The organism is Dietzia cinnamea NBRC 102147 (assembly GCF_001571065.1).
Classification (GTDB): Bacteria; Actinomycetota; Actinomycetes; order Mycobacteriales; family Mycobacteriaceae; genus Dietzia; species Dietzia cinnamea.
In genome coordinates, this window is sequence record NZ_BCSW01000005.1 from 56,121 (window position 1) to 112,832 (window position 56,712).

The following is a 56,712-nucleotide window of genomic DNA, read 5'->3' on the forward strand; positions in this document are numbered from 1 at the left end:
TCGGTGAGGGACGTTCGTGTGAGGCGTTCGCCGGACGCGGACCCGTCGATCCTTTGCACTCGTCGGGGGCGAGTGCTAGAAAAGCGATTGGCACTCGGTTACCCTGAGTGCCAGCAAGATCTGAAACTGAGGTCGCAAGGTGAGGGGCGGATCCGACACGGTCCGCACCGTCCGTCGCGGGCACCGACGCTGACCACACGCGTGTCACCCCATACCCGGAGGATGATTCACCCCATGGCAAAGATGATCGCGTTCGACGAGGAGGCCCGGCGCGGCCTGGAGAGCGGGCTCAATCAGCTCGCCGACGCCGTCAAGGTCACCCTCGGCCCCAAGGGTCGCAACGTCGTGCTGGAGAAGAAGTGGGGCGCCCCCACCATCACCAACGACGGTGTCTCCATCGCCAAGGAGATCGAGCTCGAGGACCCGTACGAGAAGATCGGGGCCGAGCTGGTCAAGGAGGTCGCCAAGAAGACCGACGACGTCGCCGGCGACGGAACCACCACCGCCACCGTCCTCGCCCAGGCGCTCGTGCGCGAGGGCCTGCGCAACGTCGCCGCCGGTGCCAACCCCATGGGCATCAAGCGCGGCATCGAGAAGGCCGTCGAGGCCGTCACCAAGCACCTCATCGACTCCGCCAAGGAGATCGAGACCAAGGAGCAGATCGCCGCGACCGCCGGCATCTCCGCCGCCGACCCGGCCATCGGTGAGCTCATCGCCCAGGCCATGGACAAGGTCGGCAAGGAGGGCGTGATCACGGTCGAGGAGTCCCAGACCTTCGGCCTGGACCTCGAGCTCACCGAGGGCATGCGCTTCGACAAGGGCTACATCTCGCAGTACTTCATGACGGACCCGGAGCGCCAGGAGGCGGTCATGGAGGATCCGTACATCCTCCTCGTCTCGGGCAAGGTCTCCACCGTCAAGGACCTGCTCCCGCTGCTGGAGAAGGTCATCGGCGAGAACAAGTCGCTGCTGATCATCGCCGAGGACGTCGAGGGCGAGGCCCTGTCGACCCTGGTCGTCAACAAGATCCGCGGCACCTTCAAGTCCGTCGCCGTCAAAGCCCCGGGCTTCGGCGACCGCCGCAAGGCCATGCTGCAGGACATCGCCATCCTCACCGGTGGCCAGGTCATCTCCGAGGAGGTCGGCCTCTCGCTCGAGACCGCCGACATCTCCATGCTCGGTAAGGCCCGCAAGGTCGTCGTGACCAAGGACGAGACCACCATCGTCGAGGGCGCCGGCGACCAGGGCCAGATCGAGGGCCGGGTCAACCAGATCCGTGCCGAGATCGAGAACTCCGACTCGGACTACGACCGCGAGAAGCTCCAGGAGCGCCTCGCGAAGCTCGCCGGCGGCGTGGCCGTCATCAAGGCGGGCGCGGCCACCGAGGTCGAGCTCAAGGAGCGCAAGCACCGCATCGAGGACGCCGTGCGTAACGCCAAGGCGGCCGTCGAGGAGGGCATCGTCGCCGGCGGTGGCGTCGCCCTGGTGAAGTCCGAGGCCGCGATCGAGGGCCTGTCCCTCGAGGGCGAGGAGGCCACCGGCGCGAACATCGTCAAGTTCGCCCTGAGCGCCCCGCTCAAGCAGATCGCCCTCAACGCCGGCCTCGAGCCGGGCGTCGTGGCCGAGAAGGTCCGCAACCTCCCCGGTTCCGAGGGCCTCAACGCGGCCACCGGCGAATACCAGGACCTCCTGGCGGCCGGCGTCAACGACCCGGTCAAGGTGACCCGCTCGGCGCTGCAGAACGCCGCGTCGATCGCCGCGCTGTTCCTCACCACCGAGGCCGTCGTGGCCGACAAGCCCGAGCCCGCCGCCCCGGCGATGCCGGGTGGCGACGAGATGGGCGGCATGGGCTTCTGATCTAAAAGCCCATGCGCGACTGACGCGCCCACACGCGCGCAGAGCAGGGTCCGTGGCCCGCACCGGTACACCGGTGCGGGCCACGGCCTATTTCGGGTGTCGGTCCCACTTTCGGGCGTCGGTCCACTCCGGCGGGCCGTAACACCACCGACACGTTCAGAGTGCTGCGTAAAAGGTCCGTGACCTGCGGTAAAGAGACTGTTTCAGCTATGGCGGCGGGTTCGACCGTTTCTTAGTGTCCTCTTCAGACGCCTCAGAAGGCGTCGTGAGTCACTGAGAAGGAGAACTCCATGCCCAACTTCGGCCAGCTGTCCGACCTCTTCGGGGGAATCACCGACGTTCTCGGCGCCCTTGTCTTCTTCACCGGCTCCCTCGGCGGCGAGGGCGGGGTGAACGACGTCATCGGCGCGATCACGAGCATCAGCGCCGAGTAGCCAGACCCCGACACGTCACCGCGCAGTCACAGATACAAGGAGCAGACAATGACCTTTCCCGAGTTCGGATCCCTCGCCGGCGTCAGCGGAGTCCTGGGCTTCCTCAACGACTTCCTCGGGGCCTTCGGAGACCTGTTCTCCGGCCTCGACTACTTCACCGGAGGCGACTTTCAGGAGGCCCTCGCGGGCGGATTCCTCCAGTGACTCCCTGAGCTCCGTCGAGGGTGGCGACTCTCCCCGACGGCCAGATGCGGCCCGCGCGATTCTCCCTCGCGCGGGCCGCTCCGCTGTCGGTGGGGAGAGGGTGTTCGATCAGCGGGAGGTCGGAGGTGAACGGGGGATGGCCTACGTGAACCGTTCACCTGCGGAGATGTCCGTGAGGGTGACGTGCGAAAGAATTCTTCTCAAAGCGCCACGATTAATGAGACTTCTTAAGGCTGCGTGGTTTACAGTGGCTCAGGGCACACGCCCGGCGCGAAGCTAGGGCCAGCGCCGACAGGGTGGACTGAGATGCACCTCACGATTGACATCGGTGCGCCTTAGGTTACCCTTACCCGGGGCCCCGCGAGTGGGGCGTCATCACAGCAAAAGGGAGATACACATGCCTGATTTCAGCGCCATCAGCGCCGCGCTCACCGCGGTCACCAACGCCATCAGCGGCCTCGTGGCCCTGACCGGGTCCCTGACGGGCAACGACCTGGGCCCCGCGCTCGAGGCCATCGGTCTCGGTGATCTCGGCAGCGCCGCGGAGGGTGCGGCCTGACAGCCCCCGGGGCCAGGGTGATCCCTGTGCCCATACCGGCTGTGTAGAGACGCGGCCACCTCAATCTTCGATCTTGATCCGGACCCCGGATCGCACTCTCAAGGAGAACAGACATGGGTATCGACCTCGGCTCCATCGGCGGCGACAACGGCCTGCTCGCGAAGGACGGCATCGTCGACCTCGGCGGTACGTTCCTCGGCGCCGTCAACAACCTGGTCAAGGCTGTCGGCTACTTCGTCGGCGGCGACTTCCAGAAGGCGCTCGACGCGGGCTTCATGAAGGCCTGAGTCGGACGACTGACTCGAAAAGGGCTCCGGGCTGAGGCTCGGAGCTCTTTTTTCTGCTCGCGACCGCCGGGCGCCGACCGGGCGACCTGAGTTCGATATGGGTTCGTTCATATCGGTAACACAGATCGGCGGCGAGTCGATAATGTTGACGTGAGCCGCACGGGAGGCTCTGAGGTTTCCACCGGCCGGTGCCGGTGTGACATCCTCGGGGCCGAGCCCTGCGGATGAACTGCCCAGTCTTGGCGGCGCGCTGGTGATACTAGTGTGGCTGATGGGACTTGTGTGACTGCTGGGAATCGGGTTAGCGTTCTCCGCGAGAAGGTGCCCGGGTCCGTCTGTGAACAACGAGAATGTAAGGCGTCGAAATATGCGTTCAGTGAAGCGGTTCGGCACGAAGGTCGCAGCAGCGGCCCTCGCCGCGGCCATGGTCCCCGTCGTCGCCACCGGCACGGCTCAGGCCCAGGGCGGCACCATCCAGTACACCAAGGCCACCGCGGGCAACAAGGTCGTCGAGACCAAGCTCCCGGACGGTCGACTGATCGTGTCGGTGTGGTCGGACAAGATGGCCGTCGAGGTGCCGAACATCGTCCAGCCGCCGCGCGACGGTAACTTGCGTGCTCCCGTGCTGTACCTCGTCAACGGGGCGGGCGGTGGCGAGGACTCCGCCACCTGGCAGGCACAGTCCGACGTCAAGCAGTTCATGTCCGACAAGGACGCCTGGACCGTCACCCCGATCGGCGGAGCCTTCTCGTACTACACGGACTGGCAGAAGCACGATCCCAATGTCCAGACCCGCTTCGCGCGTGACACCGACCGTCCGATGGCGTTCGAGACCTACCTCGCCAAAGAACTGCCGGATCTCTTCGAGGGTCGCTACGGGGGGAACACCGGCGACGCCCGCGGCCGTGGTCTCGCCGCGATCTCCATGACCGCGACCTCGGTCCTGACCATCGCCCAGAAGTACCCGGGCAGGTTCGACGCCATCGGCTCCTACTCCGGCTGTGCGGAGACCTCCACCCCGATCGGCCACGAGTTCATCAACATCGTCACCGGCATGCGGGGCGGGGCCGACCTCAACAACATGTGGGGGCCCTTCCCGGGCGAGCCCCGCGCGGGTACCAACAGCTGGTTCGACAACGACCCGGTCTGGGGCGCCTGGCGCTTCAAGGAGCAGATGGACCGCGGCCAGCTGCCCGCCATGTTCATCTCCACCGGAAACGGTCTGCCCGGACCGCACGAGTCGCTCGAGAACTGGCGCCTGCGCAACAGCATCCCGGCGCTGGCCAACCAGGCGATCGTCGGCGGTGTCATCGAGGCGGCCACCCAGTACTGCACGGCCAATCTGGCCCGCCGCTTCGGCGAGCTCGGCATCCCCGCCCACTTCGACTTCGCGCCCAACGGCACGCACTCGTGGGGCTACTGGGAGGACGACCTCAAGCAGTCCTGGCCCATGATGGCGAACGCCATGGGTGCCCGCTGGGGCGCTCTCTGATCGACCGGCGCCACGGCGGCTCACCCGCGCCCGGAGCCCACGGACCCCGCTCACCTCACATCAGGTGGGCGGGGTCCGTTCTCGTATGCGGCCCCGCCGCGGGCCGGCTGCGGCGAACGGAGCGTAGTCCGGCATCCTGTACCCATGACCACGATCGAAGACCCCGCCCGGGTCGAACTGCACCACCCGGACGGCAGCACCAGCCCGCTGCTGATCGTGGAGACCGACCAGCGGGACGAGCGCCGGCCGTCGGTCCTGGTGCTGCCGGGCATCGCCGTCGGCGCCCGTTACTACCTCCCGCTCGCCCGCGCGCTGGCGGCCGAGGGCGTCGACGTCGCGATCACCGAGCTGCGCGGCCAGGGGGAGAGCACCTACCGCATCGGTCGGCGTAGCGCCCCGGCCGGCTACCACGAGAGCGCCGCCGAGGACGTCCCGCTCGCGCTCGACGCGATGGAGCAGCGACTCGGCCGGCGGCCCGTGATCCTCCTGGGGCACAGCATGGGCGCGCAGATCGGTGTGTACCACCTCGCGCGCCACGACCCGCGCGTCGCCGGGCTCGTCGCGGTCGCCGCCCAGTCACCGTTCCACCGCGGCTTCCCGGGGCCCGTCGGTCGCAAGCTGCGCGCGGGCTCGGTGATCCTGCCGGCGCTGGGCTGGCTCTCCGGGCACGTGCCGGGACAGTTCTTCGGCGCGAAGGGACGGATCCCCGCCGACCGCATCCGGGACTGGGCCCGGCTCGCCGCGGCGGGCGTCATGCAGCCGGCTCGCGCCGATCTCGACTACCCGGCGGGCCTGTCGCGCGTCACCGTGCCGGCGCTGGCGGTGGTGATCGCCGACGACCCGCTCGCCCCCGCGAGTGCCGCACGCAACCTCCTGGCCATGCTGCCCTCCGCGCGCACGACCCTCGAGCTCGAACCCGAGGCGCTGGGGCACAACTCGTGGGCGCGCCGACCCGCCGAGGTGGTCGCCCGGGTGCTCGCGTGGACGGACCGGGAGGTCGTCAGGCCCGAGCGGGACGACGACGAGGTAGTCGACGCCTGAAGAACTCGTACGTGAGGACCGCTTTCCGCGCCTCCTGCGTGTTGTCGGCGGCGCCGGCGTGGCCGCCCTCGACGTTCTCGTAATAGGCGACCTCGTGACCCGCGGCCTCCAGGGCGGCGGTCATCTTCCGCGCGTGGCCCGGGTGCACGCGGTCATCCCGTGTCGAGGTGGTCATGAGCACGGGCGGGTAACGGACCTCCGAGGCGGGCCGGATGTTCTGGTAGGGGGAGTACGCGCCGAGGAAATCGTCCCAGTCGGACGAGTCCGGGTCGCCGTACTCGGCCATCCACGACGCGCCGGCCAACAGTAGGTGGTAACGCTTCATGTCCAGCAGCGGTACAGCGATCGCCAGCGCTCCGAAGAGTTCCGGGTAGCGGGTGAGCATGACGCCCATGAGCAGCCCGCCGTTGGATCCGCCGGTCGCGCCCAGCTGGTCGCGGGTGGTCACCCCCGTATCGACGAGGGCGCGCGCCACGGCCGCGAAGTCCTCGTAGGCGCGCGGCCGCTTCTCGCGCAGGGCGGCCCGGTGCCACGACGGCCCGTACTCGCCGCCGCCGCGGATCCCCGCCACGACGTAGACTCCGCCCTCCTCGAGCCACAGCGCGCCGCGCAGGGCCGCGTACGCGGGCCGCATCGACACCTCGAAGCCTCCGTAGCCGTACAGGATGGTTGGTCGGGGGCCGTCCGGGCCGGGCCCGCGCATGACGGTGTACGGGACCTCGGTGCCGTCGTCGCTCACGGCGGTGTGGCGGGTGACCTCGATGCCGGCCGTGTCGAACCGGTGCGGGGTCGCGCCGAGGGTGGTGGTGCTGCCGTCGGCGCGCAGGAGCACCAGCGACGGTGGCACGACCGGCCCGGAGACCGCGAGCACGGCGTCGTCGGGGTGCGGCCGCTCGCCGTCGGACCGCCCTCCTCCCGCCGGCCCGGAATCCTCCTGCTCGCCGTCCCGCATCCCGGACAGCCGGTCGCAGGACAGCACGTCGATCGACACGTGCTCGAGCAGGCCCTCCACCGGCCGCGGCGTCCAGTCGCCGTCGACGGAATCGGGGATGGTGTAGGCCTCGATCCGCGACTCGGTGTCGTCGAGGACCGTCAGCAGGATCCGGCCGCGGCCCCAGGTGATGTCCTCGACGGTCGTGGACGGGGTGGGGGAGAACAGGACGACCGGCTCGGGCAGGCGCTCGGGGTCGGCGTCCACGACGGACCACGGCACCACGAGCACCGACCCGCCGGGATGGGTCCGGCCCGCGATCTCGAGATCGGTCCGGGGCCTCAGGAGGAGCCAGTCGCCGCACGAGGTGACGTCGCAGTCCTCGGGCACGGGCACGGCGCGCGGCCCGGTCGCGGTGGGGTCGGTCCCGGGCGTCCAGAAGACCTCCTGCGAGGTGTGGAAGTCCGGTGCGCGGCTGGCGAGGAACCGGCCCGTCGTCGGGTCGTGCGAGGCCCCCACCGCCACGTCGTCCGTCCGTCCCTCGAAGATCACGGGCGCCTGCGCGGGATCGGTACCGCGCCGCCACAGTCGCACGACGCGCGCGTACCCCGAGTCGGTGGCGTCGGATCCCTCCGGGTCGAGCGGCGCGGCGAGGAGCACGGTGTCGCGGTCGACCCACGACACCGAGCACTTGGCCTCGCTCAGTCGGAAGCCGTCCTCCGAGGCGGGGACGAAGCGTCGCGCGAGGAGGTCGAACTCGCGGATCTCGACGGCGTCCGCGCCGCCGCGGGACAACCGCAGCAGTGCGCGGTCGTCGGCAGGCCGGCGGACGACCGTCCCCGAGTACACCCAGTTGACGCCTTCCTCGTCGGCGAGCGCGTCGACGTCGACGAGCGTCTCCCACGCCGGGTGGTCGACACCTGGCGCGCCCTCTGCGAGGACCGACCACGGCACGCGGCGCCACAGTCCGCGTCGGTGGTCGCCGTCCTTCCACAGCGTGTAGGCGTGGGGGCCGCGCAGGACGGGCCAGGCGATACGGTCCGTGGCGTCGAGGATCTCCAGCGCCCGGGTGTAGGAGGCCTCGGCGTGCTCGCCGGTCGCGAGATCGGCCACCGTCCGGTCGCTGCGCATCCGCACCCACTCCAGGGCGTGGGGCGCGTCCACGTCCTCCAGGTGGAGGTACGGATCTGAGCTCGGGGAAACCGTCATGACCTCGATGATGCCGTGGTCGTGTCGGAGTGACCGAGCCGACATGTCGGATGGGGGTCCAGATCTTCACAGACTCTTGTTATGAGGCTGCGCCGTCAGTAGCATCATCCCCACGTTCGGGTCGTCTGACCCGGCCATTCTCGGGGATCCGGGAATGCACCCTCGATAAACGGAGACACATAATGGGTTCCCTCAAGCTCGGATCGGTCACGGAGTCCCTCGGCGGAGGCACCGGCAGCTCCACCGAGACCATCACCGATCAGATCGCCGAGACCGTCGGCGACCTGGTCGCCACCGCGCTCCGGCAGGTCCTGGGCAACCTGTCCTGACGGTGCCCGCAGACATCCCGACGCCGCCCCTTCCACCCGGAGGGGGCGGCGTCGGGCATTTCGGGTGCGATCGGGGGCGGCTCGGGGTGCCTGCGACACGCGTTGCGCATAGTCTGTGTGTCGTGGCTGACACTCATTTCGACCTGATCGTCCTCGGCGCGGGCCCCGGTGGCTACGTCGCCGCAATCCGTGCCTCGCAGCTCGGCCTCAAGGTGGCCGTCGTCGAGGAGAAGTACTGGGGCGGCGTGTGCCTCAACGTGGGTTGTATCCCCTCAAAGGCACTGCTGCGTAATGCGGAGCTGGCCAACACGGTTCAGCGTGACGGCAAGCTGTTCGGTATCTCCGGCGACGTCTCCTTCGACTTCGGCGCCGCCTACGACCGCAGCCGCAAGGTCTCGGACGGCATCGTCAAGGGCGTCCACTTCCTCATGAAGAAGAACAAGATCACCGAGATCAACGGCTACGGGACGTTCACCGACGCCAAGACGATCGAGGTCGACGGCACGGAGTACACGTTCGACAACTGCATCATCGCCACCGGCTCCGTGGTCAAGACCCTCCCGGGCATCGAGCTGAGCGAGAACGTGGTCAGCTACGAGGAGCAGATCCTCTCCCGCGAGCTGCCCGACTCGATCGTCGTGGTGGGCGCGGGCGCGATCGGCATGGAGTTCGCGTACGTGATGAACGCCTACGGCGTCGAGGTCACGATCGTCGAGTTCATGGACCGCCTGCTGCCGAACGAGGACGAGGAGGTCTCCAAGGAGATCGCCAAGCACTACAAGAAGCTCGGCATCAAGCTCCTCACCGGGCACAAGACCACCAAGATCACCGACAACGGTGACTCGGTGGACGTGGAGATCGAGAAGAAGGACGGCGGGGAGACCCAGACGGTCACCGTGGACAAGGTCCTCATGGCCGTCGGCTTCGGTCCCCGCGTCGAGGGCTTCGGCCTGGAGAACGCCGGCGTCGAGCTCACCGACCGCGGCGCGATCGACATCGACGACCACATGCGCACCAACGTCGACGGCATCTACGCCATCGGCGACGTCACCGGCAAGCTGCAGCTCGCCCACGTGGCCGAGGCGCAGGGCGTCGTGGCCGCCGAGACCATGGCCGGCGCCGAGACCCAGACCCTGGGCGACTACCGTATGATGCCGCGCGCCACGTTCTGCCAGCCGCAGGTCGCGTCCTTCGGGCTCACCGAGGCCCAGGCGAGGGACGAGGGCTACGACGTCAAGGTGGCCAAGTTCCCGTACTCCGCCAACGGCAAGGCGCAGGGCCTCGGCCATGCGGTCGGCTTCGTGAAGATCGTCGCCGACGCCACCCACGGAGAGCTGATCGGCGGCCACCTCATCGGTCCCGATGTCTCCGAGCTCCTGCCCGAGCTGACCCTCGCGCAGATGTGGGACCTCACCGCCGCCGACGTCGCCCGCAACGTGCACACGCACCCGACGCTGTCCGAGGCCATGAAGGAGGCCGTCGAGGGCATCGCCGGCCACATGATCAACCTCTGACGGTCCGCCCGTCGCTCCGCCCCGCTGCTCGCCGGTTCGTCCGGCCGGGCGGCGGGGCGGAGTGCCTTCCGGCGTGTGCCCGGCGCGGGGTCCAACCCGTCCACAGCTGACGGAACGATCGGGCCCCGGCCGACGAAAAGACCGTTCCGCACGGACCCACTCGGGCGACGTGTGCGAAACGGTCTTCTCGATGGCGCGGACCCGCCGGCCGCGGGGTCACTCGGCGTTGACGAGCTTCTCCATCTGCGCCGTGTAGATCGCGTCGAGGGCGCCGGCGGCGGTCGGCAGGACCGGGTCGGCCGCGGGATCGTCGCCGCGGGCCGCGTACTCCACGCTCACCGTGGTGTCGCGGGCGTACCCGTGGATCGCGATGGCCCGGCTCAGGGTCTTCTTCCCGTCCGGCTGCGTGGTGATGAAGTCGCTGGTGACGCGGAAACCCTCGGCGCCCGCGATCTCCGGCGCGTCCTGCACCGACATGACGAGCTCGACATCGGGGTTCGAGGTGCTGCGCGCGGTGGTGCACGCCTCGTAGAGGGAGCGGTCCATGAAGTCGTCGAGCCGGCCGCTCACCATGCCGATGCCGAACCGGTGCTCGGTCTCGTCGGTCTCGGACTGCTTGTAGCGCACCGCCGCGGTCACGCCGTCCGTGGTGGCGTGGTTGGAGACGGTCTCGAGGCGCGAGACCTTGTCGCAGGCCGGGTCGTCCATGAGCTGGCGCTGCTGGTCGGCGACGAGCTTGTCGACGGCCTCCTGGAGCATCGACCGGTCGAGCACCTGGACGATGCCACCCCCCGGGGCCTCGCCCTCGGCCAGCACGAGCTCCTCGACGGGCGCCTGCGGGGCCGAGTCGTCGACGGTCGGCGAGGCCGACGCCGAGGTCGACGTGTCGCCCGACTGCTCGGCCTCGGCGCCGGAGTCGTCCGACGAACAGGCCGTGAGAGCTGCCGCGGTGACCAGCGCGAGGCCGGCGGCCGCGACGCGGCGGGTGGTGCGGGTGCGGAGGCGCATCTCTCTCCTTTGTTTTCGGTTACCCACATAGTGCCACCGTCGTACCGCTATCTGTGCATCGTGCCCCGCGTGCGGCGCGCTGCGGAAAAGCCCGCGGGCACGGCCGTGGAACGCCGGAAACATCAAAAGCGACCGCGGGGGCCCGAAGTCGGGGGCAGTGACCGCGCGGGTGGAAGCGGTGTAACGGGCCCGGTGTGACTACCCTTGGGGCCGCGCACGGGCGGAGCCTCTCGGCGCCGACGACCCCCTGATATAGGACAACGATATGGACCATGACGGTGTGGACGCCGTGCTCTTCGACCTCGACGGGGTGATCACCCCGACGGCGGAGAAGCACATGGAGGCGTGGAACCGGATGTTCAGCGCGTACTTCGACGCCCGCGGGATCGACCCGTACTCGGACGAGGACTACTTCCGGTACATCGACGGCAAGCCGCGCCTCGAGGGCATCGCGTCGATGCTCGCCGCGCGGGGCCTCACCCTGCCCGAGGGGAGTGACGACGACGAGGCGGGCCCGGACGCGGACACCCTGCACGGGCTCGGTATCCGCAAGAACGTGATCTTCCGTGAACTGCTCGACGAGGGGATCGAGGCCTACCCCGGCTCGGTCGCCTACCTCGACGCGCTCGACGCCGCCGGCATCGCCTCGTGCGTCGTCTCGAGCTCGAAGAACGCGGAGGCCGTGCTCACCGCGGCCGGGCTGCGCGACCGGTTCGACGTGATCGTCGACGGCGTGGTCGCCGCCGCCGAGGGCATCCCCGGAAAGCCGAAGCCCGACACGTACCTGCGGGGTGCCGAGCTGCTCGGCGTGCCCGCGGAGCGCTGCGTCGTGATCGAGGACGCCGTCTCGGGGGTGCAGGCCGGCGCTGCTGGCGGGTTCGCGCGAGTGGTCGGCGTGGACCGCGGGGCCGGGCGCGAGACCCTGCTCGCGGAGGGGGCCGACCTCGTCGTCGTCGACCTCTCCGAGCTCATCCCCGGACTCACGGAGGCACGCCGGTGACCCGCGTCCCCATCTCCCGTGGCCCGGTGCACGACACCGTCGGCCAGTCGGTGCCCGGCAACATCCGCACCACCTACGGTGTGAATCTCCGCAGCCACCTCGAGGTGCCGGAGATCAACCGCTCCACCCACCCCGCCGACCCGTGGCGCTGGGTCGAGACCAGCCCCAAGGCCTCGCCGCGGGGCGTGTCCGAGACCCAGTTCGCGGTGGCCAACGGGTACCTCGGCATGCGCGGCAACCCCGAGGAGGGGCGCGACTCCGCCCAGCACGGCACGTTCGTCAGCGGCTTCCACGAGACGTGGCACATCCAGCACGCCGAGGACGCGTACGGCCTCGCGCGCGAGGGCCAGACGATGATCCAGGCCCCCGACACCAAGACGATCCGCATCTACGTCGACGACGAGCCGCTGCGCCTGTCCGTGGCCGACCTCGAGCACTACGAGCGCAGCATCGACTTCCGCGACGGCGTCCTGCGTCGCGAGATCGTGTGGCGTACGCCCGCCGGCAAGAAGGTCGTCATCCGTTCCAGCCGGATGGTGTCCATGGTGGAGAAGCACCTCGCCGTGATGACCTACGAGATCGAGCTGCCGGACGAGCCCGCGCCCGTGGTGATCTCCTCGCAGGTCCTCAACCGTCAGGACGGCGAGGACGAGTACGGCTCCGCCGACGACGTCCCCGACGAGGGCTTCGACCCGCGCCGCGCCGAGGGACTGGACCACCGCGTCCTCGAGTCCCAGCTCTGCGAGGGCCAGCGCGGTTACCAGGTGCACGGCTACCGCTGCGCCAACTCCGGAATGACCATCGCCGTGGCCGTCGACCACCTCCTCGAGACCGAGGACGACGTGGCCCTGAGCCACGAGATCGACGACGACTCGTCGAAGGTCGTCTACCACGCGCACGTCACGCCGGGGCGCGTGCTCAAGCTGACCAAGCTCGCCGCGTACCACACGTCCGAGGTCGTGCCCGCGGGCGAACTCGCCGACCGGTGCTCACGCACCCTCGGCCGGGCCCGCGAGCGCGGCGTGGACGACCTGCACCGCACCCAGCGGGACTGGTACGACCACTTCTGGGACCGCGCGGACGTCGAGGTGGACGGCCCCGCGGAGACGCAGCAGGCCATCCGGTTCAACCTCTTCCAGCTGGCCCAGGCCTCGGCGCGCGCCGAGTACAACGGCATCGCCGCCAAGGGCGTCACCGGCAGCGGCTACTCCGGCCACTACTTCTGGGACACCGAGACGTATGTCCTGCCGTTCCTGACCTACACGATGCCGCGGTTCGCCCGGAATGCCCTGCGCTTCCGGTACAACATGCTCGACAAGGCGCGGGAGCGCGCGAAGTTCCTGTCCGTCAAGGGCGCCCTCTACCCGTGGCGCACGATCAACGGCGAGGAGGCGTCCGCCTACTACGAGGCCGGTACCGCTCAGTACCACATCAACGCCGACATCGCGCACGCCATGGTCAAGTACATGTGGGCCACCGAGGACCAGGACTTCATGATCCGCGAGGGCGTGGACGTGCTGGTCGAGACCGCGCGGATGTGGGTCTCGCTCGGTTTCTTCGACGGCGACGGCATGTTCCACATCCACGGCGTGACCGGGCCGGACGAGTACACGACCGTCGTGGACAACAACCTGTTCACCAACGCCATGGCCCGGTTCAACCTCGTGGCCGCGGCTATCGCCTGCAAGCGGATCGCCGAGCTGGAGGACGGCAAGTGGGAGGCGATCTGCCGCCGCCTGAAGATCCGCGACGAGGAGATCGCCGAGTGGAAGCGCGCCGCCGAGAACATGGTGATCGCGTTCGACGAGGAACTGGGCGTCCACCCGCAGGACCAGGACTTCCTCGCCAAGGAGGTCTGGGACCAGGACCTCGAGGAACCCCGCCGGCCGCTCCTGCTGCACTTCCATCCGCTGGTCATCTACCGGCATCAGGTGCTCAAGCAGGCCGATGTCGTGCTGGCCATGTTCCTGCGCGGTGACGAGTTCAGCGAGGAGCAGAAGCGGGCGAACTTCGAGTACTACGACCCGTTGACCACCGGCGACTCCACCCTGTCGGCCGTGGTGCAGGCGATCATCGCCGCTGAGATCGGCTACTGCGACGAGGCGTTCGAGCACTTCCAGAAGGCCCTGGTTGTGGACCTGGCCGACGTGCACGGCAACGCTTCCGACGGCATCCACGTGGCCTCCACCGGCGGGGTCTGGTCGGCGCTGGTCAGCGGCTTCGGCGGGATGCGCGACTACCGTGGCGACATCTCGTTCGACCCGCGGGTGCCCGCGCAGTGGGGGTCGCTGACGTTCCGGATGACGGTGCGGGGCACACACGTGCGGGTCCGCTGCGACCACCACGAGATCACGATCGCCAACCTGAACGGCACCGATTTCGACTGCACGGTGCAGGGCCGCGAGGTGCACGTGCCGGCGGGGCAGACGGTGACGGTCGGCCTCGACGACCGGGCCCGCGTCTGCCTGTCCTGCGCGGAGCAGAACTGAGCGCGTAGCCCTCGCCCGGCCGCGTTCGTCGCCCGGACCCGGCTCGGCAGCCGACTGGGCGGGCCGCGCGCTGTCGGCGTCGGTGGCCGATCTGCTGGTCGGCTGCGTCCGCCGGGTGGGGGGTGCTGTGGCGTGGTCGGCTGGGCCTCGAGCTCGCGATTTGAGGCCCCGCCGCACGCTGCCTATCGGATCGCGCTACGCGTAAGGGCTCCCATGGGCGTCGCGCGATCGGATGGGCGGCGCGGGATCAGATGGGTGAGGCGGGTCCGATCGGTGAGTCCGCTGCCGGGGCGGGTCGGTCGCTGCGGGGCCGGCGATCCGGAGCGCGGCGCGCGATCTGCCCCTCGGATCTCGTTTCGCTCGTCGCATTGCGATTCGCTCGCGGAGTTCCTGGGGCAGATCGATTTCGGAGGAGCGAAGTGTAATCCGCGGGGCGGATCGTGGAGGCCGGGTGCACTGGCGAGAGCCGGGCGACTGCCGGCCGACTTCCGGGTCGGGCCCGTCGCAAACCGAGGGGCGGATCGTGGAGGCGGGGCGGTGTCAGCGGGGGCGGTCCGGCTGGATCCGCAGCGCCCGCAGGGAGGTGGCCAGGCCGTCGTATTGCGCGACCAACTGCACCAACGCGACCAGCTCACCCGGGTTCAGGTACTCGGCGAGCGCGGCCCACGTCTCGTCGGACACGTCCTTCGTCCGCACCAGCTCGTCGACAGCCATGAGCAGCACCTCCAGCCGGTCCGGCCAACCCGCGGAGGCGGGGTCGCGGGTGGTGCGGGCGATCTCGTCGTCGTCCAGTCCCACCCGCGCGCCGATGCGCTCGTGGTGCGCCCGCTCGTACACGCTGCCCCGCAGGTGGGCCACGCGCAGGATCACGAGTTCGGTGGTGCGGCGGTCGAGGATCCCGAACGGCATCATCATCCCCGAGTAGGCGAGCCAGGCGGGGAAGAGGCGGCGGGCGCGGCCGAGGGTGGCGAACAGGTGGACGTCGCGTGAGCCGGTGACGCGCGCGCCGATGCGGTTGACCGCCCAGCCGAACGGGCCGAGCTCGCGGAACCCGCCGGGCGAAATCCTCGGTGACTGGCTCATGGCCGTCAGGGTAGGTCAGGCGCGGACCCGGCGGAGGCGGGTTCGCCGAGGAGGTACGGCGAGAGCGACGAGCGGTGGGCGTCCACGCGTAGCTCGTGGTTGAGCGGCGGGAAGGCGCGCTGCGGGCAGGCGGGTCGGTCGCACATGCGGCAGCCGGAGCCGATCTTGGTGGCGGCGTCGACGTCGTCGAGGTCCAGCCCCTGCGCATAGACGGTGCGGTGGGCGTGGCGGGCCTCGCAGCCCAGCCCGATCGCGAACGTCTTGCGCGGCTGCCCGAAGCGCATGGGCCGGGTCGTCACGGTGCGCGAGACCCACAGGTGCAGCCGGCCGTCGGGCATCTGTGCGACCTGCCGCATGATCTTGCCGGGAAACGAGAACGACTCGTAGATGTTCCACAGCGGGCACGTGCCGCCCGAGGTGGTGAAGTGGAACCCGGAGGCGGACTGGCGCTTGGACATGTTGCCGGCGCGGTCGACGCGCACGAAGCTGAACGGCACCCCGGCCGCCCCGGGCCGCTGCAGTGTGGACAGGCGGTGGCACACGGTCTCGTAGCCGGTGGCGTGGAAGGCCATGAGCCGCTCGACGTCGTAGCGGAAGTCCTCGGCGGTGTCGAGGAACCGCTGGTAGGGCATGAGGACGGCGGCGGCGAAGTAGCTGGCCAGTCCGCGAAGGGCGAGCGCGACGGCGGCGGGGGAGCTGAACGAGCCCTCGTCGACGAGGCTCTCCAGTAGCTCGCGGTGCTCGAGGAACGCCAGCTCGGAGGCCACGCGGAACGCCTGCTGGCCCGGGGTCATGTGGGCGGACAGCTCGAGGCGCCGCTCGTCGGTGAGGTAGCGGTGCCACAGCCCGTCGGGCAGGTCGACGCGGCGGACGATGTGCACGCCGTGGGCCTCGGCGAGGCGGTGCTCGAGCTCGGCGCGCACGTCGCCGCGGTTGAGCCGGATGCGGGTGGTGAGCTCCTCGGCCGCGGTGTCGAGGGAGTCGATGTAGTTCTGCCGTTGGTAGAAGTAGTCGCGCACCTCCTCGTGCGGCATCGACAGGACGGCGCGGTCGACCGGGGTGTCGGGCGCGTTGCGGGTCTCGGTCAGGGCGGCCAGCAGATCGGCGGAGTTGCGGTAGCGCTGATGCAGGAGGGTGAAGGCACGGGCGAGCGAGGGGTGCGCGCGGACGAGCTCGACGACCTCCGCGGCGGGGACCTCCGACGAGAGCTGCGTGTCGGTGAGGGCCTCCGTGACCGCCGCGATGAGGCGCGTGTCCGAATCGGAGGCGAAGAACGTGGAGTCGACGCCGTAGACCTCGGAGATCTTGACCAGGACCCGGGAGGTGACGGGACGGGTGTCCTTCTCGAGTTGGTTGAGATACGACGACGACAAGCCGAGCGACTGCGCGAAGGCGGACTGGGTCAGACCGTGCTCCTCGCGCAGACGTCTCAGTCGCGATCCCATATGTGAGGCGTTCATCGGCTTCGGCCCTCCCGTCCGTGGCGTGCCACACAATCTTCGCAAACTTTGCAAAAGTCTCCAAGAAACTCGCCAGATTCGCATTACCTGCAGGTAGACGGGCTGTCTGCGATGTGGCACGCTATGGGCAGTACGGGGCCAGCGGCTCGCAAGACTGCGAATCACGGCCCGCCCCCCGAGTAGGAAAGAGTCGCGATGTCGAACGTCGGCAAGGCACGTACCGCTGAAGAGATCCAGAAGGACTGGGACACCAATCCCCGCTGGAAGGGCATCACCCGCAACTACACGGCCGAGCAGGTCGCCGAGCTGCAGGGCACCGTCGTCGAGGAGCACACCCTCGCCCGTCGTGGCGCGGAGATCCTCTGGGAGAAGGTCAACACCAAGGACTTCGTCAACTCCCTCGGTGCGCTGACCGGTAACCAGGCCGTGCAGCAGATCCGCGCCGGCCTCGAGGCCGTCTACCTCTCCGGCTGGCAGGTCGCCGCCGACGCCAACCTCTCGGGCCACACCTACCCGGACCAGTCGCTGTACCCGGCCAACTCGGTGCCGACCGTCGTCCGTCGCATCAACAACGCCCTGCTGCGCGCCGACGAGATCGCCCGCATCGAGGGCGACACCTCGGTGGAGAACTGGCTCGCCCCGATCGTGGCCGACGCCGAGGCCGGCTTCGGTGGCGCCCTGAACGCCTACGAGCTGCAGAAGGCCATGATCAACGCCGGTGCCGCCGGTGTGCACTGGGAGGACCAGCTGGCCTCCGAGAAGAAGTGCGGCCACCTCGGTGGCAAGGTGCTCATCCCGACCAACCAGCACATCCGCACCCTGACCTCGGCCCGCCTCGCCTCGGACGTCGCCAACGTGCCGTCCGTGATCATCGCGCGCACCGACGCCGAGGCCGCCACCCTGATCACCTCGGACGTCGACGAGCGCGACCGTCCGTTCATCACCGGTGAGCGCACCGCCGAGGGCTTCTACCACGTCAAGAACGGCATCGAGCCGTGCATCGAGCGCGCGAAGGCCTACGCCCCGTTCGCCGACATGATCTGGATGGAGACCGGCACCCCGGATCTCGAGTACGCCAAGAAGTTCGCCGAGGGCGTCAAGGCCGAGTTCCCGGACCAGCTCCTGGCCTACAACTGCTCGCCCTCCTTCAACTGGAAGGCGAACCTGGACGACGAGACCATCGCCAAGTTCCAGAAGGAGCTCGGCGCGATGGGCTTCAAGTTCCAGTTCATCACCCTGGCCGGCTTCCACTCGCTCAACTACGGCATGTTCGACCTGGCCTACGGCTACGCCCGCAACCAGATGAGCGCGTTCGTCGAGCTGCAGGAGCGCGAGTTCGCCGCGGCCAAGGAGCGTGGCTTCACCGCGGTCAAGCACCAGCGCGAGGTCGGCGCCGGCTACTTCGACCTCATCGCCACCACGGTCGACCCCAACACGTCCACCGCGGCGCTGAAGGGCTCCACCGAGGAGGGCCAGTTCCACTGAGCTAGTGGACCTGACCGGTGAACCGATCCGATCAACGGTCGGCTCGCTGACATGACGTGACAACCGGGGGCCGTGGCCGTCTCGACGAGGCGGCCCGGCCCCCGGTCGTCTCTCCGCCACCCGGGGGGCGGGCCGGCGGACGGGCCGGCGCGCCCCCTTCACGACCCTCCTCATCGAAGGACCCAGGACACCATGAGCAGCAGCCGCGACGCCGCGACGGACGCGGGACGGATCACCCGCGTCGGCGTGGTGGGGGCCGGGCAGATGGGCTCGGGCATCGCCGAGGTCTGCGCGCGCGCCCACGTGGACGTGCTCGTGTGGGAGTCCACCCGCGAACTCACCACCGCCGGCCGCTCCCGGATCCTGCAGTCCCTCGACCGCGGCGTGTCCTCGGGCAAGATCACCGAGCGCGAACGCGAACAGGCCGCCCTGCGCCTGCGCTTCACCACCGACCCGGGCGACTTCTGCGACCGTCAGCTCGTGATCGAGGCGGTCGTCGAGGACTCCGCCGCCAAGTCCGCCGTCTTCCGGCAGCTCGACGAGATCGTCACCGACCCGGGGGCCGTGCTGGCCACCAACACCTCCGCAGTCCCCGTCGCCACCCTCGCCGGGTGCACGGCCCGCCCCGAGCGCGTGCTCGGCATGCACTTCTTCAACCCCGTCCCCGTGCTCCCGCTGGTCGAGCTGGTGAGCACCCCCCAGACCGGCGCCGCCGTCCGCGACCGTGCCAAGGCGTTCGCCGAACAGGTCCTCGGCAAGCAGGTCGTGCATTCCGCCGACCGAGCCGGCGCCGTGGTCAACGCGCTGCTCGTGCCGTACCTGCTCTCCGCCATCCGGATGGCGGAATCCGGCCACGCCACCGCCGAGGACATCGACCGGGCCATGGTCCTCGGCTGCGCCCACCCCATGGGGCCGCTCGCCCTGGCCGACCACGTGGGGCTCGACACGGTCAAGGTGATCGCCGAGGCGATGCACGCCGAATTCGGCGAGCCGCTGTACTCACCGCCCCCGCTGCTCGTGAGCATGGTCGAGTCGGGCCGGCTGGGTCGGAAGACGGGCCAGGGGTTCCACAGCTATCCCGTGCCCCGGGCGATGGCCCGGACCGCGCGCTGAGATGACATCGTCGTCGTCGCCCTCGTCGCCGCACCTCGAACCCACGCGCGCCTCGTCGGTCCTGGGCTACCCGCGCATCGGGCCGCGCCGCGAGCTCAAACGCGCGCTCGAACGGTACTGGCACGGCGACGGCACCCGCGCCGAGCTGCTCGCCACCGGCCGCCGCGTCCGGGAGGCCACCTGGCACGACCTGGGCGCCAAGGGCCTCACGCAGATCCCCGGCAACACCTTCAGCTTCTACGACCACATCCTCGACGACGCCCTGCTCGTCGGCGCGATCCCCGCCCGCTTCCGCGACCTCACTCGCGACCTCACGCCCGTCGACACGGTCTTCGCCCTGGCCCGCGGCCGCGCCGACGTCCCCCCGCTCGAACTGGTCCCGCTGCAGGGGACCTCCTACCTGTACCGCCAGCCCGAGTTCGACGAGGCCTCCGAGCTGGGGCTGCGGCCGGGCGAGCTGCTCGCCGAGGTCGCCCGCGCGCGCGAGCTGGGGCTCGAGATCCGGCCCGTCATCACCGGCCCGGTCTCGCTGCTGCTGCTCGGCAAGGCCTCGCCCGACGCCGCGCCGGGGTTCGCGCCGCTCGACCTGCTCGACCGGATGCTCGAGCAGTACGAGGCGCTGCTCGGCGTGCTGCACGAGGCGGGTGTGACGTGCGTGCAGTTCGACGAGCCCTGCATGACCATGGAGCGCACGCCGGACGAGATCGCCGGGCTGCGCGGGGCCTACGACCGGCTCGCCGCGGTGCCGGCGAGGCCGCGGATCCTCGTCACCGGCGAGTACGGCGACCTCGGGGACGCGCTGCCCGCGCTCGCGGCCACGGGGATCGAGGCGATCGGCCTGGACCTGGTCCACGGGCGGCGGACGGCCGCCGAGCTCGCCGCCGTGCCGGGCCTGGCCGCCAAGCGCCTCTACGCCGGCGTCGTGGACGGTCAGAACGTGTGGCGCACGGACAAGTTCGCGACGCTCGACTACCTGCGCGAGCTGCGGGCCGTGTTCGCCGACGTGGTGGTGTCGACCTCGTGCACGCTGCTGCACGTGCCGTACGACGTGCACGCCGAGACCGACCTGCCGCCCGAGCTCGTGGACTCGCTGGCCTTCGCCGAACAGAAGGTCGCCGAGGTGGTGTCGCTGGCGCACGCGCTCGAGGACGGCCCCACGCCGCGCTGGCGTCCGCTGCCCGTGCTGCCCAGTGCGCGTCGCGAGGACGTGCGCGCGAGGACCGCGCGGGTGGCCGACGACGACAAGGTCCGCGTCCCGTACGACGAGCGGGCCCCCCGGCAGGCCGGCAGGCTGGGTCTGCCGACGCTCCCGACCGCCACCCTCGGCTCGTTCCCGCAGACAGTGCAGATCCGGCGGGCCCGCCGCGACCTGGCGGAGGGGCGGATCGACTACGCCCGGTACTGCGACTACCTCCGCGCGGAGATCGCCGCGGTGATCCGGCTGCAGGAGGACATCGGACTGGACGTGCTCGTCCACGGCGAGGTCGAGCGCAACGACATGGTGCAGTACTTCGCCGAACTGCTCGACGGGTTCGCCGCCACCCGCAACGGCTGGGTGCAGTCGTACGGTTCGCGCTGCGTGCGGCCGCCCATCCTCTACGGGGACGTGGCGCGGCCCGCGCCGATGACCGTCGAGTGGACGGGCTACGCGCAGTCGCTCACGGACCGGCCGGTCAAGGGGATGATCACCGGGCCCGTGACGATGCTCGCGCGGTCGTTCTGCCGCACCGACCTCGCGCTGCCCGAGGTCGCCACGCAGCTCGCGCTGGCGGTGCGCGACGAGGTGGCCGATCTGGAGGCGGCCGGCACGGCCATCATCCAGATCGACGAGCCGGCCATCCGGGAACTGCTGCCGCGGCGCGGTGCCGACCGGCGCGCCTACCTCGACTGGGCGGTGGGCACCTTCCGCCTCGCCTCCGCCGGCGCGCGACCCGACACGCAGATCCACACGCACATGACGTACTCGTCGCTGCAGGTGATGACCGAGGCGATCGAGGAGCTCGACGCCGACGTCACCAACATCGTGGCCACCCGCTCGATCGAGTGGGTGCTGGACGCCCTGACCGACCACACCCTGACCCGACAGGTCGCGCCCGGCGTGTACGAGTCGCGCTCGGGGTTCGTGCCGGACATCGACCTGCTGCACGAGCGGCTGCTGCGCGCGGTGGACGCCGTGGGGGTGGAGAGGCTGTGGGCGGTGCCCGACGGCGGGCTCAAGAGCCGCTACACGTGGCAGTTGGAGCCCAGCCTGCGGAACCTGGTGACCGCCGCCCGTCGGATCCGACGGGCGGTTGCCCGGCAGGGGCCGGGGTCTAATAAGATCGGCGCAGAGCAAGTCCCGGGACACGAGCCCGGGATCGGTAGTTGACGAAAGAGGACGACATCATGGCCGGTCAGACGCTCGAGCACACTGGTGCCGCCATCGTCGAGGAGTACTACCCGGAGTACGCGACGAAGGTCGCGCCCACCTACCCGCTGTACTCGACCGAGATCTACGTCGGGTCCGCCATCATCCTGCTGAGCATGAGCATGCTGGGTCTGCCCATCACCGCCATCGGCTACTACACGCAGGACGCCGGCGTCTCGCTCGGCATGGCGGTCGCCGCGGTCGTGGCCACCACCGTCGTGTTCCTCATCGGCCTGTTCGTGTGCATGTACGGCTTCCGTAAGCACGGCCGCGAGGACTCCCACTGACGCTCGACCCGGTGGTCGCCGCCGGGGGACCCGCGCTCAAGGCGGGTGACCCGGCGACCGACGCCGAGCGGAGGTCCGCCCTCCGTCGCATGAAGATGGTGGCGACGGGGTTCCTCGTCGTGGCCGGGGTGATCTACCTCGTCGCCGAATACGCACTGCACAACGGCGCGCCCTCCTGGGTGGGTTACGTCCGCGCCGCCGCCGAGGCCGGGATGGTCGGCGGCCTGGCCGACTGGTTCGCCGTCACCGCCCTGTTCCGCCACCCCCTGGGCATCCCCATCCCGCACACGGCGCTCATCCGCCGCAAGAAGGACCAGCTGGGCACCTCGCTCGGCGGGTTCGTGGGGGAGAACTTCCTCGACCCCGAGATGGTCAGCGAGAAGGTCCGCGGCGCCCGCATCCCCGAGCGCGCCGGCGAGTGGCTCGCCGAGACCGACAATCGCGCCCTCGCCTCCGATCAGGCCGCCAAGGCCATCCGCTCCGTCCTGGCGGTGCTGCGCGACGAGGACGCGGTCGCGATCATCGAACGCACCATCGTGGCCCGGATCGCCGAGCCCGAGTGGGGCCCGCCCGCCGGCCGCATCCTCGCCGAACTCCTCGACGAGGGCCGCCACCTGCCGCTGCTCGACCTCATGGCCGACCGGGCCCACGAATGGGTCGAGGCGCACCCCGAGACGATCGACCGCTGGGTCCGCGAGAAGGCGCCCACCTGGGCCCCCCAGTTCGTCAACGAACTGCTCTCCGACCGCGCCTACCGCGAGCTGCGCGAGTGGACGTGGCAGATCAAGGTCGACAAGCAGCACGCCGTGCGCCTGGCGCTGATCGGGTTCGTCGAGGACTTCGCCCGCGACCTGCAGCACGACCCGTCCACCATGGCCAAGCTCGAGTCGTTCAAGCACGAGGTCATGAACCGCGAGGAGGTGCGCCGCGCCGCTGGGTCGGCGTGGTCGGCCGCCAAGCGGATGATCGTCGAGGCCACCGAGGACACCTCCTCGACGTTGCGGGTCAAGATCGACGACCTCCTGCGCCGCCTCGCCGAGATGCTCGTCGGTGACGAGAAGATGCGCTCGCGGCTCGACGACTACATGACCCGCACGGCGCGCTACGTCGCGGAGAACTACGCCGGCGAGGTCACCTCGATCATCTCCGACACCGTCGAACGCTGGGACGCCGACGAGGCCTCCGACAAGATCGAGCTGCTCGCCGGCAAGGACCTGCAGTTCATCCGCATCAACGGCACGGTCGTGGGGGCCCTGGCCGGGCTCGCGATCCACGCGGCCACCGAGCTGCTCTTCTGATCTCCCGGCGGCCCGCCCGCCCCGTCGTGTGACCCATCCCACAGGATCGTCGTACACATAGCGCTTGCTGGAGTTAGCACTCGTTGCTAGCGTTGGGGACAGCCGAGGAGAGACGAACGGTCTGGCCGCAACGGCGGAGGGAGGTGACTCCATGGCCGCACACGATGGTGCTGAACGCGGCGGACCCGCGCACGACGTCACGGGATCCGGCGTACCGGCAGACGAGCCGACAGCAGCAACCCTCGCCCGCCGTAACAAGCCGACGGGTGAGGTGCCGCGCCACACGGATGTCACCGCGCTCGTCGACGGTGACCGGCGTTCGTCCGAATCGCAGGACATCGGGTCGTTCATCCGCGCCCAGCGGGAGGCCGCCCAGGTGTCCATCCGGCAGCTCGCGGAGCGTGCCGGCGTCTCCAACCCGTATCTGAGCCAGATCGAACGCGGGCTGCGCAAGCCGTCCGCCGAGGTCCTGGGTCAGATCGCCCGAGGTCTGAGGCTGTCCGCGGAGGTGCTCTACGCCCGCGCCGGGATCCTCGAACTCAAGCAGGGGAGCCCGGTGAGGGACGCGATCCTCACCGCCCCGGACCTCACAGAGCGACAAAGGGAGGTGCTCGTGGAGATCTACGAGTCGTTCCTGGCGAACAATGCGACCGCAGCCGACCAGGTCGTCGACGTCCCCTGATCCGGGACCTGCCGACGGCGGCCCGCCGGGCCACGTGACACCGCAGATGAGAACACCGCACGACACGAACGAGGAGTCGACATGAGCAAGAAGACCACCGGCAAGAAGTCCACGTCCAAGGCCGAAGAGACCGGCGCCGACGCCTCCCGGGAACCCGCCGTCGGCGGCCCGCTCGGCCAGGCGATCGCCGCCGTGCGGACGCCGGTCTACGCCTACGTCGGGGCCAACGACCTCGCGATCCAGGCGGTCTCCGGGCTCGTGAACGACCTGCGCCGCCGCGCCGAGGACGCCGTCTCCGACGCGCAGTCCAAGGTCACCGAGCGCGTCTCCGACGTCCAGAACCGCATCACCGAGCGCGTGACCGGTGCCCAGGAGCGCGTCAGCGAGGTGCCCGAGCGCGTCCAGTCGCTGCCCGCGGAGGTCGAGGAGCTCGTCAACCGCTTCCGCCCCGAGGAGCTGCGCAAGATCGCCGACGCGTATGTGCAGGTGGCCGCCGGCATCTACGGCGGACTCGCCGCCCGCGGCGAGGACGTCGTGAGCCGACTCCGTGAGGAGAACCCGCAGCTCGAGGCCGGACTCGCCCGCGTCAACGAGCAGGTCGCCCGCGCCGCCGGAGCGGTCGAGGAGCAGCGCGAGCTGGGCGAGGAGGCCCTCGGCACGGTCGCGCGCCAGACCCGGTCGATCGGCGTGAAGGCCGCCGGACGCGTCTCCAAGGCCGCCCGCCAGGCCGCCGAGTCCGCCGGTGACGCCGCCGACACGGCCGCCGAGCGCGTCGACGAGGTGGCCGACCGGGTCGACCGGACCGCCGACAAGGCCGCCGACCGCGTCGACGAGGCCGCCTCCACGGTCTCCGCCGAGGTCGCCCGCAGCACCGCGGAGGTCGAGGCCCGCACGACCCCGGCCAAGAAGGCGCCGGCGAAGAAGGCCCCGGCCAAGAAGGCGGCGGCCAAGAAGGCGGCGGCCAAGAAGGCGCCCGCGAAGAAGGCCCCGGCCAAGACCACGACCACCACGGCGGCCACGACGACCTCGACCACCGACAAGCCGGTGGCCGCCAAGCCCACGGCCGATGAGGCCGCGGCCGCGAAGGCGGTGGCCAAGACCACCGCCAAGCCGACCGGCGGCAAGCCCGCCGCCACCACGTCGTCGGCGGCCAAGCCCACCGGCGCCGAGGCGAGCGGCTCGAAGGCGGCAAGCTCGGACTCGGACGCGCCCTCGCCGGCCGAGCTCGCCGACAACGACCCGGCGCTGACCACCGCGGATACGCCGTTGCCGCCCGCCGGCACCGATCGCCCCTGACGCGATAGGAACACGCGCCCGGTCCGAAAGGCATTGGCGCCCGGTCGCGAAAGGCACCGACGCCCGGTCGCGTGAGGCACCGCCGCCCCGGCCTGCTCCCTCTCCGAGCCGGCCGGGGCGGCGCGCGTCTCGGACGGGTGTGAACATCATTACGCGGTCGTGTCCGACCGGGCAACTACACTGGGATCCGTGATTGACACGCTTACCGGCACGTGGGGAACTGTCCAGCTCATCATCCAGGGCGCGCTCGTCGTGTGGGCGCTGGCCGGGCTGGTGCTGGCCGCGCTGCCGCCGGCCTCGGCGTACTCCGTGGAGGGGAAGTGGCCCAAGCCGGCATGGATCGCCATCTGTGCTGTCGCCGCCCTGCTGTTCGCCGTCCGGCCGCTCGGTTTCCTCAGCATCATCGCGATGGTGGCGGTGGGCGTGTTCTTCGCCGACGTGCGTCCCGCGGTCGGCGGTCGACGGAGGTGAAGACGCCGGAGGCCGGGCCGCTGCAGCGGATCGAGGAACTGGCCGAGGACTCCGGCACCACCGTGCGCAACATCCGCGTCTACCAGGAGCGCGGTCTGCTGCCCCCGCCCGTCCGCCGGGGACGCACCGCCTTCTACGGGCCGGACCACAAGCGGCGTCTCGCTCAGATCCTGCGTCTCCTCGACCGCGGCTACACGTTCGCCACGATCGAGGAGTTGTTCATCGCCGAACGGCACGGCTTCACGCTCACGGAGCTTCTCGAGCTGGAAGCGGTCCGGCCGACGCGCCGCTCCACCGGTGGGCGCCGGCGACTGCCGCGAGGGGGAGTGGACGCGGTCGCCGGGTTCGAGCTACCGGAGCACCTCCTCGACCGGGGCGAGTCGATCGGCCTCGCCAGCGATTCGGCCGCGGCGGACCACTTCTTCGCCGACCGCTACATGCTGGAGATGTTCCGCGAGCTGATCGTGCTGGGGGTCGGCGAGGAGGGGATCGACAAGATCGGCCACCTGTTCATGGAGGGGCAGAGCACCGCGGCCGAGGCGATCGACGTTCTCGTGCAGACCATGAAGGACGCCGGGATGGACCAGTCGACCATCATCAGGCGGGTGGCCGGCATCCTTCCGCGGGCCGGCGCCGCCGCCCGGCTCATCTTCCTGTCCGCCGCCCAGACCCTGCTCACCGACAGGCACGGCTTCCCCAAGAGTTGAGCGACGTGAGCGCCGGACGGCCGCCGATCGGACGGTCTAGGTGAACACCACGGTCCGGGCACCGTGCACCAGGACCCGGTCCTCCAGGTGCCAGCGCAGCCCGCGGGCCAGCACCAGCTTCTCGGCGTCGCGGCCCTGGCGCACCATGTCCTTCACCGTCGCCGTGTGGTCCACGCGGATGACGTCCTGCTCGATGATAGGCCCCTCGTCGAGGTCGGCCGTCACGTAGTGGCACGTCGCGCCGATGAGCTTCACGCCCCGGACGTGCGCCTGGTGATACGGGCGGGCGCCGACGAAGCTGGGCAGGAAGCTGTGATGGATGTTGATCGCGCGACCGGCCCACCGGGTGCAAAGGTCGTCCGGCAGGACCTGCATGAAGCGGGCCAGGACGATCGCGTGCGGGTCGATGTCGTCGACGAGTCCGGCGACCTGCTCGAACGCCGGGCCCCGCTCGGCGGGGTCGGCCGGGAACGGAACGTGGTGGAACGGCACGCCGTGCGCCTCGGCCATCCCCCGCAGGGTGTCGTGGTTGCCGATCACCGCACGGATGCGGGCGGGGTAGTCACCGCTCTCGACCCGACCCAGCAGGTCGTGGAGGCAGTGGCCCTCCTTGGACACCAGGATGACGACGTCCTTCGGCTCGGACGAGTCGGAGATCTGCCAGTCGGCCTCGGGTCCCAGCTCGCTGGCCACCCGTTCGAAGCGACGGCGGAGTTCGTCGATCTCCATGCCGATCGATTCGGCGTCGACGGACTGGCGGGTGAAGAACCAGCCGGTGTCCTCGTCCGCGTGGTACGCCGCCTCCATGATGGTCCCGCCCAGTTCTGCGAGGAAGGTCGCGATCCGGGCGACGATACCGATGCGGTCGGGGCAGCCCAGCGTGAGGACGAAGCGTCGTGACATGGGTGTCCATTGTGCCACCAGGCGCATCGGCCGCTCCCGCTAGGCTGGCCGGCATGGACGCCACTCCGACCGCTCAGCTCACCCGTGCCCGCGTCGCCTCGATGATCGACCACACCCTGCTCTCGCCTGACGCGTCCCGCGAGGACGTGCAGGCCTGCCTCGACGAGGCCCGCGAGCTGGGCGTCAAGGCCGTGTGTGTCAGTCCGGCGATGCTGCCGGTGCGACCGGACCGGCAGGTCGTCGCCACGGTCGCGGGGTTCCCGTCAGGCAAGCATCATTCGCTGGTCAAGGCGATGGAGGGCCGGCTCGCGGTGGACCAGGGCGCCGCCGAGGTGGACATGGTGATCGATGTGGGCGCCGCCATCGCGGGCCTCGTCGACGAGGTGATGGCCGACGTGCTGGCGATGCGGGACGCCGTGCCGCCGCCGGTGGTGCTCAAGGTGATCCTCGAGACCGCCGCCATCCACAAGGCGCTGGGGGACGAGGCGGGCGACGAGCGGATCGAGGCCCTGTGCCGGGCCGTCGCGCGCGCGGGCGCCGACTTCGTCAAGACCTCCACCGGCTTCCACCCCGCCGGCGGGGCGAGCGTGCGCGCGGTCGAGGCGATGCACCGCGCGGTCGGGGGGAAGGTGGGCATCAAGGCGTCCGGCGGGATCCGCGACGCCGACACCGCCCGCGCGATGATCGCGGCGGGCGCCACCCGGCTCGGCCTGAGCGGCACCCGGGCGGTGCTCGACGGGTTCCCCGAGTAGTCCTGCCGTCCGGCCGCTGCTGGTCCGACGCAGGCCTTCACCCAGGGCCCCCGGCGGGTGTCAATCCCGTCCGGTGGTGAGCACCATCTTCCCGGTGGTGCGACCGGTCTCGCCCCGGCGGTGCGCCTCGGCGGCCTGCTCCAGCGGGAACACGTCGGCGATCGTCGCCCGCAGCGACCCCTGCTCGACGAGGTCGGTGATCGAGAGCAGGTCGTGGCGCGAGGCGTCGACCAGCATCCGGACGGCCCGCACCCCGAGCCGCTCGGCTTCGCGGTAGAGGTCGTCAGAGCCGACGGGCAGGATCGACACGACGATCCCGCCGGACCGCAGCGTGCGCAGCGACGCCAGCGAGGTCTCGCCGCCGATGGTGTCGAGCACGGCGTCGACGTCCGAGACGGCCTCTGCGATGTCCACCTCGCGGTAGTCGATCGGCTCGTCCACGCCGATCTCCCGCAGGAAGTCGTGCTTCTCCGAGCTGGCGGTGCCGATCACGTGGGCGCCGCGAGCCTTGGCGATCTGCACGGCCACGTGCCCGACCCCGCCGGCGGCCGCGTGGATCAGGACGCGCTGGCCGGGCTGGATCCGTGCGTTCTCGACGAGCGCCTGCCACGCGGTGAGCGAGACCAGCGGCAGCGCGGCGGCCTGCACGTGGTCGAGCGAGGCCGGCTTGGGTGCGAACCAGGCGGCGGGGGCGGTGACGTACTCGGCGTGGGCGCCGTGGCCGAACGGGTACGAGAGCAGGCCGAACACCTCGTCGCCGGGGGAGAACCGCGCGACGCCGATGCCGACCTCCTCGACCACGCCCGACAGGTCCCAACCGAGGACGAACGGCGGCTCGCCGATGAATCCGCCGGTGGCGCGGTGCTTCCAGTCGGTGGGGTTGACGCTGGCGGCCTCGACTCGGATCAGGACCTCGTTGGTGCGGGGAGTGGGGCGGGGGAGGTCGACGACGGCGAGGACGTCCGGCTCACCGAGGGTCTGCTGTTGCACGGCACGCATGGTGGCTTTGTTGGTCATGGCTCCAGGGTGGCAGAATCCCGGGCCCGCCGCCCGGCTCGTCCCGCCCGTCACCCGCCACGCGGGCGCGGTTCAGCACCGTGGCGGCAGCCGGTGCAGTTCCACGTCGCGGAGCTCGCCTCCGGTGATGGCCGCCGTCATGTACGTGTGGTGCGGCTGGCGTCGGCGATCGGTCGGGGAACCGGGGTTGAGCAGGCGCAGGCCGCCCTCCCCGGACGCGCCCTCCCCGGAGCCGCCCTCCTCGGACACTCGCGGCGCGGTGGTGTCCCACGGGATGTGCGAGTGCCCGAAGACCAGGACGTCGGTGTCGGGGAAGGCCCTGGCCATGCGCTTCTCCCGTCCCGCGGACGCGCCGGCCTCGTGGGTGACGGCAAGTCGCACGCCGTCGTGCGTCGCGCGGGCCACCTCGGGCAGACGCTCGCGCAGCTCCGGGCCGTCGTTGTTGCCCCAGCAGGCGATGAGCCGCGCGGAGCGTTCCTCGAGGGCGTCGAGCAGGGCGACGTCCATCCAGTCCCCGGCGTGGATCACCACGTCGGCCGCGTCGACCTCGTCCCAGACCCGGGCCGGCAGGTCGCGGGCGCGGGTCGGGACGTGGGTGTCGGAGATGATGAGCAGGCGCATGGGCCCAGTGTGCCGGGCGCCGCGACAGACAGCCGTCGCGGATCGGTGGCCGCGTCCGGCGGACGAGCCCTGGCAGGTCGACCTCTAGCGGGTCGACTCCAGCACCACGTCGCGGCCGGCCAGGTCCACGGTCATCCCGCCGTCGACCACGCGGACGCCGGTGAGCTCGATGCCCTCGGGCAGGTCGGCGAGCGCGGAATCCATCATCGAGACGGTCCCGCCCAGGATCTCCGAGGGCAGCTGGAACCCGAGGACCGAGGCCTGCTGGGGATCCATCTCGAGGTTGCCGTCGATGAGCCGCGGCGTCACCACGGCCTCGGCGAGCCCGCTGATCGAGACGCGCAGGGTGCCCGCCGCGGGATCGGAGACGATGTCCTGCACCTGGATCAGCCCGCCCAGCAGGCTGTCGCCCACGCCGCCCGCGCCCTCGGACTGGGCGGCCGCGGTCATGGTCTCGTCGGACACGAACGCGGTGCCGGTGAGCGAGTCGATGCGTGAGGTCTCACCCTCGGACCGCACGCCCTCGGCGGTGATGTCGATCGCCGGGACCGGGCCGGTCGCGCCCTCGGCCGGGGCCCCGTCGGTGGTGATGCGGATCGTGCCGAGCGTGCCGGTGACGTACGACAGCAGGACCGGCTGGGGTCCCAGCTCGACCTCGGGGGTGGAGCCGAGCGTGGCGGTGATCTCCTCGCGGAGGTTGTCCTTGATGGCGCCGCGCATCCCGAACTCCAGGCCCACGGCCCCGGCCACCAGCAGCACGATGAGCAGAACGGCGCCGATGACGATCCGGCGGCCCGTGAGACTCCCGCCCCGGGGTTCACCCGCCCCGTCGCCCGGAAGGGGCGCTGCCGCGTCGGCGGGCCGGGCGGCGAACTGCTCGGTGGGAGCGTTCTGCACGCCCGGGTGATCGAAGGCGGGAAGTCGCTGGGTGTCTCTCGGCGGCTGCATCGCTTCCGATTGTCACCGAAAAGGCGTCGGCGTGCAGCACCCACTTCGCCGGGCGGGGGCGTGCGGGCGGTGGGTCAGCGGGCGGCGGTCCAGCGGTTGAGGTGCCGGTACTCGGCCTCGAACAGCCGGTCCAGGTGCGAGACCACCATCTTCTCGAGCTTGCCGCCGAGCAGCGGTACCGACACCTTGACCTGCCCGGACACCGACTCCTCGGCGGCGCCGTCCCGGTCCACTGCGGTCGCGTCGCCGCTGATGAGCCCCAGCCCACCCGCCGCCTCGGCGCGCGCGGATCCGGTGAACGTCCGACCGTCGAAGCCGGAGTAGGTGCTGGTGCGCACGATGGTCAGTTCGCCCGGCAGGAACCTGCGGGCCGAGTCGGGGATGTCGTCCTCCGGGATGTGCTGCGTGATGGTCACGCGGACGCCGTCCGCGGTAGAGGCGAAGTCGTCGAGGCTGTCCTTGTCGGTCCCCACCGCCAGGAGTCGCTCGCGCCAGTACTCCTCGCTGCCGTAGGCCGAGTACACGGTCTCGATGGGGGCGTCGATACGGGCGTTGTGGGAGAAGCGGGTCGCCATGGGGTCCGACCCTACAAGCGCCGGTTACCCTCGGGCGTGTGAACCCGCCCCCGTCCGACCCCGTGCACCCGGCCGCGCAGCGGTCCGCCGGAACCTCCGCGCCGCACCCCGCCGACCCGGTCGTCGCCGAGCTGACCCGCGCCGCCGGCATCACCGCGACCGCCGGCGCGCGGCTGGCCGACCTGACGACCCTGCGCATCGGTGGCCGTCCGCGAGCGCTGCTCGAGTGCGCGACGCCCGAGGCGGTGGTCGCCGCCGTGCGCGCCCTCGACGCCGCCGAGGTCCCGGTGCTGGTGCTGGGCGGCGGGTCCAACCTGGTGGTCGCCGGTGGTGACCTCGACCTGGTGGTGGTGGCCGTGCGGAACCGGGAGGTCGAGTACCTCGCCGGCGCCGACGAGGGCCGTCTCGTCGTGCGCGCCGGTGCCGGGCTGACCTGGGACGACCTCGTCGTCGACACCGTCGGCCGCGGGTACGGGGGGCTGGAGTGCCTGTCCGGAATCCCCGGGTCCGTCGGCGCGACGCCCGTGCAGAACGTCGGCGCGTACGGCGTGGAGGTCGCCCAGATCCTGCACCGCGTGCGGTGGTATGACCGCGCGACCGGCGTCGATGAGTGGGTGACCCCGGAGGCCCTGGGGCTGGCCTACCGCACGTCGGTCCTGAAGAACACCGACCGCGCCGTGGTGCTCGAGGTGGAGCTCCGACTCGACCCCGCGGGGCGCAGCGAGCCGATCCGGTACGCCGAGCTCGCCGGCCGCCTCGGCGTGACGCCGGGCGAGCGGACCGACCCCGCCGTCGTGCGGCGTACCGTGCTGGAGCTGCGGCGCGGCAAGGGGATGGTGCTCGACGACGACGACGAGGACACCTGGTCCGCGGGGTCCTTCTTCACCAACCCGGTGATTCGCGAGGACGAACTCCCCACGGTGCGGTCCCGGGTGGCCGCCCGTCTGGGGTCCGGCCCGGCCGAGCAGATGCCCGCCTTCTCCGCGCCCGGCGGGGTCAAGCTCTCCGCGGGCTGGCTCATAGAGCGGGCCGGATTCGGCAAGGGACACCCTTCGTCGTCGTCCCCCGCCCGCCTGTCCACCAAGCACACGCTCGCGCTGACCAACAGGGGCGCGGCCACCTCCGACGACATCATCGCGCTGGCGCGCGAGGTGCGCGACGGCGTGCGGGAGGCGTTCGGAGTGGAGCTGCACCCCGAGCCCGTGTGGGTGGGCTGCCACATCTGACCGGTCCGCCCGGCCGTGGGATGCCGCCGCCAGCCGCGGGGTGGGCTCCGGCGCGGGTGAGCCCCGGCACCCGCAGGGCAGCGCCGTGACAACCCCGCCGCCCGGCGCGCCGGTCGTCCCTGGCACGCTGGTCCCAGGCCTTCTAAGCTCGTCACGCCCCCGTGCGCCCGCCCGGCGCCGCCGTTTTCCCTGGAGAATCGCCCGTGGACCTGTTCGCGTATCCGGTGTCGCTCGTCATGAAGTTCTGGCACTGGGCGCTGAGCTTCGTGGTGGACCCCGACTCGGGCGTCGCCTGGGTGGGCTCCGTGCTCCTGCTGGTGGTGACCGTGCGCCTGCTGCTCCTGCGGTCCATGTGGCGGCAGCAGTACTCCATGCGCAAGATGGCGCAGCTCGCTCCCAAGATGAAGGAGCTGCAGAACAAGTACAAGGACCGCAAGTCCCCCGAGGACCGCCAGGAGCAGGCCAAGGAGATGCAGGCCCTGTACGCCGACGCCGGGGTCAACCCCCTGGCCGGCTGCCTGCCGCTCCTCGTGCAGATCCCCGTGTTCCTGGGCCTGTACTACGTGCTGCTCAACTTCTCGCCTCCCGGCAAGTCCATCGAGGAGGCCTCGCAGATGACCAACGGGGCGTTCGGCCCCGAGCAGGTGTCGTCGTTCCTCAACGCCGAGATCTTCGGCGTGCCCCTGGCGTCCTACATCCGCATGCCGCAGGAGGTCATGGACTCCCTGCACCCCGGGCTGGTGCGCGAGGACATCCTCATGCTGGCCGTGCCGCTGTTCGTGCTGGCCGGCATCGCGACGTTCATCAACATGTGGAACTCCTTCCGCCGGCAGAAGGCCGCCAAGGCCGCCGAGCAGGCCGCCCTGGCCCGCGTGGACGCCGAGGAGCGCGCCGGCGGCCCGGTCGTCGACGGCGAGGTGCTCGAGGTCGACGGCGAGAAGCCCGCCGCCCCCACGCCCGCCACCACCGGGGCCGGTGGCGCGGCCGCCGGCGCCGGGCCGGACGGCAAGCCGCAGGACTTCCAATCCATGGCCGAGCAGATGACCGAGTCGATGAACCAGTCGATGAAGATCATGATGTACCTGTTCCCGTTCTTCCCGATCGTGGGCGCGTACTTCTTCAACTTCCCCATCGCGATCGGCCTCTACTGGCTCACCAACAACATCTGGACCGCCGTGCAGTCGCATATCTTCATGGAGAAGCTGGAGAAGGAGCTGCCCATGAGCAGCCGCGAGGGCCTTCCCCCCAGCGCCTTCATGTAGTCCGGCTCGAGGCTTCGCCTCTCGCGCCTCCCGCGCCGCACGCACCCCCGCGCCGCCCGCATTCCACGCCTCCCCGCTCCCCGCGCCGCCCGCACCCCGCGCTTCCCCGCACCCCGCGCCGCCCGCACCCCGAGCCCCGCGATTGGATGTACTCAGCGCGGAAATGGACGTAACCATCCAGGCGATTTCGCCGAAAACCCGTGATGGTTACGACCAGAATCGGCCAGGGCGAGGGCGAGGGCGAGGGCGAGGGCGTCAGCCCTGGCGACGCCGAGCGCAGCGCGCCGAAGCCGAGCCGACGGCGGGTGCGAGGGAGACCGAGGCCGCTCCACGACGAACACCCCTCCGAACCATTGCCACTGTCGCGCAGCGGGCGTAGTCTGCTCGGCGTACGTCGGCAGCTGCACGGCGCGACCCCGGGAGACCGGCGCCGCGAGGGGCACGGCCGAGAACCCGAGACGAGGAGACCCGAGGACAGTGCTCGACCCCAGGTGAGACCCGGCCCATCCGCCACCTCCCTGGAGCACGCATGTCATCCCTCGTCCTGTCGGACGTCGCGTACGCGTTTCCCGACGACACCCCGCTCTTCGACGGCCTCGACCTGAATCTCGGTCCCGGCCTCACCTCACTCGTCGGCCGCAACGGCGCGGGCAAGAGCACCCTGCTGCGCCTCATCGCCGGCGAGCTGCGCCCGACTCGCGGATCGATCAGCATCGGAGGCGAGCCCGCCCTGCCGCCCACCGTCGCCTACCTCCCGCAGTTGCTCGCCGACGCGCCCGCGGAACGCACCCTCGCCGACGAGCTCGGCGTGGGCGGGAAGCTGGCGGCGTTGGCGCGGATCGAGGCGGGGGAGGGGGACGACGACGACTTCGCCCGCCTCGCCGACGACTGGTCGATCGCCGAGCGGACGGGCGCGCTGCTCGCCGAGTTGGGCCTGCCCACGGACCTGGGCAGGTCGGTGCTCGCGCTGTCCGGCGGGGAACGCACGCTCGCCGCGCTGGCAGGTCGGCTCCTCGGGCAGCCGCGGGTGCTCCTGCTCGACGAGCCCACCAACAATCTGGACTCGCGGGCGCGAGCGCGGCTGTTCGCGTCGATCGACCGGTTCGTCGCCGGCGGGCAACGCATCGCGCTCGTGGTGAGTCACGACCTGGGCCTGCTCGAGCGGGCCGGGACGACCGTCGAGATGCGGGCCGGCCGATGCCGGGTGTTCGGTGGGCCGTACTCGCACTACCGCGAGGTGATCGGGTCCGAGCAGGCCGCCGCGCTGCAGAGTCTGACCGGGGCGCGCAACGAACTACGCGCACAGAAGCGGGACAAGGTCGAGGCGCAGGTCGTGCTGGCGCGGCGCGAGCGGTACGGCCGGAAGATGGAGGCGAACAAGCGCGAGCCCAAGGTCGTCATGGGGATGCGCAAGCGGCAGGCCCAGGAGTCGGCGGCACGCTACAGGGCCACGCACGCGAAGGGCGTGGAGCAGGCGCAGGAGCGGATGCGCGAGGCCGACGCCGCCGTGCGACGCGAGGAGTTGTTGCGCGTCGACCTGCCCGATCCCGGGCTCCCCGCGGGCCGGGTCGTGCTGGACGCCGACGATCCGGTCGCCGGCCGGATCCACCTCGTCGGCCCGGCGCGGGTACGACTGGCCGGTCCGAACGGCAGTGGAAAGACCACTCTGCTGCGGCGCCTGTTCGGCGAGGGCGTCGCGGGGCCGGGGTCGCGCGGGACCGGCCGCACGCGGGGAGCGGAGGTGGCGAGCGGAGCCAACCGGGGCGACGACGACAACGCCGCCCTCGTCCCGTGGGCCCTGCTGCCGCAGGATCTTCGCGTCGAGCATCCGGAGTGGTCGGTCGTCGACGCGATCCGTGCCGTCCGCCCCGAGGCGCCGGCGGAGGAGGCGCATGCCCACGCGGCGCGGCTGCTCTTCATCGGCGACGCGGGCCTGCGCGGACTCGGTGAACTCTCCGGAGGCGAGCGCCTTCGAGCGGCGCTCGCGGCGAGGTTGTTCGCCCGGCCGGTCCCGCAGCTGCTGGTGCTGGACGAGCCGACCAACAACCTCGACCTGGACGGGGTGCAGGAGCTGGCCGATGCCCTCTCGGGGTGGCGGGGCGCGTTGCTGCTGGTGAGCCACGACGACGGCTTCTGCGACCGCGTGGGGATGGACGACGTGATCGCCCTGAGCTGAGTCGCGACCTGCCCGGGCACGGCGCGAACCGACCGCCCACGCCGGCCCCTTCATCGAGAAGACAGTTTCGCGCACCCTCCTCTCGGCGGATGTGTGCGAAACCGTCTTCTCGACTGCGCTCGACGGCGCCGGCCGCGCCGCGGGCGTGCGTCAGACCGCGCCGCCGGCCACCGACGGCGGGGTGCCGGTGTTGGTGGAGGCGTCGTTCTCGCGGGCGAGGTACTCCTCGATGCGGAACCAGTCGTCGGCCGCGCGCTCGGCGATGGTGACGAGCGTGTTCATGTTGGCGACCTCCTCGACCTGCTCGCGCAGGAACCACAGCATGAACTGCTCGCCGAGAGGGTCGGACTCGGCGCGGGCGGCCTGGAACATGTCCTCGATCTGCCGCGTCACCTGCTTCTCCTGTTCGAGCGCGAGGCGCAGCGCGTCGGCGGGGCCGCTGAACCGGGCCTCCGGGGCGGGGACGGCGGGGATCGTGACGGGGATGTCGCGGTCGAGCATGTACTGGACCATCATCATCGCGTGGTTCCGCTCACCGAGGCTGTGCGAGTAGAAGCGCCCGGCGAGCTGCGGCAGGTCCTGCGCGTCCGCCCACACTGCGATCGCGACGTACTGCTGGCTGGCGGCGAACTCGTGACCGACCTGAGCGGAGAGGAGATCGACGAAGGTGTTCTTGTTCCTGGCCATGGCGGGCCCCTTTCAGTAGGGGGCCAGACTATGGCGAACGCCGACGTTTTACCAGGTCAGATAGCCTAACCTGCCTTTCGATTGGACAGGCTCACCTACTGATGTCAGCTCCGGTGCGCGCGCGTCGCGGAGTGCTGGTCGCGGGGCTTCACCACGATCTGGTCCAGGTTGACGTGCGAGGGCCTGCTGGCCACGAAGCCGACGATCTCCGCCACATCCTGCGCGACCATCGGGGTCAGCCCACGGTAGACGGCGGCCGCCTTGTCGTCGTCGCCGTCGAATCGCACGCGCGAGAATTCGGTCTCGACCATGCCGGGCGCGATCTCGGTGAACCGCACCGGCTGGCCGAGGTGCTCGCCGCGGAGGGTGCGGTGCAGGACGGCCTGCGCGTGCTTGGCGGACGTGTAGCCGGAGCCGTTGTCGTAGGCCTCGATCGCGGCGATCGAGGTGATGGTGATGACAAGCCCGTCGCCCGTCTCGACCAGCACCGGCATGAGTCCGCGCACCATGCGCAGCGTGCCGAGGACGTTGGTCTCCCACATCCAACGCCACTGATCCTCGTCGGCGTCCATCACGCTGGTCGTGCCCTTGGCGCCGCCGGCGTTGTTGACCAGCACGTGCAGCCGGGGGACGGCCGCGCAGAACGCCTCGCACGAGTCCGCGTCGGTCACGTCGAGCGGCATGGCCGTGCCCCCGATCTCGTCCGCCAGCGCCTGCAGCCGCTCGACGCGCCGCGCGCCGATCACCACGTGGAAGCCCATCCGCGCCAGCTCGCGCGCGGTCGCCTCCCCGATCCCGGACGACGCCCCGGTCACCACGGCGACGCGGGTCTCGGCGGGCAGGGCGGACAGGCGGTCGCGGGCGGCGGAGTGCTCGGTCATAGCTTAGAGGGTAAGGGGCGACGGCCGGGTGGGGCGATGGTTGCGGCGGTCGGGGGCGACGACGGTCCCGGGCGGGAGACGAGGCGGCGAGGGAGGATTCGCGCGAGAGAAGCGGCGCGGGAGAAGTGGCGCGTGGGATATGACGACGGCGACCCCGCTGCCGCCTGGAGGTGGGCGACACCGGGTCGTGCGCGTGCGCGGCCTGCCGACTCAGCCGCGACGCAGGCCGGGGAGCATCCCGATCAGTCCGCGGACCGTGCCGCGGGCGATGTCGGCGGTGGAGAAGTAGTCCTGCCACCCGCAGACCAGACCGCCACGGACCTCGAGGCGCCCGCACACCCAGAAGTCGCAGCGGAACGGGCCGACGCCCAGCGTGTCCGTGCGCTCGGTCAGAACGACGTGGGGGGAGCGGGGATCGGTGGGGTCCGAGGGGGCGGACACCGCGAGGTGGTGGGTCTGCACCCCGAAGTGCATGCTGCGGTGCATCGCGGCGATCGCGCTGACGACGGCCCGCTTTCCCCGCATCGTCGGTAGGCCGATGTTCGCCCACCACACGTCGTCGGAGACCAGTTCGGCCGCGGCGGAGGTCGAGCCGGAGGCGAGGGCGTCGAAGAACACCCGGACGACGACGTCGGGGTCCGTTTGCGTGGTGGTGACAGCCATTGGCCCACGATAGTCGCAACCGTCGGTTCCGGGGCGCGCAACGGCACGGTCAGCGACCCACCTGCTCCGGACCCGCTCCAGACTTACGCGTCCGGTCTGGTCCATTCCGGGCGCGTAACCCCGCCGGGGCGAGCAAGCCGAGCGAGCAGATTCCACGCGCAGGCCAAACGGGGCGCGTGGGTCGAGGCGGGACTGGTCGCGTGGGGGCGCATGGCCGCGACCGGCCGTGCGGATGCGGAACTGCTGGCACGATGACCGACATGACCTCAGCCAGCACCCCCTCGTCCACCCAGACCGTCGCCTCCACCGTCTCGTCGGACGGCGCCGCCATCGCCTACCGCGTGCTCGGCGACCCCGCTGCGCGCCCGCTCGTGCTGATCCACGGCTGGGCCCAGTCGAGCGCCTGCTGGGGGCCCGAGCTGCTGGCCGAACTGGCGACCCGATTCCGGGTGGTGCCGATGGACCTGCGCGGCCACGGACACTCCGACGTCGCCGAGGCGGGCTACGACTCGGCCGCCCAGTGGGCCGACGACGTGGAGGCGGTCCTCGACGCCGCCGGCATCGGCGAGGGGGCCGGGGCGATCCTGCTGGGCTGGTCGTACGGCGGGATCGTGGTCTCCGACTACCTGGCCGCGCGCGGCGAGGACCGGGTGGCCGGGATCGTGCTCTGCGGCGCCGTGACCTCGGTCTCCCGCTCCGCCGGCGGCGCGATCGGACCGGCGATGATCGAGGTGACGTCGAACGGCGCGTTCGACGAGGACCCCCGAAAGGCCGTGGCCGCCCTGGCGAGCTTCGGCAGCGCCATGATGCGCGGCGGCGACGGCACCAGCGGCCAGCGGATCTTCGGACTGTCGCTCGCCACCCCGCCGGCGGTCCGCCAGAAGTTGCTCACCCGGCGTGTGGACAACGACGAGACCCTGCGCGGCCTGGGCATCCCCGCGCTGGTGATCCACGGTGAGCACGACGGCGTGGTGCTGCCGTCCGCCGGTCAGGCCAACGCCGAGATGATCCCCGGCGGCCGTTACGTGGGCTTTGCCGAATCCGCCCACGCGCCCTTTCTCGAGGAGACGTCGAAGTTCCTCGCCGAGCTCGACTCCTTCACCGCCGGACTCTGACGCATGACTCTGACGCATGACTCTGACGCCGGGACGGGTCAGCCGGCGTTGTTGACCTTCTCGACCTGCTTGGTCAGGAGGTCCGCCAGCTCCGCCTCGGCGTCGGGGCCGATTTCGCCCCCGCTGTCCGGGGCCGTCATGGCGCCGGCGAGGACCTTCACGCCGCGGACCTCGGTCAGGTAGACGATGTTCGTCATGCGCCCACCCTCACCGAGTGCCTCGACCTGCGTGTCCGAGGTCCGTGCGAGCACCTCGTCGGCGCCCTCGATCTCCGGGGCGTCGACCTCGGCCGAGGTGCCGGTGATCCCCAGGGCCTGACCGGAGAACCGCACCTCGGCGCAGTTCTCCCAGTTGGTCTTGTACTCGTCGAACGACACGCCGGTCCGCAGCACCTGCACGGTGAACATGGCCGAGCCGTCCTCGCCACCACCCATGAGCGCAGCCAGACCACCGTCGGAGACGTCACCGGCGAGGGTGGCGTTCATGTCGGCGGCGTCGGCGCACTCCGGCGGATCGGCCTCGAGCTCCATGCCCTCGGGCATCTCGAGCCCCGCGCCCGCCTGCGCCAACAACGCGGGGTCGGCCGCCTGCATCGGCATGGGCCCCGCCTCCTCCGGCGTCAGCAGCAGGTCCTGCGGCGAAGCGTCGGTGGGCTCGTCGCTTGCGTCATCCATGGCCCCGGACACCGCGTCACCGGCCTCGTCCACCGCCGACGCCGCCGAAGCACCAGCGTCCGAGGCAGCCGATTCGGCCTGCTCACCGGCGTCGGAGGAACACGATGCCGCGCTGACGGCGGCCCCCAGGGCGAGTGCGATACCGAGCCGACGAATGCTCATGATTTCCTCCGCGTGTGGTGGCTGTTGATAACGGCTGCGCCAGACGCTATACCGACGCACCCGTCGAGGGGTATGCCAACCCGCCGGGGGAGTGGATGCCCGCCTCGTCGTCGTCGATAAATCCCGGGAGGGCTGCGCACCACCGCTGTGTCCCGGCTCAGTGGCACCCACCCGCCCCCGCAACGTGTACCCCGCGGCACCCACCCGCCCGCGCGCGAGGTGCACCCCGCCCCGCGCGACGTGCACCCCGGCGCGGGCGGGGGCACAATCGAGCGGGTGACCGTCTCCGAGCTCGACCGCGGCGTCGCGCACCCGCTGCCCCGACGCATCGCGGTGTTGTCCTTCCACACCTCCCCGCTCGCCCAACCGGGCACGGGCGACGCCGGCGGCCTCAACGTGTACGTCCTGCAGACCGCCCGCCGGCTGGCCCGCCGCGGCGTGGAGGTCGAGATCTTCACCCGCGCCACCCACTCCTCCCAGCCGCCCGTCGAGGAGGCCGGCGACGGCGTGCTCGTCCGCAACATCGTGGCCGGGCCGTTCGAGGGCCTGCGCAAGGAGGACCTGCCCACGCAGCTGTGCCCGTTCGTCGCCGGCGTCATGCGCGCCGAGGCCGGCCAGGCTCCCGGCCACTACGACCTCATCCACTCCCACTACTGGCTGTCCGGGCAGGCCGGGCTGGTGGCGTCCGAGCACTGGGGCGTGCCGCTCGTGCACACCGCGCACACCCTCGCCGAGGTCAAGAACGCGGTCCTCGCCGCCGGTGACACGCCGGAGCCCGAATCGCGGCGCATAGGGGAGCAGCAGATCGTCGACGCCGCGCACCGCCTGGTCGTCAACACCGTCGGCGAGCGCGATGAACTCGTCCGCTTCTACGACGCCGACCCCGCGGACATCGACGTCGTCTCGCCCGGCGCCGACCTCGACCAGTACACGCCCGGCACGCAGCGCGGCACCGAGCGGGCCCGCCGCGCGCTGGGGCTGGCGCAGAAGTCCGAGGTCATCGCCTTTGTCGGCCGGATCCAGCCGCTCAAGGCCCCCGACGTGATCGTCCGCGCGCTCGCCGAGATCGTGCGCACCCAGCCGCACCGCGACGTCCGCCTGCTGGTCGTGGGCGGGCCGAGCGGGTCCGGACTCGAGCGGCCGCGGTCGCTCATGGAGCTCGCCGACGAGCTGGGTGTGGCCGACCGCGTGAGCTTCCTCGCGCCGCGCCCGCCGTCGGAGCTGGTGGACGTGTACCGCGCCGCGGACATCGTGGCGGTGCCGTCGTACTCGGAGTCGTTCGGGCTCGTCGCGCTCGAGGCGCAGGCGTGCGGGACGCCCGTGGTCGCCGCCGCGGTGGGCGGGCTGCCGACGGCCGTCGCCGACGGCCGCACCGGGCTCACCGTGGACGGGCACGACCCGCGTCGGTGGGCGGACGTGTTGGCGGGACTGCTCGACGACGACGAGCTGCGCCTGTCTATGTCGCGGGCCGCCCCGGTGCACGCCTCCGGGTTCAGCTGGGACTCCACGGCCGACGGACTGCTGGGGTCGTACGCGGGCACGATGGCCGCCTACCGGGCCCGGCGTGCGGAGGCGGCGGCGTCCTGATCGCATCCGGGGGTGTGGGGGCGGCGGCGTCCTGACCGCGCCCGGCCCGCTGGGCCATCCGCCGCGGCGCGGGCGCCGAACCCCCTGTGGGCGCCACTCGCGTAGACAGAAGTTCGAGTAGACACGAGGGACGACGCGCCCCACCGCCGAAGGAGCCCCACCATGAGCGACGAGAACCGCGAGCCCGACTTCGACCAGCCCACCGTGGACCGGATCCACGACTTCCTCGTGGAGCGGGAGATCGAGTCCACGCTGGCCGACGGCCACACCTTCGTCGTGCAGCTGCCGGGGGAGAAGCGGCTCAAGACCGCCTGCCATCTCACGGTGAACAAGGAGAGCGTGCGCGTCGAGGCGTTCGTGTGCCGCAACCCGGACGAGGACTTCGAGAAGGTCTACAAGTACCTCCTGCGCCGCAATCGTCGGCTGTACCAGGTGGCGTACACGCTGGACAACAACGGCGACATCTACCTCGTCGGCCGGATGCCGCTCATCGCGGTCACCGAGGAGGAGCTCGACCGCGTGCTGGGCCAGGTGCTCGAGGCCGCCGACCACGACTTCAACATCATCCTCGAGACCGGCTTCCACACGTCGATCCGCCGCGAATGGGAGTGGCGGGTCTCGCGCGGTGAGCCGCTGCGCAACCTCGACGCGTTCCGCCACCTCACCGAGGACCTGCCCCAGCCGGAGTAGGCGGCCCCGCCCTGGGCGCGCTCGTCGAGAAGAGCGTTTCGCACATTTCTACTCGGCCGATGCGGGCGAAATCGTCTTCTCGATGACTGGTCGGTGCGGTTAGGCGGTGATCTGCTCGGCGACCTTCTTGCGCAGGACCTTGCCCATCGGGTTGCGGGCCAGGTCGTCGACCTCGACGAACTCGCGCGGCACCTTGTGCCCGGTCAGCGAGGCCCGGCAGTGCGCGCGGACCGCGTCGACGTCGAGCGTCGCCCCCGGCTCGAGCACCACCGCGGCCACGACCTGCTCGCCCCCGTCGGCGGCGGGACGACCCACCACCGCGCAGTCCGCGATGCCCGGGGCTGTGCGCAGGACCGCCTCCACCTCGGAGGGGTAGACGTTGAAGCCGCCGGTGACGATCATCTCCTTGATGCGGTCGACCACGCGCAGGAAGCCGTCGGGATCCTGCACCACGATGTCGCCGGTGCGCAGCCAGCCGTCGTGGAACGTCGCGGCGGTGGCCTCCTCGTTGCCCCAGTACCCGCGGAAGACCTGCGGGCCCTTGACAAGCAGCTCACCGGGCTCGCCGCGCGGTACGTCCCTCGTCGAATCGTCCTGATCGGCGATCCGGATGTCGGTGTCGGGGAAGGGCACGCCGATCGCGCCGGCCCGCCTCGCCGTCGACATGGGATTGCCCACGATGATCGGCGAGGTCTCGGTCATCCCGTACCCCTCCACCAACAGGCCGCCGGTGGCGGACTCCCACTTCTCGATGAGGTCGGCGGGCAGACTCATGGCGCCGGAGAAGGAGAACCGCACGCCCTGCAGGGAGATCCTGCGCTTGGCCGACTCCTCGAGGATGCGGGTGTAGATCGGCGGCACGGCGGGGATGAAGGTGGGCAGGTTCTTGGCGAAGATCGGCATGACGAGGTCCATGTCGGGCGTCGGCACGAGCTGCAGTCGTGCGCCCTGGGCGATGCCGAACACCACGCACATCGTCACCCCGTAGGCGTGGAACATGGGCAGGGTCGCAAGGAAGCGCTCGCGGCCGGGCTCGAGCCTGGGGACCCAGGCGCGGCCCTGGGTGGCGTTGGCGACGAGGTTGGCGTGGGTGAGCACGGCGCCCTTGGGGGTCCCGGTGGTGCCGGAGGTGTAGAGGATGAGCGCGGCGTCGTCGGCGGCGGGCCGCGGGTGCGAGAAGTCGAGCTCGGGGCCGGTCTCGAGCTCGCCCCAGTCGAGGGTGCCGGGCGCGGGCCGGGTGAGCTTGGCGCGGGAGGCGCGCAGCGCGGGCACGGGGAGATGTCGCAGCGCGAGTCGCTTGGCGGTGGGGAAGGCGTCGAGGAGATCGACGGCGAGGACGTGCTCGATCCGGGTGCCCGGGCGGTCCGCGAGGTCGCGCACGACGTCGGCGACGACGTTCCACGTCACGACGACCTTCGCCCCGTGGTCGGTGAACGGGCCCTCGAGCTCGTCGGCCGTGTAGAGGGGGTTGTGCTCGACGACGATCGCCCCGATGCGCAGGGCCGCGTAGAAGACGGCCACGCCCTGGGGGCAGTTCGGCAGCAGCACCGCCACGCGGTCGCCGGGCCGGACGCCGAGTCGGCGCAGGCCCTCGGCGGCGCGGCGGACCCGGCGGCCGAGCTCGGAGTAGCTGGTCAGGCGGCCGAAGAACTCGGTGGCGGGCCGATCGGCGTGGGCGGTGACGGCGGCGTCGAACTGGTCGATGAGGGTGGTGGTGCCGTAGTCGAGGTCGTGCGTCGTGCCCGGGGTGTAGTGCACGGTCCACGGCCGGTCGGGGTGTGCGGGGGTGTCGGCTCCGGCGTGTGCGGTCATGTCTGCACCGTAGTCTTCCGGCGGCAGGTCATAATGAGCGTATGGCTTACGGAACACTCGTCCTCCTGCGTCACGGGCAGTCCCAGTGGAACGCGTCCAACCAGTTCACGGGCTGGGTCGACGTCGACCTCACCGATCTGGGGCGAGAGGAGGCGGTCCGCGGCGGCGAGCTCCTCGCGGAGGCGGGGATCCTGCCCGATGTGCTCTACACGTCGCTGCTGCGTCGTGCGATCACCACGGCGAACATCGCGCTGGACGCGTGCGACCGCCACTGGGTGCCGGTCATCCGCCACTGGAAGCTCAACGAGCGGCACTACGGCAAGCTCCAGGGGCTGAACAAGGCGGAGATCAAGGAGGAGTTCGGCGATGAGCAGTTCATGCTGTGGCGCCGCAGCTACGACACGCCGCCGCCGCCGATCGACGCGGACAACCAGTACTCGCAGACGAGCGACGTCCGGTACGCCGATCTGCCGGAGGTGCCGCTGACCGAGTGCCTCAAGGACGTCGTGGAGCGGTTCATCCCGTACTACGCCGCCGAGATCGCCCCGAAGCTCGCGGAGGGCAAGACGGTGATGGTCGCCGCGCACGGTAACTCGCTGCGAGCACTGGTCAAGCACCTCGACGGCATCTCGGACGACGACATCGCGGGCCTGAACATCCCCACCGGCATCCCGCTGGTGTACCGGTTCGACGAGGCCGGTCTGGTCGCCAACCCGGGCGGCACCTACCTCGACCCGGAGGCCGCCGCCGCGGGTGCGGCCGCGGTCGCCAACCAGGGCGGCAAGTAGCGCGCGCGGCGGCGTCCCCGCCCCGGGGCGGTCGGACGGCCCGCCAAAGGTGAAGGCCCGGTTAACGGGCCGTGAACCCCCGTCCACCTGCGGACTTCCCGCCGGTGGACGGGGGTTCGCCGATTCGGGCGCGCGGGCGGGGCACCGTAGGATCGGGGCCGTGCAGGTCAGTCTGGGGATCTTCCTCGCGATCGTCGCCGGGGTCATCGGCTTCATCGTGGGCGGCTTCGTCGTCCCGCTGATCAACCGGCGCAACGAGCGTCGCCGAGCCGAGCAGGCCGGGCCGAGCCGGCTGGAGGTGCTGCAGGGGGTCTACCTGCAGGCGCCGTACGCGCTGGCCGTGGTGGACCGGCATCAGGACGTGGTGCTCTACAACCGTCGCGCGGCGGAGCTGGGGATCGTCGACGACCGCCTCCTCGTGGAGCCGGTGTGGCTGGCCGCCCAGGCCACGTTCACGACCGGCGAACTCACCCGCTTCGACCTGCCCGCCAAGATGCTCACCGGCCGCCGGCGCATCCCCTCGGTGAGCGGGCGCAGCGAGATCCTCGGCGAGTACAACGAGCAGTTCGTGGTGGTGTTCGCCGACGACGACTCGGAGCACCGCCGCATGGAGGCCGCCCGCCGCGACTTCGTCGCCAACGTCTCCCACGAGCTCAAGACCCCGGTCGGGGCGATGGCCGTGCTCGCGGAGGCGCTCCTGGAGTCCAAGGACGACCCGGACTCTGTCGAGTACTTCGGCGGACGCGTGGTGAGCGAGGCCCAGCGGCTGGGCAGGATGGTCTCCGAGCTGATCGAGCTCTCGCGCCTGCAGGGCGCCGAGCGTATCCGTGACCCCGAGCCGGTGGACGTGGACGACGTGGTGGACGAGGCCCTGCGCCGGTCCGCGTCGACGGCGGAGGCGGCCGGGATCGAGCTCATCACCGATGCGCCGTCCGGCCTCGAGGTGAGGGGCGACCGGACCCTACTGGTCACGGCGCTGACCAACCTCATCTCCAACGCGGTCAACTACTCGCCGGAGCGCACGCCGGTGTCGATCACCCGGGGCATCGACGGGGACACCGTGATGTTGCGCGTCACCGACCGCGGCATCGGCATCGCCCCCGAGCACCAGGCCCGCGTCTTCGAGCGGTTCTTCCGCGTGGACAAGGCGCGCTCGCGGGCGACCGGCGGCACGGGCCTCGGCCTGGCGATCGTCAAGCACGTCGCGCAGAACCACAACGGAGCTGTCAGCCTGTGGAGCCGCCCCGGCACGGGGTCGACCTTCACACTCGAACTCCCGGCCCACGTGGAGCCGGGTGGCGACGGGACGACACCCGCCGCCGAGCACGCCACACAAGGAGAGGACCAGGTGCCGTGACCAGGGTGCTGATCGTGGAGGACGAGGATTCGTTGGCGGATCCGCTGGCGTTCCTGCTCCGCAAGGAGGGCTTCGAGGTCGACGTGGCGGGGGACGGCCCGACCGCGCTGGAGAGCTTCGAATCCGAGGGCGCCGACATCGTGCTGCTCGACCTCATGCTGCCCGGCATGTCCGGCACCGACGTGTGCAAGCGCCTGCGGATGACGTCGAGCGTGCCGGTGATCATGGTGACCGCGCGGGACAGTGAGATCGACAAGGTCGTGGGCCTCGAGCTGGGCGCCGACGACTACGTGACCAAGCCCTACTCGGCCCGCGAACTCATCGCCCGCATCCGGGCCGTCCTGCGGCGCGGTGCGGAGTCCGAGGCCGAGCCGGTCGAGGAGATCGGCGTCCTGGAGTCCGGGCCGGTGCGGATGGACATCGAGCGGCACACGGTGATGGTCCGCGGCGCGGCGGTCACGCTGCCGCTCAAGGAGTTCGACCTGCTCGAGTACCTGCTGCGCAACTCGGGCCGGGTGCTCACCCGCGGTCAGCTCATCGACCGGGTGTGGGGTTCGGACTACGTCGGCGACACCAAGACCCTCGACGTGCACGTCAAGCGGCTGCGCTCGAAGATCGAGACGGACCCGGGCAAGCCCGTGCACCTGGTCACCGTCCGCGGGCTGGGCTACAAGTTCGAGGCCTGACCGCCCCGCCCGCCGGCGGCCTGATCGCCCCGCCCGCCGTCGGCGCGCGGCGCCGCCGCCGGCGTCACCCGTCGGCGCCCCCGCCGGCGGCGCGCTCGGTCGCCGGGTGCACGGCCACGATGCCCAGCTGCCGCCGGCGCCCGCACGCCGCGGCGAGCACCTCGTAGGCCTCGGCGCCGAGGAGTTCGACCAGCTCGTCGCGCAGGGAGACGTACACGGGCTCGGTGCCGACATGCGCCTCGGGCGAGCCGGTGCAGTACCAGTCCAGGTCGAGCCCGCCGGGGCCCCAGCCGCGGCGGTCGTACTCGCCGACACGGGTGTGGAGGATCTCCACCTCGTCGGCGCGGGTCTCGGTGTCCTGCGTGAGTCGTATCGGCAACTGCCAACACACGTCGGGTTTGGATTCGGGGAGGCTACGCCCCGTCCGCGCGGCGAGGTGGTGCAGGGCGCAGCCCGACCCGGTCGGCCATCCGACGTCGTTGAAGAACACGCATCGGCCGCCTAGGCGGCGTGTCCTGAGCGCGGGCTCCATCTCGCCGTCGTCGCCGGTCAGTTCGTCCTCCTCGAGCCACGACTCGAGGACGGTTCCCTCCTCGGACGCGGCGCGCTCGGCGGCCTCGCGGTGCTGCCACTCCTCGGGCCGGAGCAGGGCGACGTTGGCCCGCAGGCGGCGCCGGTCGGAGTCGTCGGCGAGGAACGCACCGTGCGTGCAGCACCCGGAGTCGGGCTGGCCCGCCTCGATGCCGTGGCACGCCGGGGTGCCGAAGACGCACGTCCACGCCGACAGCAACCAGGTCATGTCGGCGGAGATGAGATGTTCGTCGTTCGCCGGGTCGGGGAAGGTGTACCACTCGCGCGGGAAGTCCAGGGGGACCTCGGGCAGAGGGGTACCCGGGTTCGAGGGGTGGTCGGTGGCGGTCACAACCTGCGACCGTAGACCGTTTAGGGTGGTCGTGTGAGATTAGGTGTCCTGGACGTGGGCAGTAACACGGTCCACTTCGTGGTGGTCGATGCCCACCGGGGCGGTCACCCGACCCCGATGAACGACTCCAAGACCCGGTTGCGGCTGATCGAGTACCTGGATGAGAACAACAACATCTCCCGCACCGGTATCGCCCGGCTGATCGACGCGGTCAACGAGGCCGCCGAACTCGCGCGCGCCACCAGGTGCCGTGAGGTCATGGCGCTGGCCACCTCGGCGGTGCGCGACGCGGCCAACTCCGACGAGGTGCTGGAGAAGGTCGCCAGGGAGACCGGGATCGAGCTGCGCGTCCTGTCCGGCGAGGACGAGGCGCGGATGACGTTCCTCGCCGCCCGCCGCTGGTACGGGTGGAGCGCCGGGCGGATCGTCAACCTCGACATCGGCGGTGGGTCGCTGGAGATGACGTCCGGCGAGGACGAGCTGCCGGAGCAGGCGTACAGCCTGCAGCTCGGCGCGGGCCGCCTCACGCACGACTGGTTCAAGACCGATCCGCCCGAGCGCAAGCGCATCAACCAGCTGCGCGACTACATCGACGCCGAGCTCGACGGCCCCGCGCGGGCCATCCGCGCCGCGGGCGAGCCGGACCTGGCGTGCGCCACCTCCAAGACGTTCCGGACCCTGGCCCGGTTGACGGGCGCGGCGCCGTCGTCGGAGGGGCCGCGCGTGGAGCGGATCCTCACGGCGGCGGGTCTGCGGCAGGTGATCGCGTTCATCTCCCGCATGACGGCCGCGGACAGGGCAGAGTTGGAGGGCGTCAGCTCCGACCGCTCGCATCAGGTGGTGGCGGGCGCGCTGGTGGCGGAGGCCGCCATGCGTGCATTGGGGTTGGAAAGTGTGAAAATCTGTCCGTGGGCCCTGCGAGAGGGGCTCATCCTGCAGCGTCTCGACCGGGACGTGGGCGGCGACGGGAAGGGGAGCTGACGATGGCCGAGGATGCTGAGGGCCAGCAGATCACCGTGGCGGAGCTGCTCAAGCGCATGGGCGCAGAGCAGCAGGCCGCGCCGGGCGGGCGTCGACGTCGCCGTGCCGACGAGGGGGGCGTCAGCGTCTCCGAGCTCACCGGTGAGATCCCGCGCATCACCGACGACACCGTGCTCAGTAGCCGCGCGGCCCGCCGTCGTGCGCGCGAGGCGGAGGAGGCTGCCGGTGGTGGCGAATCGGGTGCTGGTCAGGTCGTAGCCGGGTCTGGTGCTGGGTCGGGGGCCGGGGAGACCGGCTCGGACGGTCCGGCCGGCGCACCGGAGGGCGCGGGCGGTTCGGCCGGCGCACCGGAGGGCGCGGGCGGTTCGGCGGGCGCGGGGAAGACCCCGGGGGCGACGACGAGCCCCACCGCCCCCCGATCCCCGCGGTCCGCGGCGCCCGCGTCAGGGCCGTCGTCGGCGAGCGGCGGGACCACGACGTCCGCGCCCGCCGGGTCGGCTGGCCGGACGGAGCGGGCCGGGCAGGGGCAGGGCGCGTCGTCGGCGCCGCAGCAGCCCACCTCGCAGATGCCGGCCGCGCCGCGGTCGCAGGGAGCGCAGACCCCGGGCACCCAGGCTCCGTCGGCGCAGACCCCGGCCGCCCCGACCCCGTCGGCGCAGGCTCCGGCCGGGCAGACCCCGTCGGCGCAGGCTCCGGCCGCCCCGACCCCGTCGGCGCCTCCGGCCCCGACCCCGCCTCCGTCTGCCGTCGCCGACGCCGGCGAGCCCCAGAAGAAGGGCGGCCTGCGCGGGTTGTTCGGCCGCAAGCGCAAGGATCCGCAGCAGTCCGAGTTCGACGCCCCGGCCGGCCGTCCGGCCCCCGCCGGCCGTTCCGATCGCGAACAGGCCGCCGAGTCCGCGGAGCCCGCCGTTCCCGCCGCCGGCCCGCTCGCCGACTCCGCCCCCGGCGGCACGGTCGGTAGCGCGGGCGTCACGGCGGTGGGCGCCGCCGGCGCGGCACCCGCTCCCGGCGAGACCGGTGCGTCCGGGTCGACGACTCCCGGCGCCCGAGCGGACGCGGTCACCACTCCGCAGCCTGCGGTTCCCGCCCCCGGTAAGCGCGCGGCCGGCACGCCCGCGGAGCCCGCCGCCGGTAAGCCCGCGGCTGACAAGACTGCTGCCGCCGGTGCTACGGCCGCCGCTGCCTCCACGGCGTCCAGCGCCGAGTCCGGCGAGGCCGCGGCCGACAAGACTGCAGCCACCACGGACGCGGAGCGCGGTGGGGCCGCGACCGATAAGCCCGGCGACGCCGGCTCGTCCGCCTCCACGACGTCCCCGGGCACGGCGACCACGCCGGGGGAAGCCCCCGAGTGGGGTGTGCCCTCGGGCAGTGGCTCGACCGCCCACCGCGTTCCCGAGGCCCCCGCCGCCGGGACCGACGCTGCCACGACCGACGCTGCCGCGACCGGCTCCGCGAAGACCGCCTCCGACGGGCGCGATGGCGTCCTCGGCGCGGCGACCGCTGCCGCCGCGGGCGGTGCCGGCGTGGCAGGGATGACCGCGGCCGCTATCGGCGCGGGAACCGCCGATGCCCGCCCCAGGACCGACGAGCGCGCGGGCGAGCACCAGGACCCGCAGTACCGCGACTTCGAGTACACGCCCGGAGGTGCCGACGCGGAGCGGTCGCCGGCGTCGCAGTGGCTGATCCTCGTCGCGCAGGTGCTGGCCTCGGCGGTCGCAGGTGCGGCGCTGTTCATCGGGTTCCAGCTGCTGTGGAACAACCTCACGTGGGTGGCGCTCGCGCTGGCGATCGTGGTGATCGTCGGGCTCGTCGCCATGGTCCGCGTGCTACGCCGCTCGAACGACACGGTGAGCATCGCGCTGGCGGTGATCGTCGGCCTCGGAGTGACCTGCGGCCCGCTATTACTGAGGCTGGTCACCTAGGACCTCCGCCCGCCCGGCCGCCGGCCCGACTCCGCCCGCACCTGAACGAGGTGCGGGCGGAGTCGTTTCTCGGCCCTCGCCCCGCGGACTCTCCGGCGAGCCCGCAACCCTCTTCTCGGCTCGCGCGCCACCCATCGGCTCGCGCGCCACCTATCGGATCACGGGCCACCTACGGGGCCCCGCGGGTGCAGTGGGATCCGATAGGTGGCGGGCGTGTCGGGCGGGCCCGGCGCGGTCGGCCCGCCTCTCAGACCGCGAAATGCCCCGCGGAGAGCCATGCGCCCCACGGTCGGAGGCGAGGGGCCGCCCGGATCGCGTCGACATGCACCTCGGATCGCGATACGCGCTTCCGATTACGACGTGCGCTGTGGGTTCCTGGGGCGAATCGCAATCCGAGGAGCGGATCGGCATGCGAGGAGCGGATCGTGAGCGGAATGCATGCATGGCCGGCCGGGGCGCGAGCCGACCGGGGAGTAGCAGTCGGCGTCCGGCTGGTCCACACGAGCACACAGCCAGCCACCGGGAGCGGGCGACCGAGTGTGGCACTGTAATGAGCATGACGAGAATCGCAGTGGTCGGCGGCGGACGCATCGGAGAGGCCCTCATCGCGGGGCTTCGCGAGTCGGGGACCGAGTCGTCGGACATCGTGGTGGTCGAGGCCGTGCAGGCCCGCGCCGACGAGCTGGCCAAGAAGTACAACGTCCTCGCCACCAGCCTCGACATCGGTTGTGAGGGCGCCGATGTGATCGTCGTGGCCGTCAAGCCTCAGGACGTGCCCGCGGTGGTCGACCGGATCGGCGACGCCATCTCCGACAGCGTCCACGAGTCGATCGTCGTCTCGCTCGCGGCGGGCGTACCCACGCAGGTGCTCGAGAACAAGCTCAGCGCCGGCTCGCCCGTCCTGCGGGTCATGCCCAATACGGCCATGCTCGTGGGGCACGGCGTCTCCGCGGTCTGCAAGGGCCGCTACGCGCGCGACGAGCATCTCGAGCAGGTGATCACGATCATGGAGAGCGTGGGCCTCGTCGTCGTCGTCTCCGAAGCCCAGATGGACGCCGTCACCGCCATCTCCGGCTCCGGCCCCGCCTACTTCTTCCTCCTCACCGAGGCGATGATCGACGCCGGCGTCGAACGGGGCCTGCCGCGCGACGTCGCGGTCAAACTCGCCACCGGCACGGCACTCGGCGCGGGCGCGATGCTCACCGGCGGCGGCGGGGGACCCGCCGAGTTGCGCTATAACGTGAGCTCCCCGGGCGGCACCACCGCGGCCGCGATCCGCACGCTCGAGGCCCGCGGACTGCGCGCGGCCGTGGCGGACGCGGTGGAGGCGGCGACGGATCGGTCGCGCGCCCTGGCGCAGGCGGCCACCTCCGACGACGACGACGAGAACGACTGACCGCGCGCGGCCCGCCCGTCGCCGATGCGGCAGGACGGGCCGCGCGTGCGCTTACCGAACCGACCCGCCGGGGCTGAGATCTCAGCCACCCGGCGGGTCGCGCATTTAGCACAACCCCAGCTCAGGACGGGTGAAGGCAGGATTCCGCGGCGTGTCGCAGAAGTAAATCACCCACTCCCGTCGCATTGATCACACCATTCACGCTAGGCTCATCCCCAGCACGTGCGTGTCCGTACCGCAGGAGGGGAAGCCTGCGGCACGACGCGTGCCACGAAGGGTTGTGAGATGGCGACTTCCGACAAGACCGATGGCGGCTCGCAGGCGGCGGGGGGTTCTCAGTTCCTCACCGTTGCGGAGGTCGCCGCGCTGATGCGCGTGTCGAAGATGACGGTCTACCGACTCGTCCACTCGGGCGAGCTCCCCGCGGTGCGGGTGGGTCGGTCGTTCCGCGTGCACTCCAAGGCCGTGCACGAGTACCTCGACACCTCGTACTTCTCCGCGGGCTGACGCGCACGGGGTGTGAGCCGCCGGCCCGTTTTTTCCGCGCCGGGGCGGGCAGGTAGTCTGGACGGGTTCCGTCCCGGCTCCCGAGCCCCGATCGGACGCCGGAGCGTAGTAAGACCCGTGGCAGTACGGCCGGTGACAACGGCCCCAGACCAGTAGTCGACAGGTAGGTGACCCCCGATATGGGTTCTGTGATCAAGAAGCGCCGCAAGCGTATGTCCAAGAAGAAGCACCGCAAGATGCTCCGTCGGACCCGCGTGCAGCGTCGCAAGCTCGGTAAGTGAGTCTCGCGGCGCCCCGATAGCGCCCGGACTCACGCCTGTAGCGGATGCCCGTCACCAGCAGCGGTGGCGGGCATCGGTGTATTTCGGGGGAGCGGTCGGCAGGCGCTGTCGGTTCTGCGGGCCGGGTCGCGCGTCAACCGCAGCCGCTCCTCGCCATGGCGTCTCGCTCGCGCGGCTGCACGCGATTCCCGCAGCCGCTCCTCGCCACGGCGTCTCGCCCTCCCCGCGGGGCGCGCCAGACGCCATCGTCGCGCGCGGCTGTCACTGCGGGAATCGAACCCGGCGGCGTGGCGACTGCGCACATGGGAGACCGGACCCGCGGCTAGACTCAGCCGGGTGAACACCGAAGCGCCAACCAGTCGATCGGCCCGCGCCGTCGCGGTCGTCGGCGGCAGTCGGTATCTCGGCGCGCACCTGGTGGGCATGCTGTTGCGCAACGACTCCGTCGAACGCGTGCTGGCGATCGACTCGGTCAAACCGTCGCCGCAACACCGCAGGCGCATGCGCGACGCCGAGTTCGTGCGCCTCGACCCCCAGTCGCCGCGTCTGCAGGGGATCCTGCGCGAGGCGGACATCGACACGGTCGTCCACGCCGGCCTGCACCACACCGACTTCGCCCCCGGTGGTCGCGCAGCCGTCAAGGAGTCCAACATCATGGGCTCGATGCACGTGATCGCCGCCTGTCGCCGGGCCGCCACGGTCAAGCGGTTCGTGCTCATCTCCTCGACGTCCGTATACGGCTCCTCGGGGGTCGACCCGGCGATGTTCAGTGAGGACATGGCCGCGCGCCGCCACGCCGGCGGCGGGATCCCGGTCGACCACCTGTCGGTGGAGGGCTACGTGCGGGGCATGTCCCGTAAGCGCCCGGACATCGCCGTCACCATCCTGCGCATCCCCGCGATCCTCGGCCTGCCCGAGCCCACCGTGGTCGGCGAGCTGCTGCTGCCGTCGGTGGCGCCCGTGTTGGCCGGGTATGACCCGCGCATCCAGCTGCTGCACCCGCAGGACGCCCTCGACGCGCTGCTGCACGCCACGCTCGGCGCGACGCCCGGCACGTACAACATCGCCGCGGACGGGGTGCTCACCCTGACCCAGGCCATCCGGCGCGCCGGGCACATCCCGCTTCCGGTGATGCCGGCGACGTTCAAACTCGCGGCGAGGCTGCTGTCGAGCCAGGGACTGCGGGACATCGGCACGTCGCAGCTGCGCTACCTGCGGTACGGCCGGACGATGGACACCACCCGCATGCGCACCGAGTTCGGTTTCACCCCGCGCTTCTCCACCGAGGAGGCGCTACATGCATACCTGGTGGACTCCGGTGCGGAGCCCCTGGTCACCCGCGAGGCGGTCGAACGCAAAGTCGCCAAGGTCGCCTCGCTGCTCCCGGGGCCGGTGGCGACACGGCTGCGCGCGGGAGTGGACACCACCCTCGACGAGCTCGAGGCGATCGGCGCTCTGTCAGAACCACTCGAGCCCGACCGCATCGAGGAGGAGGCGCAGTGAAGGGCCCGGAATTCGACCTGAGCCAACCCCTCGGCGGACCCCGCTGGGGCGAGGGCCGCCGAGACGCCCGCAGTGACCGGATGGTGGGGGAGGGCTTCCTCGGGGACACCACCGGCAGCGACGCCGCCGCCACGGAGATCGGTCGGATCGTCGACCGCTTCCTGACCTCCATGCGGTCCTCGATCGGGCAGGTCGTGGACGTCCTGCCGCTCGACGCCGAGGTGCTGGCGCCCGTGCGGGACCTCGCCCGCACCGTCGACACGATGCTCGCGACCGGCGATGTCAGCGCACTGACCGGCCTGGCCGACGCCGTCAACGCCGCCGGTGAACTGCTCGCCACCCGCATCACCGGCGGGTACGAGGTCGACGAGTTCGGGTTCGACGAGCATTTCCACACCCACGTGTGGCTGCCCCTGTGGCGGCCGTTGTTCGAGCACTGGTTCCGCGTCGAGGTGATCGGCGCCGAGAACATCCCCGCGGAGGGGGCCGGGCTGATCGTGTCCAACCACGCCGGGGTCCTGCCGATCGACGGGATGATGACCACGGTCGCGGTCCACGACCACGCAGGCCGCGCCCTGCGCCTGCTGGCCGCCGACCTGGCGATGACCCTGCCGGTGTCCGCGCCGCTCGCCCGGCGGGCCGGGGCGACCCTCGCCTGCGCCGCCGACGCCGAACGACTGCTTGAGGCCGGTCACGTCGTGGCGGTGTGGCCCGAGGGGTTCAAGGGTCTCGGCAAGCCGTTCGCCGACCGTTACCGCCTGCAGCGCTTCGGCCGCGGCGGGTTCGTCGCGACCGCGCTGGCCGCCGGGGCGCCGATCATCCCCTGCTCGGTGGTCGGCTCCGAGGAGATCTACCCCAAGATCGGCGAGATCCCCGCGCTCGCCCGCCTGCTGGGCCTGCCGTACATGCCGGTGACGCCCGCGTTCCCGCTGCTGGGCGCCCTCGGTGGGATCCCGCTGCCCACCAAGTGGACGATGGAGTTCGGCGAGCCCATCGAGACCTCCCACCTGGGACCCGACGCCGCCGACGACCCGATGGTGGTCTTCGAGATCACCGACCAGGTGCGCGAGACCATCCAGAACACGCTGTTCCGCAATCTCGCGCGGCGCGGGAGCGTGTTCTTCGGCTGACGCCGGGGGGGCTCAGAACATCCGGCGCAGTGAGCCCGTCGCGCGCACGCCGTACGACGACCGCGCCGCCGCCCGCGCACCCGCCAGCCCGCCGACCGCCAGCACGCCCGGCATCGCCTTCTTGGCCGCCTTGCGCACCGTGCGGAAGTCCTTGACGTCCCAGCCGTTCTCCGAGGCGTACTTGCGCAGCCGCGAATCCGGGTTGATGGCCACCGGGTTGCCGACCATGGTCAGCATGGGCATGTCGTTGAAGCTGTCCGAGTACGCGTAGCAGCGGGACAGGTCGAACCCCTCGGCCTCGGCGAGCTTGGCGATCGCGTGCGCCTTGCCGGGCCCGTGCAGGATGTCGCCCACCAGGCGGCCCGTGTAGACGCCGTCGTGCTCCTCGGCGACCGTACCCAGCGCGCCCGACAGTCCCAGTCGCGTCGCGATCACGCGCGCCAGCATCACGGGCGTCGCGGTGACCAGCCAGACCTGCTGTCCGGCGTCGAGGTGCATCTGCACGAGCGAGCGGGTCCCGGGCCAGACCCGGTCGAGCATCGAGGTGTCGACGACCTCCTCGCTCAGCGCGGTCAGCTCGGCGACGGTGCGACCCTTGACGAAGCTCAGGGCCTTGTCGCGGCCGGCGGCGACGTCGTCGGCGTTCTCCTCGCCCGAGATCCGGAACTTGGCCTGCGACCACGCGAGCCCGGCGATGTCGCGCACGGTGAAGAAGCGGTGCTTGGCCAGCCCGCGGGCCAGCAGGATGATCGAGGCACCCTGGATGAGGGTGTTGTCGACGTCGAAGAACGCGGCGACACGCGGGTCCGCCACGAACGGCCCGGTGTCCGCGGTCTCCTCGACGG

The 56,712-nt window shown here is 71.2% G+C and carries 53 protein-coding genes (1 of these 53 cut by a window edge); 37 read left to right on the plus strand and 16 right to left on the minus strand.

Annotation, left to right across the window (positions count from 1 at the left end; genetic code table 11):
- Positions 1–234 precede the first annotated feature (234 nt).
- From groL to DCI01S_RS03425, 7 genes are all read left to right on the plus strand, one after another.
- The gene (gene groL, locus DCI01S_RS03415) at positions 235–1,857 is read left to right on the plus strand and encodes a chaperonin GroEL (RefSeq protein WP_061227951.1); all 1,623 of its coding nucleotides are present in this window, start codon (positions 235–237) and stop codon (positions 1,855–1,857) included.
- Between the two features lie 290 nt (positions 1,858–2,147).
- On the plus strand, positions 2,148–2,291 hold the full coding sequence (locus DCI01S_RS17495) for a hypothetical protein (protein ID WP_167349529.1): 144 nt from the start codon (positions 2,148–2,150) through the stop codon (positions 2,289–2,291).
- 48 nt (positions 2,292–2,339) lie between these two features.
- Positions 2,340–2,495, plus strand: a complete 156-nt coding sequence (locus DCI01S_RS17500; RefSeq protein WP_167349530.1) for a hypothetical protein — start codon at positions 2,340–2,342, stop codon at positions 2,493–2,495.
- Between the two features lie 397 nt (positions 2,496–2,892).
- Positions 2,893–3,054 carry a hypothetical protein gene (locus tag DCI01S_RS17505; protein ID WP_167349531.1) on the plus strand — a complete coding sequence of 54 codons (162 nt, stop codon included), beginning with the start codon at positions 2,893–2,895 and terminating at the stop codon, positions 3,052–3,054.
- 113 nt (positions 3,055–3,167) lie between these two features.
- Entirely contained in the window at positions 3,168–3,341 is a 174-nt protein-coding gene (locus tag DCI01S_RS17510) for a hypothetical protein (protein ID WP_167349532.1), read from the plus strand.
- Between the two features lie 367 nt (positions 3,342–3,708).
- Positions 3,709–4,833, plus strand: coding sequence for an alpha/beta hydrolase (locus DCI01S_RS03420; protein WP_061227952.1), 1,125 nt, complete (start codon positions 3,709–3,711; stop codon positions 4,831–4,833).
- Between the two features lie 144 nt (positions 4,834–4,977).
- On the plus strand, positions 4,978–5,874 hold the full coding sequence (locus tag DCI01S_RS03425; RefSeq protein WP_061227953.1) for an alpha/beta fold hydrolase: 897 nt from the start codon (positions 4,978–4,980) through the stop codon (positions 5,872–5,874).
- On the opposite strand, the gene DCI01S_RS03430 is transcribed toward DCI01S_RS03425, so the two are convergent.
- Complete coding sequence (locus tag DCI01S_RS03430; RefSeq protein WP_061228008.1) at positions 5,834–8,014, minus strand: prolyl oligopeptidase family serine peptidase; 2,181 nt, start codon at positions 8,012–8,014, stop codon at positions 5,834–5,836. The two genes, DCI01S_RS03425 and DCI01S_RS03430, sit on opposite strands and share 41 nt — an antisense overlap.
- A 182-nt stretch (positions 8,015–8,196) precedes the next feature.
- Between DCI01S_RS03430 and DCI01S_RS17515 the strand changes: the two genes are divergently transcribed.
- Together DCI01S_RS17515 and lpdA are read left to right on the plus strand one after the other, a co-directional pair.
- Positions 8,197–8,343 carry a hypothetical protein gene (locus DCI01S_RS17515; protein ID WP_165001061.1) on the plus strand — a complete coding sequence of 49 codons (147 nt, stop codon included), beginning with the start codon at positions 8,197–8,199 and terminating at the stop codon, positions 8,341–8,343.
- Positions 8,344–8,465: 122 nt separating this feature from the next.
- Positions 8,466–9,857 carry a dihydrolipoyl dehydrogenase gene (gene lpdA / locus DCI01S_RS03435; protein ID WP_061227954.1) on the plus strand — a complete coding sequence of 464 codons (1,392 nt, stop codon included), beginning with the start codon at positions 8,466–8,468 and terminating at the stop codon, positions 9,855–9,857.
- Positions 9,858–10,073: 216 nt separating this feature from the next.
- On the opposite strand, the gene DCI01S_RS03440 is transcribed toward lpdA, so the two are convergent.
- A complete protein-coding gene (locus DCI01S_RS03440; protein ID WP_061227955.1) occupies positions 10,074–10,865 on the minus strand; it encodes a hypothetical protein in 792 nt (263 codons plus the stop codon).
- A 265-nt stretch (positions 10,866–11,130) separates the two neighbouring features.
- Here DCI01S_RS03440 and DCI01S_RS03445 point away from each other — a divergent pair, with 265 nt between their 5' ends.
- Together DCI01S_RS03445 and DCI01S_RS03450 are read left to right on the plus strand one after the other, a co-directional pair.
- The gene (locus DCI01S_RS03445) at positions 11,131–11,865 is read left to right on the plus strand and encodes an HAD family hydrolase (RefSeq protein WP_061227956.1); all 735 of its coding nucleotides are present in this window, start codon (positions 11,131–11,133) and stop codon (positions 11,863–11,865) included.
- A complete protein-coding gene (locus DCI01S_RS03450) occupies positions 11,862–14,354 on the plus strand; it encodes a glycoside hydrolase family 65 protein (protein WP_061227957.1) in 2,493 nt (830 codons plus the stop codon). The genes DCI01S_RS03445 and DCI01S_RS03450 overlap by 4 nt, the downstream gene beginning before the upstream one ends.
- Positions 14,355–14,894: 540 nt before the next feature.
- On the opposite strand, the gene DCI01S_RS03455 is transcribed toward DCI01S_RS03450, so the two are convergent.
- Together DCI01S_RS03455 and ramB are read right to left on the minus strand one after the other, a co-directional pair.
- Positions 14,895–15,437 carry a carboxymuconolactone decarboxylase family protein gene (locus DCI01S_RS03455; protein WP_061227958.1) on the minus strand — a complete coding sequence of 181 codons (543 nt, stop codon included), beginning with the start codon at positions 15,435–15,437 and terminating at the stop codon, positions 14,895–14,897.
- 5 nt (positions 15,438–15,442) lie between these two features.
- Positions 15,443–16,897: an acetate metabolism transcriptional regulator RamB gene (ramB, locus tag DCI01S_RS03460; protein ID WP_061227959.1), complete on the minus strand. Its 1,455-nt coding sequence runs from the start codon at positions 16,895–16,897 to the stop codon at positions 15,443–15,445.
- 195 nt (positions 16,898–17,092) lie between these two features.
- Between ramB and aceA the strand changes: the two genes are divergently transcribed.
- The 9 genes from aceA (at position 17,093) to DCI01S_RS03505 (ending at position 26,643) form a co-directional block, all read left to right on the plus strand.
- Positions 17,093–18,382 (plus strand): isocitrate lyase, encoded by a 1,290-nt coding sequence (gene aceA, locus DCI01S_RS03465; RefSeq protein ID WP_061227960.1) that lies wholly within the window; start codon positions 17,093–17,095, stop codon positions 18,380–18,382.
- 192 nt (positions 18,383–18,574) lie between these two features.
- Complete coding sequence (locus DCI01S_RS03470; protein ID WP_061227961.1) at positions 18,575–19,495, plus strand: 3-hydroxybutyryl-CoA dehydrogenase; 921 nt, start codon at positions 18,575–18,577, stop codon at positions 19,493–19,495.
- A 1-nt stretch (position 19,496) separates the two neighbouring features.
- Positions 19,497–21,863, plus strand: coding sequence for a 5-methyltetrahydropteroyltriglutamate--homocysteine S-methyltransferase (gene metE, locus DCI01S_RS03475; RefSeq protein ID WP_061227962.1), 2,367 nt, complete (start codon positions 19,497–19,499; stop codon positions 21,861–21,863).
- Between the two features lie 17 nt (positions 21,864–21,880).
- Entirely contained in the window at positions 21,881–22,189 is a 309-nt protein-coding gene (locus tag DCI01S_RS03480; RefSeq protein WP_061227963.1) for a hypothetical protein, read from the plus strand.
- Between the two features lie 11 nt (positions 22,190–22,200).
- Complete coding sequence (locus DCI01S_RS03485) at positions 22,201–23,487, plus strand: DUF445 domain-containing protein (protein ID WP_174521510.1); 1,287 nt, start codon at positions 22,201–22,203, stop codon at positions 23,485–23,487.
- A 151-nt stretch (positions 23,488–23,638) separates the two neighbouring features.
- Complete coding sequence (locus DCI01S_RS03490) at positions 23,639–24,169, plus strand: helix-turn-helix domain-containing protein (protein WP_174521511.1); 531 nt, start codon at positions 23,639–23,641, stop codon at positions 24,167–24,169.
- A gap of 81 nt (positions 24,170–24,250) precedes the next feature.
- On the plus strand, positions 24,251–25,465 hold the full coding sequence (locus DCI01S_RS03495) for a hypothetical protein (RefSeq protein ID WP_061227965.1): 1,215 nt from the start codon (positions 24,251–24,253) through the stop codon (positions 25,463–25,465).
- A 189-nt stretch (positions 25,466–25,654) separates the two neighbouring features.
- Positions 25,655–25,936: a DUF2516 family protein gene (locus tag DCI01S_RS03500; RefSeq protein WP_061227966.1), complete on the plus strand. Its 282-nt coding sequence runs from the start codon at positions 25,655–25,657 to the stop codon at positions 25,934–25,936.
- On the plus strand, positions 25,933–26,643 hold the full coding sequence (locus tag DCI01S_RS03505; RefSeq protein ID WP_061227967.1) for a MerR family transcriptional regulator: 711 nt from the start codon (positions 25,933–25,935) through the stop codon (positions 26,641–26,643). Before DCI01S_RS03500 ends, DCI01S_RS03505 begins: the two co-directional genes overlap by 4 nt.
- Before the next feature lie 36 nt (positions 26,644–26,679).
- Here the strand turns inward: DCI01S_RS03505 and purU are convergent, their stop codons facing one another.
- Positions 26,680–27,546, minus strand: a complete 867-nt coding sequence (gene purU / locus DCI01S_RS03510) for a formyltetrahydrofolate deformylase (RefSeq protein WP_061227968.1) — start codon at positions 27,544–27,546, stop codon at positions 26,680–26,682.
- Positions 27,547–27,599: 53 nt separating this feature from the next.
- Between purU and deoC the strand changes: the two genes are divergently transcribed.
- Positions 27,600–28,298: a deoxyribose-phosphate aldolase gene (gene deoC, locus DCI01S_RS03515; protein ID WP_061227969.1), complete on the plus strand. Its 699-nt coding sequence runs from the start codon at positions 27,600–27,602 to the stop codon at positions 28,296–28,298.
- 60 nt (positions 28,299–28,358) lie between these two features.
- Here deoC and DCI01S_RS03520 read toward each other — a convergent pair whose 3' ends face one another.
- The 4 genes from DCI01S_RS03520 to DCI01S_RS03535 form a co-directional block, all read right to left on the minus strand.
- Positions 28,359–29,315, minus strand: a complete 957-nt coding sequence (locus DCI01S_RS03520; protein ID WP_061227970.1) for an NADP-dependent oxidoreductase — start codon at positions 29,313–29,315, stop codon at positions 28,359–28,361.
- 72 nt (positions 29,316–29,387) lie between these two features.
- Positions 29,388–29,936, minus strand: coding sequence for a metallophosphoesterase family protein (locus DCI01S_RS03525; protein ID WP_061227971.1), 549 nt, complete (start codon positions 29,934–29,936; stop codon positions 29,388–29,390).
- Between the two features lie 84 nt (positions 29,937–30,020).
- Positions 30,021–30,884, minus strand: coding sequence for an LmeA family phospholipid-binding protein (locus tag DCI01S_RS03530; protein WP_061227972.1), 864 nt, complete (start codon positions 30,882–30,884; stop codon positions 30,021–30,023).
- A gap of 74 nt (positions 30,885–30,958) precedes the next feature.
- A complete protein-coding gene (locus DCI01S_RS03535) occupies positions 30,959–31,459 on the minus strand; it encodes a DUF2505 domain-containing protein (protein WP_061227973.1) in 501 nt (166 codons plus the stop codon).
- A gap of 149 nt (positions 31,460–31,608) precedes the next feature.
- Between DCI01S_RS03535 and DCI01S_RS03540 the strand changes: the two genes are divergently transcribed.
- The 3 genes from DCI01S_RS03540 (at position 31,609) to DCI01S_RS03550 (ending at position 36,123) form a co-directional block, all read left to right on the plus strand.
- A complete protein-coding gene (locus DCI01S_RS03540) occupies positions 31,609–32,685 on the plus strand; it encodes a UDP-N-acetylmuramate dehydrogenase (RefSeq protein ID WP_061228010.1) in 1,077 nt (358 codons plus the stop codon).
- A gap of 203 nt (positions 32,686–32,888) precedes the next feature.
- Positions 32,889–33,947 (plus strand): membrane protein insertase YidC, encoded by a 1,059-nt coding sequence (yidC, locus tag DCI01S_RS03545; RefSeq protein WP_061227974.1) that lies wholly within the window; start codon positions 32,889–32,891, stop codon positions 33,945–33,947.
- 529 nt (positions 33,948–34,476) lie between these two features.
- Positions 34,477–36,123 (plus strand): ATP-binding cassette domain-containing protein, encoded by a 1,647-nt coding sequence (locus DCI01S_RS03550; RefSeq protein ID WP_061227975.1) that lies wholly within the window; start codon positions 34,477–34,479, stop codon positions 36,121–36,123.
- Positions 36,124–36,273: 150 nt separating this feature from the next.
- On the opposite strand, the gene DCI01S_RS03555 is transcribed toward DCI01S_RS03550, so the two are convergent.
- The 3 genes from DCI01S_RS03555 to DCI01S_RS03565 form a co-directional block, all read right to left on the minus strand.
- The gene (locus DCI01S_RS03555) at positions 36,274–36,810 is read right to left on the minus strand and encodes a ferritin (protein ID WP_007632120.1); all 537 of its coding nucleotides are present in this window, start codon (positions 36,808–36,810) and stop codon (positions 36,274–36,276) included.
- A 104-nt stretch (positions 36,811–36,914) separates the two neighbouring features.
- The gene (locus DCI01S_RS03560) at positions 36,915–37,691 is read right to left on the minus strand and encodes an SDR family NAD(P)-dependent oxidoreductase (RefSeq protein WP_061227976.1); all 777 of its coding nucleotides are present in this window, start codon (positions 37,689–37,691) and stop codon (positions 36,915–36,917) included.
- A gap of 210 nt (positions 37,692–37,901) precedes the next feature.
- Positions 37,902–38,354, minus strand: coding sequence for a limonene-1,2-epoxide hydrolase family protein (locus DCI01S_RS03565; protein ID WP_061227977.1), 453 nt, complete (start codon positions 38,352–38,354; stop codon positions 37,902–37,904).
- A 260-nt stretch (positions 38,355–38,614) separates the two neighbouring features.
- Here DCI01S_RS03565 and DCI01S_RS03570 point away from each other — a divergent pair, with 260 nt between their 5' ends.
- Positions 38,615–39,469, plus strand: coding sequence for an alpha/beta fold hydrolase (locus DCI01S_RS03570; protein ID WP_061228011.1), 855 nt, complete (start codon positions 38,615–38,617; stop codon positions 39,467–39,469).
- Positions 39,470–39,507: 38 nt separating this feature from the next.
- Here DCI01S_RS03570 and DCI01S_RS03575 read toward each other — a convergent pair whose 3' ends face one another.
- Entirely contained in the window at positions 39,508–40,305 is a 798-nt protein-coding gene (locus DCI01S_RS03575; protein WP_061227978.1) for a DUF5642 family protein, read from the minus strand.
- Between the two features lie 276 nt (positions 40,306–40,581).
- On the opposite strand from DCI01S_RS03575, the gene mshA reads away from it, so the two are divergent.
- Complete coding sequence (gene mshA / locus DCI01S_RS03580; protein ID WP_061228012.1) at positions 40,582–41,892, plus strand: D-inositol-3-phosphate glycosyltransferase; 1,311 nt, start codon at positions 40,582–40,584, stop codon at positions 41,890–41,892.
- A gap of 162 nt (positions 41,893–42,054) precedes the next feature.
- Positions 42,055–42,582: a type III secretion system chaperone family protein gene (locus tag DCI01S_RS03585; protein WP_236885832.1), complete on the plus strand. Its 528-nt coding sequence runs from the start codon at positions 42,055–42,057 to the stop codon at positions 42,580–42,582.
- A gap of 99 nt (positions 42,583–42,681) precedes the next feature.
- On the opposite strand, the gene DCI01S_RS03590 is transcribed toward DCI01S_RS03585, so the two are convergent.
- Positions 42,682–44,394 carry a long-chain-fatty-acid--CoA ligase gene (locus tag DCI01S_RS03590; RefSeq protein WP_061227979.1) on the minus strand — a complete coding sequence of 571 codons (1,713 nt, stop codon included), beginning with the start codon at positions 44,392–44,394 and terminating at the stop codon, positions 42,682–42,684.
- 41 nt (positions 44,395–44,435) lie between these two features.
- On the opposite strand from DCI01S_RS03590, the gene DCI01S_RS03595 reads away from it, so the two are divergent.
- The 3 genes from DCI01S_RS03595 (at position 44,436) to DCI01S_RS03605 (ending at position 47,225) form a co-directional block, all read left to right on the plus strand.
- Positions 44,436–45,182 carry a phosphoglyceromutase gene (locus DCI01S_RS03595; protein WP_061227980.1) on the plus strand — a complete coding sequence of 249 codons (747 nt, stop codon included), beginning with the start codon at positions 44,436–44,438 and terminating at the stop codon, positions 45,180–45,182.
- 160 nt (positions 45,183–45,342) lie between these two features.
- Positions 45,343–46,539: a sensor histidine kinase gene (locus DCI01S_RS03600; RefSeq protein ID WP_061227981.1), complete on the plus strand. Its 1,197-nt coding sequence runs from the start codon at positions 45,343–45,345 to the stop codon at positions 46,537–46,539.
- Positions 46,536–47,225, plus strand: coding sequence for a response regulator (locus tag DCI01S_RS03605; protein WP_061227982.1), 690 nt, complete (start codon positions 46,536–46,538; stop codon positions 47,223–47,225). Before DCI01S_RS03600 ends, DCI01S_RS03605 begins: the two co-directional genes overlap by 4 nt.
- 64 nt (positions 47,226–47,289) lie before the next feature.
- Here DCI01S_RS03605 and DCI01S_RS03610 read toward each other — a convergent pair whose 3' ends face one another.
- Positions 47,290–48,147 (minus strand): DUF3109 family protein, encoded by an 858-nt coding sequence (locus DCI01S_RS03610; protein WP_061227983.1) that lies wholly within the window; start codon positions 48,145–48,147, stop codon positions 47,290–47,292.
- A 33-nt stretch (positions 48,148–48,180) separates the two neighbouring features.
- Between DCI01S_RS03610 and DCI01S_RS03615 the strand changes: the two genes are divergently transcribed.
- From DCI01S_RS03615 to DCI01S_RS03640, 7 genes are all read left to right on the plus strand, one after another.
- Positions 48,181–49,128, plus strand: a complete 948-nt coding sequence (locus tag DCI01S_RS03615) for a Ppx/GppA phosphatase family protein (protein ID WP_174521512.1) — start codon at positions 48,181–48,183, stop codon at positions 49,126–49,128.
- A 2-nt stretch (positions 49,129–49,130) separates the two neighbouring features.
- Complete coding sequence (locus DCI01S_RS03620; RefSeq protein ID WP_061227985.1) at positions 49,131–51,050, plus strand: Rv0497 family membrane protein; 1,920 nt, start codon at positions 49,131–49,133, stop codon at positions 51,048–51,050.
- A 556-nt stretch (positions 51,051–51,606) separates the two neighbouring features.
- Positions 51,607–52,446: a pyrroline-5-carboxylate reductase gene (proC, locus tag DCI01S_RS03625; protein ID WP_061228014.1), complete on the plus strand. Its 840-nt coding sequence runs from the start codon at positions 51,607–51,609 to the stop codon at positions 52,444–52,446.
- Between the two features lie 285 nt (positions 52,447–52,731).
- Positions 52,732–52,953, plus strand: a complete 222-nt coding sequence (locus tag DCI01S_RS03630; RefSeq protein ID WP_007630344.1) for a helix-turn-helix domain-containing protein — start codon at positions 52,732–52,734, stop codon at positions 52,951–52,953.
- Positions 52,954–53,132: 179 nt separating this feature from the next.
- Positions 53,133–53,234, plus strand: a complete 102-nt coding sequence (locus DCI01S_RS16670; protein WP_003855542.1) for a 30S ribosomal protein bS22 — start codon at positions 53,133–53,135, stop codon at positions 53,232–53,234.
- Between the two features lie 336 nt (positions 53,235–53,570).
- Positions 53,571–54,737 carry an NAD-dependent epimerase/dehydratase family protein gene (locus DCI01S_RS03635; protein ID WP_061227986.1) on the plus strand — a complete coding sequence of 389 codons (1,167 nt, stop codon included), beginning with the start codon at positions 53,571–53,573 and terminating at the stop codon, positions 54,735–54,737.
- Positions 54,734–55,867: a lysophospholipid acyltransferase family protein gene (locus DCI01S_RS03640; RefSeq protein WP_061227987.1), complete on the plus strand. Its 1,134-nt coding sequence runs from the start codon at positions 54,734–54,736 to the stop codon at positions 55,865–55,867. The genes DCI01S_RS03635 and DCI01S_RS03640 overlap by 4 nt, the downstream gene beginning before the upstream one ends.
- Positions 55,868–55,879: 12 nt before the next feature.
- Here the strand turns inward: DCI01S_RS03640 and DCI01S_RS03645 are convergent, their stop codons facing one another.
- Positions 55,880–56,712 carry the 3' portion of an HAD family hydrolase gene (locus DCI01S_RS03645; RefSeq protein WP_082767623.1) on the minus strand. 337 nt of this gene lie beyond the right edge of the window, so 833 of the gene's 1,170 nt are visible here — the last part of the coding sequence; its start codon lies beyond the right edge, outside the window; its stop codon occupies positions 55,880–55,882.

Coding starts and splice junctions, on each gene's coding strand:
- groL (WP_061227951.1), top strand. CDS start 235: ATGGCAAAGATGATCGCGTTCGACGAGGAGGCCCGGCGCGGCCTGGAG.
- DCI01S_RS17495 (WP_167349529.1), top strand. CDS start 2,148: ATGCCCAACTTCGGCCAGCTGTCCGACCTCTTCGGGGGAATCACCGAC.
- DCI01S_RS17500 (WP_167349530.1), top strand. CDS start 2,340: ATGACCTTTCCCGAGTTCGGATCCCTCGCCGGCGTCAGCGGAGTCCTG.
- DCI01S_RS17505 (WP_167349531.1), top strand. CDS start 2,893: ATGCCTGATTTCAGCGCCATCAGCGCCGCGCTCACCGCGGTCACCAAC.
- DCI01S_RS17510 (WP_167349532.1), top strand. CDS start 3,168: ATGGGTATCGACCTCGGCTCCATCGGCGGCGACAACGGCCTGCTCGCG.
- DCI01S_RS03420 (WP_061227952.1), top strand. CDS start 3,709: ATGCGTTCAGTGAAGCGGTTCGGCACGAAGGTCGCAGCAGCGGCCCTC.
- DCI01S_RS03425 (WP_061227953.1), top strand. CDS start 4,978: ATGACCACGATCGAAGACCCCGCCCGGGTCGAACTGCACCACCCGGAC.
- DCI01S_RS03430 (WP_061228008.1), bottom strand. CDS start 8,014: ATGACGGTTTCCCCGAGCTCAGATCCGTACCTCCACCTGGAGGACGTG.
- DCI01S_RS17515 (WP_165001061.1), top strand. CDS start 8,197: ATGGGTTCCCTCAAGCTCGGATCGGTCACGGAGTCCCTCGGCGGAGGC.
- DCI01S_RS03440 (WP_061227955.1), bottom strand. CDS start 10,865: ATGCGCCTCCGCACCCGCACCACCCGCCGCGTCGCGGCCGCCGGCCTC.
- DCI01S_RS03445 (WP_061227956.1), top strand. CDS start 11,131: ATGGACCATGACGGTGTGGACGCCGTGCTCTTCGACCTCGACGGGGTG.
- DCI01S_RS03455 (WP_061227958.1), bottom strand. CDS start 15,437: ATGAGCCAGTCACCGAGGATTTCGCCCGGCGGGTTCCGCGAGCTCGGC.
- ramB (WP_061227959.1), bottom strand. CDS start 16,897: ATGAACGCCTCACATATGGGATCGCGACTGAGACGTCTGCGCGAGGAG.
- aceA (WP_061227960.1), top strand. CDS start 17,093: ATGTCGAACGTCGGCAAGGCACGTACCGCTGAAGAGATCCAGAAGGAC.
- DCI01S_RS03470 (WP_061227961.1), top strand. CDS start 18,575: ATGAGCAGCAGCCGCGACGCCGCGACGGACGCGGGACGGATCACCCGC.
- metE (WP_061227962.1), top strand. CDS start 19,497: ATGACATCGTCGTCGTCGCCCTCGTCGCCGCACCTCGAACCCACGCGC.
- DCI01S_RS03480 (WP_061227963.1), top strand. CDS start 21,881: ATGGCCGGTCAGACGCTCGAGCACACTGGTGCCGCCATCGTCGAGGAG.
- DCI01S_RS03490 (WP_174521511.1), top strand. CDS start 23,639: ATGGCCGCACACGATGGTGCTGAACGCGGCGGACCCGCGCACGACGTC.
- DCI01S_RS03495 (WP_061227965.1), top strand. CDS start 24,251: ATGAGCAAGAAGACCACCGGCAAGAAGTCCACGTCCAAGGCCGAAGAG.
- purU (WP_061227968.1), bottom strand. CDS start 27,546: ATGTCACGACGCTTCGTCCTCACGCTGGGCTGCCCCGACCGCATCGGT.
- deoC (WP_061227969.1), top strand. CDS start 27,600: ATGGACGCCACTCCGACCGCTCAGCTCACCCGTGCCCGCGTCGCCTCG.
- DCI01S_RS03520 (WP_061227970.1), bottom strand. CDS start 29,315: ATGACCAACAAAGCCACCATGCGTGCCGTGCAACAGCAGACCCTCGGT.
- DCI01S_RS03525 (WP_061227971.1), bottom strand. CDS start 29,936: ATGCGCCTGCTCATCATCTCCGACACCCACGTCCCGACCCGCGCCCGC.
- DCI01S_RS03530 (WP_061227972.1), bottom strand. CDS start 30,884: ATGCAGCCGCCGAGAGACACCCAGCGACTTCCCGCCTTCGATCACCCG.
- DCI01S_RS03535 (WP_061227973.1), bottom strand. CDS start 31,459: ATGGCGACCCGCTTCTCCCACAACGCCCGTATCGACGCCCCCATCGAG.
- DCI01S_RS03550 (WP_061227975.1), top strand. CDS start 34,477: ATGTCATCCCTCGTCCTGTCGGACGTCGCGTACGCGTTTCCCGACGAC.
- DCI01S_RS03555 (WP_007632120.1), bottom strand. CDS start 36,810: ATGGCCAGGAACAAGAACACCTTCGTCGATCTCCTCTCCGCTCAGGTC.
- DCI01S_RS03560 (WP_061227976.1), bottom strand. CDS start 37,691: ATGACCGAGCACTCCGCCGCCCGCGACCGCCTGTCCGCCCTGCCCGCC.
- DCI01S_RS03565 (WP_061227977.1), bottom strand. CDS start 38,354: ATGGCTGTCACCACCACGCAAACGGACCCCGACGTCGTCGTCCGGGTG.
- DCI01S_RS03570 (WP_061228011.1), top strand. CDS start 38,615: ATGACCTCAGCCAGCACCCCCTCGTCCACCCAGACCGTCGCCTCCACC.
- DCI01S_RS03575 (WP_061227978.1), bottom strand. CDS start 40,305: ATGAGCATTCGTCGGCTCGGTATCGCACTCGCCCTGGGGGCCGCCGTC.
- DCI01S_RS03585 (WP_236885832.1), top strand. CDS start 42,055: ATGAGCGACGAGAACCGCGAGCCCGACTTCGACCAGCCCACCGTGGAC.
- DCI01S_RS03590 (WP_061227979.1), bottom strand. CDS start 44,394: ATGACCGCACACGCCGGAGCCGACACCCCCGCACACCCCGACCGGCCG.
- DCI01S_RS03595 (WP_061227980.1), top strand. CDS start 44,436: ATGGCTTACGGAACACTCGTCCTCCTGCGTCACGGGCAGTCCCAGTGG.
- DCI01S_RS03620 (WP_061227985.1), top strand. CDS start 49,131: ATGGCCGAGGATGCTGAGGGCCAGCAGATCACCGTGGCGGAGCTGCTC.
- proC (WP_061228014.1), top strand. CDS start 51,607: ATGACGAGAATCGCAGTGGTCGGCGGCGGACGCATCGGAGAGGCCCTC.
- DCI01S_RS03630 (WP_007630344.1), top strand. CDS start 52,732: ATGGCGACTTCCGACAAGACCGATGGCGGCTCGCAGGCGGCGGGGGGT.
- DCI01S_RS16670 (WP_003855542.1), top strand. CDS start 53,133: ATGGGTTCTGTGATCAAGAAGCGCCGCAAGCGTATGTCCAAGAAGAAG.